This is a genomic window from uncultured Kriegella sp. (assembly GCF_963975415.1).
Classification (GTDB): domain Bacteria; phylum Bacteroidota; class Bacteroidia; order Flavobacteriales; family Flavobacteriaceae; genus Kriegella.
The window spans coordinates 115,343-173,013 of sequence record NZ_CAXBGN010000009.1 but is presented as its reverse complement, the minus strand read 5'-3'; the positions used below and the strand labels follow the sequence as shown (position 1 = coordinate 173,013).

51 protein-coding genes (2 of these 51 running past the window's edge) are annotated in these 57,671 nt (G+C 39.4%); 25 read left to right on the top strand and 26 right to left on the bottom strand.

What is annotated here, in order from left to right; genetic code table 11:
• The 4 genes from AACZ88_RS18195 to AACZ88_RS18180 form a co-directional block, all read left to right on the top strand.
• On the top strand, positions 1-715 hold the 3' portion of the coding sequence (locus AACZ88_RS18195) for a ferritin-like domain-containing protein (RefSeq protein ID WP_339713344.1). It extends 110 nt beyond the left edge of the window; only the last 715 of its 825 coding nucleotides appear in the window; its start codon lies beyond the left edge, outside the window; the stop codon is at positions 713-715.
• 172 nt (positions 716-887) lie between these two features.
• Positions 888-1,832 (top strand): sugar phosphate isomerase/epimerase, encoded by a 945-nt coding sequence (locus AACZ88_RS18190; protein ID WP_339713341.1) that lies wholly within the window; start codon positions 888-890, stop codon positions 1,830-1,832.
• Positions 1,833-1,916: 84 nt separating this feature from the next.
• Positions 1,917-3,239: a GntP family permease gene (locus tag AACZ88_RS18185; RefSeq protein ID WP_339713338.1), complete on the top strand. Its 1,323-nt coding sequence runs from the start codon at positions 1,917-1,919 to the stop codon at positions 3,237-3,239.
• A 54-nt stretch (positions 3,240-3,293) separates the two neighbouring features.
• Positions 3,294-4,289: an SMP-30/gluconolactonase/LRE family protein gene (locus AACZ88_RS18180; RefSeq protein WP_339713335.1), complete on the top strand. Its 996-nt coding sequence runs from the start codon at positions 3,294-3,296 to the stop codon at positions 4,287-4,289.
• 102 nt (positions 4,290-4,391) lie between these two features.
• Here AACZ88_RS18180 and AACZ88_RS18175 read toward each other — a convergent pair whose 3' ends face one another.
• The gene (locus AACZ88_RS18175; protein WP_339713332.1) at positions 4,392-6,857 is read right to left on the bottom strand and encodes a M14 family metallopeptidase; all 2,466 of its coding nucleotides are present in this window, start codon (positions 6,855-6,857) and stop codon (positions 4,392-4,394) included.
• 171 nt (positions 6,858-7,028) lie between these two features.
• Between AACZ88_RS18175 and bshC the strand changes: the two genes are divergently transcribed.
• Both bshC and AACZ88_RS18165 read left to right on the top strand, forming a co-directional pair.
• Positions 7,029-8,639, top strand: coding sequence for a bacillithiol biosynthesis cysteine-adding enzyme BshC (gene bshC / locus AACZ88_RS18170; RefSeq protein WP_339713424.1), 1,611 nt, complete (start codon positions 7,029-7,031; stop codon positions 8,637-8,639).
• Between the two features lie 76 nt (positions 8,640-8,715).
• Positions 8,716-10,086 carry an aminotransferase class V-fold PLP-dependent enzyme gene (locus AACZ88_RS18165; RefSeq protein ID WP_339713329.1) on the top strand — a complete coding sequence of 457 codons (1,371 nt, stop codon included), beginning with the start codon at positions 8,716-8,718 and terminating at the stop codon, positions 10,084-10,086.
• 25 nt (positions 10,087-10,111) lie between these two features.
• Here AACZ88_RS18165 and AACZ88_RS18160 read toward each other — a convergent pair whose 3' ends face one another.
• Positions 10,112-10,657 (bottom strand): pyridoxamine 5'-phosphate oxidase family protein, encoded by a 546-nt coding sequence (locus AACZ88_RS18160; protein WP_339713326.1) that lies wholly within the window; start codon positions 10,655-10,657, stop codon positions 10,112-10,114.
• Between the two features lie 906 nt (positions 10,658-11,563).
• Here AACZ88_RS18160 and guaA point away from each other — a divergent pair.
• Genes guaA through AACZ88_RS18140 form a run of 4 tightly spaced genes read left to right on the top strand, consistent with a single transcriptional unit; the run spans position 11,564 to position 16,227 of the window.
• A complete protein-coding gene (guaA, locus tag AACZ88_RS18155) occupies positions 11,564-13,096 on the top strand; it encodes a glutamine-hydrolyzing GMP synthase (RefSeq protein WP_339713323.1) in 1,533 nt (510 codons plus the stop codon).
• A 1-nt stretch (position 13,097) separates the two neighbouring features.
• Positions 13,098-15,296, top strand: coding sequence for a LysM peptidoglycan-binding domain-containing protein (locus tag AACZ88_RS18150; protein ID WP_339713320.1), 2,199 nt, complete (start codon positions 13,098-13,100; stop codon positions 15,294-15,296).
• A 2-nt stretch (positions 15,297-15,298) separates the two neighbouring features.
• The gene (locus AACZ88_RS18145; protein ID WP_339713317.1) at positions 15,299-15,703 is read left to right on the top strand and encodes an OsmC family protein; all 405 of its coding nucleotides are present in this window, start codon (positions 15,299-15,301) and stop codon (positions 15,701-15,703) included.
• Positions 15,691-16,227 (top strand): DUF922 domain-containing protein, encoded by a 537-nt coding sequence (locus AACZ88_RS18140; protein ID WP_339713314.1) that lies wholly within the window; start codon positions 15,691-15,693, stop codon positions 16,225-16,227. Before AACZ88_RS18145 ends, AACZ88_RS18140 begins: the two co-directional genes overlap by 13 nt.
• 33 nt (positions 16,228-16,260) lie before the next feature.
• On the opposite strand, the gene AACZ88_RS18135 is transcribed toward AACZ88_RS18140, so the two are convergent.
• From AACZ88_RS18135 to AACZ88_RS18115, 5 genes are read right to left on the bottom strand one after another with little or no spacing between them, the layout of a single operon-like run.
• Positions 16,261-16,809, bottom strand: coding sequence for a hypothetical protein (locus AACZ88_RS18135; protein ID WP_339713311.1), 549 nt, complete (start codon positions 16,807-16,809; stop codon positions 16,261-16,263).
• 21 nt (positions 16,810-16,830) lie between these two features.
• A complete protein-coding gene (locus tag AACZ88_RS18130) occupies positions 16,831-17,367 on the bottom strand; it encodes a hypothetical protein (RefSeq protein ID WP_339713308.1) in 537 nt (178 codons plus the stop codon).
• A gap of 57 nt (positions 17,368-17,424) precedes the next feature.
• On the bottom strand, positions 17,425-17,676 hold the full coding sequence (locus AACZ88_RS18125; RefSeq protein WP_339713306.1) for a hypothetical protein: 252 nt from the start codon (positions 17,674-17,676) through the stop codon (positions 17,425-17,427).
• A gap of 32 nt (positions 17,677-17,708) precedes the next feature.
• Positions 17,709-18,365, bottom strand: a complete 657-nt coding sequence (locus tag AACZ88_RS18120) for a hypothetical protein (RefSeq protein WP_339713304.1) — start codon at positions 18,363-18,365, stop codon at positions 17,709-17,711.
• Between the two features lie 20 nt (positions 18,366-18,385).
• Positions 18,386-18,934 (bottom strand): hypothetical protein, encoded by a 549-nt coding sequence (locus AACZ88_RS18115; protein WP_339713302.1) that lies wholly within the window; start codon positions 18,932-18,934, stop codon positions 18,386-18,388.
• A gap of 143 nt (positions 18,935-19,077) precedes the next feature.
• On the opposite strand from AACZ88_RS18115, the gene AACZ88_RS18110 reads away from it, so the two are divergent.
• The gene (locus AACZ88_RS18110) at positions 19,078-21,081 is read left to right on the top strand and encodes a tetratricopeptide repeat protein (protein WP_339713299.1); all 2,004 of its coding nucleotides are present in this window, start codon (positions 19,078-19,080) and stop codon (positions 21,079-21,081) included.
• Between the two features lie 10 nt (positions 21,082-21,091).
• Positions 21,092-21,736, top strand: coding sequence for a response regulator transcription factor (locus AACZ88_RS18105; RefSeq protein WP_339713297.1), 645 nt, complete (start codon positions 21,092-21,094; stop codon positions 21,734-21,736).
• 113 nt (positions 21,737-21,849) lie between these two features.
• Here the strand turns inward: AACZ88_RS18105 and AACZ88_RS18100 are convergent, their stop codons facing one another.
• The gene (locus AACZ88_RS18100; RefSeq protein ID WP_339713294.1) at positions 21,850-22,014 is read right to left on the bottom strand and encodes a hypothetical protein; all 165 of its coding nucleotides are present in this window, start codon (positions 22,012-22,014) and stop codon (positions 21,850-21,852) included.
• Between the two features lie 197 nt (positions 22,015-22,211).
• Between AACZ88_RS18100 and AACZ88_RS18095 the strand changes: the two genes are divergently transcribed.
• Entirely contained in the window at positions 22,212-23,000 is a 789-nt protein-coding gene (locus tag AACZ88_RS18095; protein WP_339713292.1) for a hypothetical protein, read from the top strand.
• Positions 23,001-23,071: 71 nt separating this feature from the next.
• Here the strand turns inward: AACZ88_RS18095 and AACZ88_RS18090 are convergent, their stop codons facing one another.
• On the bottom strand, positions 23,072-26,404 hold the full coding sequence (locus AACZ88_RS18090; protein ID WP_339713290.1) for a CHAT domain-containing protein: 3,333 nt from the start codon (positions 26,402-26,404) through the stop codon (positions 23,072-23,074).
• A 171-nt stretch (positions 26,405-26,575) separates the two neighbouring features.
• Here AACZ88_RS18090 and AACZ88_RS18085 point away from each other — a divergent pair, with 171 nt between their 5' ends.
• Complete coding sequence (locus AACZ88_RS18085) at positions 26,576-27,328, top strand: hypothetical protein (protein WP_339713288.1); 753 nt, start codon at positions 26,576-26,578, stop codon at positions 27,326-27,328.
• 5 nt (positions 27,329-27,333) lie between these two features.
• Positions 27,334-28,545 carry a CHASE2 domain-containing protein gene (locus tag AACZ88_RS18080; protein ID WP_339713286.1) on the top strand — a complete coding sequence of 404 codons (1,212 nt, stop codon included), beginning with the start codon at positions 27,334-27,336 and terminating at the stop codon, positions 28,543-28,545.
• 130 nt (positions 28,546-28,675) lie between these two features.
• On the opposite strand, the gene AACZ88_RS18075 is transcribed toward AACZ88_RS18080, so the two are convergent.
• Positions 28,676-29,545 (bottom strand): TIM barrel protein, encoded by an 870-nt coding sequence (locus AACZ88_RS18075; RefSeq protein ID WP_339713284.1) that lies wholly within the window; start codon positions 29,543-29,545, stop codon positions 28,676-28,678.
• A gap of 46 nt (positions 29,546-29,591) precedes the next feature.
• On the opposite strand from AACZ88_RS18075, the gene AACZ88_RS18070 reads away from it, so the two are divergent.
• From AACZ88_RS18070 to yidC, 3 genes are all read left to right on the top strand, one after another.
• Positions 29,592-29,834, top strand: coding sequence for a DUF3820 family protein (locus AACZ88_RS18070; RefSeq protein ID WP_339713282.1), 243 nt, complete (start codon positions 29,592-29,594; stop codon positions 29,832-29,834).
• Between the two features lie 48 nt (positions 29,835-29,882).
• Entirely contained in the window at positions 29,883-31,520 is a 1,638-nt protein-coding gene (locus AACZ88_RS18065; RefSeq protein ID WP_339713280.1) for a CTP synthase, read from the top strand.
• Between the two features lie 136 nt (positions 31,521-31,656).
• Complete coding sequence (yidC, locus tag AACZ88_RS18060; protein WP_339713277.1) at positions 31,657-33,507, top strand: membrane protein insertase YidC; 1,851 nt, start codon at positions 31,657-31,659, stop codon at positions 33,505-33,507.
• Between the two features lie 880 nt (positions 33,508-34,387).
• Here the strand turns inward: yidC and AACZ88_RS18055 are convergent.
• Positions 34,388-35,902 (bottom strand): fasciclin domain-containing protein, encoded by a 1,515-nt coding sequence (locus AACZ88_RS18055; protein WP_339713274.1) that lies wholly within the window; start codon positions 35,900-35,902, stop codon positions 34,388-34,390.
• 309 nt (positions 35,903-36,211) lie between these two features.
• On the opposite strand from AACZ88_RS18055, the gene mnmA reads away from it, so the two are divergent.
• From mnmA to AACZ88_RS18040, 3 genes are all read left to right on the top strand, one after another.
• Positions 36,212-37,402, top strand: a complete 1,191-nt coding sequence (gene mnmA / locus AACZ88_RS18050) for a tRNA 2-thiouridine(34) synthase MnmA (RefSeq protein WP_339713271.1) — start codon at positions 36,212-36,214, stop codon at positions 37,400-37,402.
• A 58-nt stretch (positions 37,403-37,460) separates the two neighbouring features.
• A complete protein-coding gene (locus AACZ88_RS18045) occupies positions 37,461-38,402 on the top strand; it encodes a nitronate monooxygenase (protein WP_339713269.1) in 942 nt (313 codons plus the stop codon).
• 166 nt (positions 38,403-38,568) lie between these two features.
• Positions 38,569-39,513 (top strand): DUF1080 domain-containing protein, encoded by a 945-nt coding sequence (locus tag AACZ88_RS18040; RefSeq protein WP_339713266.1) that lies wholly within the window; start codon positions 38,569-38,571, stop codon positions 39,511-39,513.
• Between the two features lie 99 nt (positions 39,514-39,612).
• Here the strand turns inward: AACZ88_RS18040 and AACZ88_RS18035 are convergent, their stop codons facing one another.
• The 14 genes from AACZ88_RS18035 to AACZ88_RS17970 all read right to left on the bottom strand — a co-directional run bounded on the left by AACZ88_RS18035 (position 39,613) and on the right by AACZ88_RS17970 (position 54,228).
• Positions 39,613-40,824: a sensor histidine kinase gene (locus AACZ88_RS18035; protein ID WP_339713264.1), complete on the bottom strand. Its 1,212-nt coding sequence runs from the start codon at positions 40,822-40,824 to the stop codon at positions 39,613-39,615.
• A 369-nt stretch (positions 40,825-41,193) separates the two neighbouring features.
• On the bottom strand, positions 41,194-41,946 hold the full coding sequence (locus tag AACZ88_RS18030; RefSeq protein WP_339713261.1) for a DUF5995 family protein: 753 nt from the start codon (positions 41,944-41,946) through the stop codon (positions 41,194-41,196).
• A gap of 106 nt (positions 41,947-42,052) precedes the next feature.
• Positions 42,053-43,264, bottom strand: a complete 1,212-nt coding sequence (locus tag AACZ88_RS18025) for a sensor histidine kinase (protein WP_339713259.1) — start codon at positions 43,262-43,264, stop codon at positions 42,053-42,055.
• A gap of 280 nt (positions 43,265-43,544) precedes the next feature.
• Positions 43,545-44,072 (bottom strand): DinB family protein, encoded by a 528-nt coding sequence (locus AACZ88_RS18020; RefSeq protein ID WP_339713256.1) that lies wholly within the window; start codon positions 44,070-44,072, stop codon positions 43,545-43,547.
• 89 nt (positions 44,073-44,161) lie between these two features.
• Complete coding sequence (locus AACZ88_RS18015) at positions 44,162-44,938, bottom strand: hypothetical protein (protein WP_339713253.1); 777 nt, start codon at positions 44,936-44,938, stop codon at positions 44,162-44,164.
• A gap of 391 nt (positions 44,939-45,329) precedes the next feature.
• Complete coding sequence (locus tag AACZ88_RS18010; protein WP_339713251.1) at positions 45,330-45,653, bottom strand: putative quinol monooxygenase; 324 nt, start codon at positions 45,651-45,653, stop codon at positions 45,330-45,332.
• A 153-nt stretch (positions 45,654-45,806) separates the two neighbouring features.
• On the bottom strand, positions 45,807-46,814 hold the full coding sequence (locus tag AACZ88_RS18005) for a DUF1080 domain-containing protein (RefSeq protein WP_339713249.1): 1,008 nt from the start codon (positions 46,812-46,814) through the stop codon (positions 45,807-45,809).
• A gap of 153 nt (positions 46,815-46,967) precedes the next feature.
• Positions 46,968-47,915, bottom strand: coding sequence for an NAD-dependent epimerase/dehydratase family protein (locus AACZ88_RS18000; protein WP_339713246.1), 948 nt, complete (start codon positions 47,913-47,915; stop codon positions 46,968-46,970).
• A gap of 200 nt (positions 47,916-48,115) precedes the next feature.
• On the bottom strand, positions 48,116-49,447 hold the full coding sequence (locus tag AACZ88_RS17995; protein ID WP_339713244.1) for a DUF58 domain-containing protein: 1,332 nt from the start codon (positions 49,445-49,447) through the stop codon (positions 48,116-48,118).
• Between the two features lie 3 nt (positions 49,448-49,450).
• Entirely contained in the window at positions 49,451-50,449 is a 999-nt protein-coding gene (locus AACZ88_RS17990; RefSeq protein WP_339713242.1) for a MoxR family ATPase, read from the bottom strand.
• A complete protein-coding gene (locus AACZ88_RS17985; RefSeq protein ID WP_339713240.1) occupies positions 50,439-51,656 on the bottom strand; it encodes a DUF4350 domain-containing protein in 1,218 nt (405 codons plus the stop codon). The genes AACZ88_RS17990 and AACZ88_RS17985 overlap by 11 nt, the downstream gene beginning before the upstream one ends.
• Complete coding sequence (locus AACZ88_RS17980) at positions 51,649-52,356, bottom strand: DUF4129 domain-containing protein (RefSeq protein WP_339713237.1); 708 nt, start codon at positions 52,354-52,356, stop codon at positions 51,649-51,651. Before AACZ88_RS17980 ends, AACZ88_RS17985 begins: the two co-directional genes overlap by 8 nt.
• Positions 52,357-52,397: 41 nt before the next feature.
• The gene (locus AACZ88_RS17975; RefSeq protein ID WP_339713234.1) at positions 52,398-53,273 is read right to left on the bottom strand and encodes a hypothetical protein; all 876 of its coding nucleotides are present in this window, start codon (positions 53,271-53,273) and stop codon (positions 52,398-52,400) included.
• Positions 53,263-54,228 (bottom strand): stage II sporulation protein M, encoded by a 966-nt coding sequence (locus AACZ88_RS17970; protein WP_339713232.1) that lies wholly within the window; start codon positions 54,226-54,228, stop codon positions 53,263-53,265. The genes AACZ88_RS17975 and AACZ88_RS17970 overlap by 11 nt, the downstream gene beginning before the upstream one ends.
• Positions 54,229-54,264: 36 nt before the next feature.
• Here AACZ88_RS17970 and AACZ88_RS17965 point away from each other — a divergent pair, with 36 nt between their 5' ends.
• Positions 54,265-54,981, top strand: coding sequence for an RDD family protein (locus AACZ88_RS17965; RefSeq protein ID WP_339713230.1), 717 nt, complete (start codon positions 54,265-54,267; stop codon positions 54,979-54,981).
• A gap of 133 nt (positions 54,982-55,114) precedes the next feature.
• Entirely contained in the window at positions 55,115-55,729 is a 615-nt protein-coding gene (locus tag AACZ88_RS17960; protein ID WP_339713227.1) for a trimeric intracellular cation channel family protein, read from the top strand.
• Positions 55,730-55,752: 23 nt separating this feature from the next.
• Here the strand turns inward: AACZ88_RS17960 and AACZ88_RS17955 are convergent, their stop codons facing one another.
• Positions 55,753-56,469, bottom strand: a complete 717-nt coding sequence (locus AACZ88_RS17955; RefSeq protein ID WP_339713225.1) for a peptidylprolyl isomerase — start codon at positions 56,467-56,469, stop codon at positions 55,753-55,755.
• Here AACZ88_RS17955 and AACZ88_RS17950 point away from each other — a divergent pair.
• Together AACZ88_RS17950 and AACZ88_RS17945 are read left to right on the top strand one after the other, a co-directional pair.
• Positions 56,468-57,109 carry a CoA pyrophosphatase gene (locus AACZ88_RS17950; protein ID WP_339713222.1) on the top strand — a complete coding sequence of 214 codons (642 nt, stop codon included), beginning with the start codon at positions 56,468-56,470 and terminating at the stop codon, positions 57,107-57,109. The genes AACZ88_RS17955 and AACZ88_RS17950 overlap by 2 nt on opposite strands.
• A gap of 26 nt (positions 57,110-57,135) precedes the next feature.
• Positions 57,136-57,671 carry the 5' portion of a lysophospholipid acyltransferase family protein gene (locus tag AACZ88_RS17945; protein ID WP_339713219.1) on the top strand. It continues 280 nt past the right edge of the window, so the window shows 536 of its 816 coding nt (coding positions 1-536); the start codon lies at positions 57,136-57,138; the stop codon falls past the right edge of the window.

Here is a 57,671-nt window from a genome sequence, read left to right as displayed (position 1 = left end):
CATGGCCGCCGTTCCACTAGGCTTGGCTTCAATGGGCAACAAGGCTTGGGCAGCTCCGAGTATGATGCAGGGCGATCCAATATCTGCTTTACAATTAGCGTTGTTGTTGGAGTATATTGAAGCTGATTTTTACCTAAAGGCATTGGAGTCGGGCGTGTTATATGGTCACGCCAAGGCAGAGGGTATTTACAATCAAATTTCCAAACATGAGTCCGCGCACGTATCGTTGTTGCAAGGAGCGTTGGGAGATGAAGCCTTCGATGCCCCTAAATTCGATTTTACGGTAGGTGGAAGGTTTGATCCTTTTGGCGAAAATGGAGATATGAATACCTCATATGCGCAACTTTTGGCATTCGCTCAAGCTTTCGAAGATACCGGTGTTCGTGCTTATAAAGGTCAGGCTGAAAATGTAATGGGCGACCCTGCTATTCTTACCGTGGCCCTGCAGATACATTCGGTAGAGGCAAGGCATGCTTCGGAAATAAGGAGGTTGAGAGGTTTGGAAGGTTGGATAACCGGGAATGAAAGAGGTGCAGGTATGCCCGAAATTGCTCAAGCCGTTTATGTCAATGAAGACAATGTTATTCATGGAGGTGTCGATGTGACTACATTAGGTGATGGAGATCCGTTTTCTTTCGAATCGTCTACTCAAGCTTATGATGAACCGTTAACAAGTGATAATGCCGGAGAAATTGCAAGCTTATTTTTAAGCTAGTACATATTTTGGCTAAAAAAAATATAAAAACCACCCATAGGGTGGTTTTTTTGATTAATTAGATAATTATGATTACGTTGAACCTACTTGAAAAAATGCTATGATATGGACTATATGGGGGGCGAATGATTTATCAAATTATTCACTACTTTAGGGGCAAACCCACGAGAGCATGAATCGGAGAAAATTTATTGCGGGAACGACGGCGGCTAGTTTTGCTACTGTTACTTTTGCAAATTCTACAATCAAAAAGGATCTAAAAAAAGAAAAGCGATATCAAAACGGACAAAGTCCGTGGCCCATTTGTTTAGATACCGCAACCATACGAACGGCAAAATCGTTGGAAGAAAAGGTAGATATTGCCATAGCAGCTGGTTATGATGCCATTGAGCCTTGGGATAATGAACTCGAAGAGTATGAGAAAAATGGCGGCGACCTTAAGGAATTAGGGAAAAAGATAAGACGGGCAGGTCTTTTTGTACCCAGCATGATTGGTCTTTGGGGTTGTCTACCTGAGAATGAGGAAGCTTTTCAAGCCTCACTACCCGCAACCAAGAACCGTATGCGAATGGCAGCCGATATCGGTTGTACGCATATTCAGGCAATTCCAAATAAGGTGGGAGAAGATTATGACGTTAAATTTGTTGCATCCTGTTACAGACGATTGTTGGAAATCGGTTTGAAAGAATATAATATTATTCCCGCATTGGTATTTGTGAAAATGTTTCCGCTAAAAACCATGGGGCAGGCCGTTGCCGTTGCTTTGGATGCAGACCACCCCATGGCAAAGATTATTCCCGATGTATATCATATGTACATATCGGAAGGGGGGTTTGAAGGATTAAAATTATTGAACGGTAATCTTTTTGCCATATTTCAATTTAACGACGCTCCCAAAGGAATTCAACTTCAAGATATGAAAGATAAGCACCGTGTATATCCAGGAGATGGGATGTTGCCCCTTGCGGAAATCTTAAAAGATTTAAAAGCTTCAGGATTTGATGGATGTATTTCTTTAGAACTGTATAATCCCGAGTATCATAAACAAGATTTGTTACAGGTCGCTAAAACCGGATTGCGGAAGACGCTGGAAGTTATTACGGAGGCGGGAGTGTAATGTGCACCCATCTTTAATATTTTTGAAATGTAGCGTAAAGATGAACTATTCTTGAATCAACCAATTTAAAATTACCACCAAACTATGATTTACGTAATTGCACTAGTATTAGCCCTGGCATTCATTGTTATCGGCATTGTTAAATGGAAAATTCATCCTTTTTTTGTGCTGTTATTGGCCGCCATTGCCTACGGTTTCATTACAGGTATGAACGTGTCTCAGATTGTTGCTTCTATCAATGACGGTTTCGGAAGTATCATGGGCAAAATAGGCTTAATTATTTTCTTTGGGGTGGCTATAGGCACCGTATTGGAAAAATCTGGTGGCGCAATGGTTATTGCAACGCGAATGCTGCAGCTAATCGGTGAAAAATCAATTCATTTGGCAATGATGGTTACCGGTTACTTGTTGTCCATTCCGGTATTTGCCGATAGCGCCTTCATCATTATGAATTCATTGAACAAAGCTTTGTCTCACAAGGCGAAGGTCTCCTATGCCGGTACCACGGCAGCACTCGCATTAGGCCTTACCGCAACACATGTAATGGTTCCTCCTACACCAGGACCGATAGCCGCTGCCGGTATACTGGGAGCTGAGCTTGGGAGTGTTATCATGTGGGGACTGATCGTAAGTATGCTATCATTGGTTACCTGTTATTTTTTTGCCACAAAGATTGCCGCTCGCATCAAGCTTCCCATTCAATTGGAGGCTGAACGCGATGAGATCCATAAGCCTAAATTATGGTTGTCACTTTTGTCTATAGTAGTTCCGATAATTCTCATTGTGGCAAAATCGATTTTTGACTACCCTGAATTGAATATGCAATCATCGGCTTTGTACCCGATTATTTCTTTTTTCGGAACTCCTGTTATTGCACTCCTCGTCGGAATTATGTTATCGTTATTATTGCCTAAAAAGTTAGATGAAAAAGTTTATTCGGCTACAGGTTGGTTGGGTGATTCCGTTCGTATCGCCGCACCGATTATTTTGATTACTGGAGCTGGTGGTATTTTTGGGGCCATGCTTCAAAATTCTGGAATTGCCGATTTGATTACGGCTAGTTTTTCCGAAATGTCGATAGGGCTCTTTTTTCCTTTTTTATTGGCGGCCTGTCTTAAAACAACCCAGGGGTCATCTACGGTTGCCCTTATAACTACAGCTTCTATTGTTGCTCCCATGATGCCAGCTTTAGGGCTTGATGCGGCTTTCTCTAAAACACTAACGGTTTTGGCCATAGGGGCTGGTTCAACGGTCGTGTCCCATGCCAATGATAGTTTTTTTTGGGTGTTGACACAGTTAACAGGTATGGATGTAAAACAAGGAAATCAGGTGCATACCGTTGGTACCTTGATTTTTGGTGTTACCGCCATAACCGTTATATTTTCTATTTCCCAAATTTTAGGTTAGGAACAGTGTTTTGAAGACTTCATCATTAATCAATACTTGACTAAATGCTAAATCATGAATAGAATTTTTCTAAGTTTTTTAATCGCCGCTTTACCTTTGACGGCGTCGTGCCAAGAAGAGCACCAATTTTCGATTGAAATTTTAGATGATGAAGCATTACAAATTTTAGATGAAGATTCGGAAATTGAAATTGTAGGAAGTGGATTTTCGTGGACGGAGGGTCCTTTATGGATAGCCGATGGAAGCTATTTGTTGTTTTCCGATATTCCCAACAATAAAGTTTTTAAGCTTGATAATAAGGGGGAGATTACAGAATATCTGAGTCCCTCGGGGTATATGGGGCGGCATTTTAAAGGCGAAGAGCCCGGGTCAAACGGTTTGCTTTTGAATCAGAAAGGTGAGTTGATCTTGTTACAGCATGGTGAGCGAAGAATTGCGAGGATGGATGCGCCATTACATGCGCCGCAACCCAATTATGAGGTTATGGTTTCCCATTTTGAAAATAAAAGATTTAATAGCCCGAATGACGGAGTTTTCGATGCAAAGGGTAATTTGTACTTTACAGATCCCCCTTACGGACTTCCAAAACGAATGGATGATCCTGAAAAGGAAATCGATTTTCAGGGAGTTTATTGTTTGATGGCTACTGGGGAACTTGTGCTGGTCGACACTTTGACCCGACCCAATGGTATATGCTTTTCACCGGATAATACCAAATTGTACGTTGCTGTTTCAGACCCCAAACATGCGGTGTGGTATCAATATGATATTGTGGCTCCGGGGAAAATAAGTAATAAAAGACTCTTATACGATGTAACAGATCTAGTCGGTCAAGAAGGTCAACAGGGCTTGCCCGATGGAATGAAAATGCACAGTAAGAACTATTTGTTTGCCACTGGCCCTGGTGGACTCTGGATTTTCAATAAAACAGGTAAACCGATTGCAAGAATACATACTGGGCAGGCCACGGCAAATTGCGCTTTTACTTCTGATGAGAAAACGTTGTATATGACAGCAGACGACTATGTTTTCAAAGTTGCCTTGAAATAGGTGGCATCATCTTAATTGTATAAAGCTAAATTGACCATTCTTATAGCTCCCGTCACACCATCCCTGAAAGCATTAAGTGATGAAAGCCGATGCTGCCTATTTTTAGTCGACCATGAATAATGCATTGGCAAAGAGGAGTTTGCCATTTTCCCAAAATCCCCGAAATAAGGGGTTGTCCACCATATAGACTATCTGCCCATCACCATGGTTCTCAACACCAAAGACAAGGGTTTGCCCAATTTTTTCTATGGCGGTACTTCCTGCAAATCCGGCTACGGGATTTCTGTCTTTCCCTTCAAGATAGACAACACTTCCTTTATCAAGATATTGATAGGCATCATTACCCATTTTTAGGGTGAAATACGTTTTGTTGTATCCAAATGCTAAAGGATGGGTTTTATCCACGGCCGTTTTGAAAATTGCGCCGGTTATCAGATTTTTAATGCCTTCCCTTTGACTAATGTCAAATGATTTCAGGTCAACAACACTATCACTTTTGATTATTTTCTTTTTTAGGGAAAACGTTTTTTTGTCTGCTAACCCCTGTAAAGCACCCCCCATAGCTATGAGCTTACCACCATCTTTGATCCAGTTGGTGAGGTTTTCTAATTTATCTTGGTCTAAAAACTTTTTATAACCCGTCCCTCCAGGGAAAATTACAACATCATATTTGGTAAGGTCGGTACGTTGTAAGTTGTCGCTATCGACTACTGTTATCGGATATCGGAGCTGCTGCTCAAAAAAGTGCCAAATTTCCCCAAAACGAAGCGAACTTGTTGGTTTCTCTGAGAGCACGGCTATTTTTATAGGTTTGATGGGTTTTACCTTTTTAGATCCAAAATCCTTTCCCTTGTCAACAAAACCTGTTGCGGTGGGCGTCAGAACAATTCGATGTTTTTGACTAATGTGGCTCAAACGCTTAAGAAAGTCTGATGTGTTTGTATTGTCGGCCCGCGTTATGATCAAGCTTCCACGGTCATAAGTTTGGTTATCCAACACGAAAGGTTCTTTGGTATAACGTACATGAATATCTTCTTTTAACAATTCAGCTAGAAACTGCGCGTCTTTAATACTGGTCCAATACGATAAAAAGGCATAAGTGTCATCAGAGAGTTTCGATTTTTTCTCCTCGAGCATCGTATGGTTCTCAAAAGGTTTGGAGGCTACATTGGTTTCTGAAGCTATGGCATTTAATCCGTAAGCATAAGGTAAAGACCATGCCGTGATATCGTAGGTAAGCGAATCGCTTAATTTGGCGTTAGGTTCAAATAATACCTTTACCAAAGTACCTTTGGGTTGGTTGGTCGATATGACTATTTGTGTAGTGTCAATCTTGAAACTTCCCGATTTTCGTGATCCATAATCAAATCCCTTAATGCTTGTTTGGGTTGCATGGCCATATTCTATTTGATGCTGGTCCAATAGTCGGCGTAAGGCTTCGGCATTGTCATTATTTCCTTTTAGTACATAACTTTTGTACTTATAGTTTTTGTTTTCATGAAATTTAACGAACTCTTCATTTAATATATTAGCATTCTGGGCTGCCACTTCTATTGTTGAGAGACCTGTAGTGCGGTGGTGGGCTATTCTATCGTTCAAGGTCAAAGTATCGCCTAAGTCGTTGATAATCCCCAATCCGGCGCGACCGCCACCTCCCTGTTCGTAGGTCATGCCGATACTGCCATTATAGGTGGGGTAGGTGTCACCATAACTTGGGTAGAGCAGGTCATAGACTTCTTTGGTAAAATAGAACCAGCCATTAGCATCAAAATACTTTGCATGGTTTTTGCCAATAGTAACTTGAAAGTCACGTTGAAAATCTGTAATTACTTCGTGAAAAGGTTCTGCGGCAGGGGCAAAGTAATACGGGCTGTCCACCCCTTGTTCATGAAAATCGACATGTACATGGGGCAACCATTGGTTATAAATTTTTAGGCGTTGTTGGCTTTCCGATTGTGTTAACCATGCCCAATCACGATTAAGGTCGAACATATAGTGGTTGCTACGCCCACTCCACCACCCTTCGTGATGTTCTTTGCTATCGGAATCGATATTATTCGGTGTATTCTTGTATTGATTATACCAGTTTACGTACCTATCGCGACCATCAGGGTTGCTGCAGGGATCCATTACAACAACCGTATTTTTTAGATATTCCGATTTGCTGGTTAAAAGGTCGTAAATGGTTTGCATTGAAGCTTCTGTGCTTGAAGCTTCGTTCCCGTGTACATTATAGCTCAACCAGACAATAGCCTTTTCTGAATTGTTCTCACCATGGATACCCTTAAGGTGTGTTTGTCTAATTTCTTCTATATTTTTAATGTTCTCTTTATTTGAGAAATAAACGATGAACAGTGGTCTTCGTTCGTAGGTCTTGCCATATTCGATCAATACCACTTGGTCGGGCCTTGTTTCAGATAGATGTTTGAAATAATCTACGACTTCATGATGCCGCGTAAATTGAGTTCCTAATTCATAGCCCAAAAATTCAGAAGGTGACTGGGGTGCCTGCTGAGCAGTGCTAATCAGTGAAATTAGCAATATCATTGGAAGTAGTATCCATTTCATGGAATAACGTTTCGATTGTTAACGTTCAAATCTATGGAATATTGAACAAACTTTGAGTCAAAAAGGAAGCTTTTGGTTAGCTTTTCAAAAGCTAAGGCCAAGGTAATTAACGTATTTTTAGGAAATGAAAAAATCAAGAGTTTTATATTTACCTCGATTTTTATCATTTATATGGATATTGACTGTCTACCCATTGCGAAAACCGGCTATTTCTCGAAACTGATCGGTGATTATATCGATGAAAAAGCATCGATTCGTCCTTTTTACCATAGGTTTTCTTCCTTGGAAAATTTTAAAGGACAGATTGAGGAAAAAGCATTGAATTTCCCCCAAGCGCATCGTGAAGTGCTTTACGAGGCCTTGCAAAAGCAATATGATGATATTCAGGTAAGTGAACTGACTGAGGATAATATAAAACGACTAAAAGAACCGATTACTTTTACGGTAACCACGGGGCACCAGTTGAACTTGTTTACAGGACCGTTGTATTTTCTCTATAAAATTGTATCCACGATCAATCTTACCAAACAGTTAAAAAAGAAATATCCGAAATACGACTTTGTGCCTGTGTATTGGATGGCTACCGAAGATCATGATTTCGAAGAAATCAACTATTTTAATTTCAAAACAAAAAAATTACAATGGAATAGGGAAGCGTCGGGAGCAGTAGGCCAACTAGACACTCAGGGACTCCAGGAAGTTTTTACCGCATTCGCTAATGAAATTGGTAGTAATGTGAATGCCGAAACCTTAAAAAAATGGTTTTCCGATGCCTATTTACAACATGATACTTTGACCGATGCAACACGATATTTGGTCAATGAACTTTTTGGCTCTTACGGATTGGTAATAGTAGATGGCGATGACAGGGCACTTAAAAAGTTATTAATCCCCTATGCAAAAAGAGATATATTTGAGCAGGTGTCTTTTAAAAAGGTTACCGAAACAATTTCCGGTTTAGAGAACCTTGAGGCGAAATACGGCATTCAAGTTAACCCAAGGGAAATCAATTATTTCTATTTAACCGAAGGTGTACGTGAACGAATTGTTGAAAGTAACGGAAAGTTTCATGTAACTCCAGAAAATGGGGACGGCATTGTTTTTTCGAAAGAAGCATTGTTGAAAGTGCTTGATACACACCCTGAGCGGTTTTCTCCCAATGTAATTGCTAGGCCTTTGTACCAAGAAGTCATACTTCCCAATCTTTGCTATATCGGTGGTGGTGGTGAAATCGCTTATTGGCTCGAATTAAAATCGACTTTTGAGGCAATGGAGGTTCCTTTTCCTATTCTTCTACTTCGAAATTCAGCTTTAGTGATCACTTCAAAGCAAGATAAAAAATTAAAAAAGATGAATCTTTCGTCCAAAGATCTCTTTTTAGATCAACATAGCTTCATAAACAAAAAAATAAGGGAAATTTCTAACATTGATGTTGATTTTTCTCCGCAGAAATTACTTTTAGAGCAGCAATTCAAGACGATGTACGAATTGGCGGAACAAACCGATAAATCGTTTTTGGGAGCAGTAAAGGCACAAGAAGTCAAGCAAAAAAAAGGACTGGACCATCTAGAAAAACGACTGTTGAAAGCCCAAAAACGCAAATTGGAAGATCAGGTGAGTCGAATGACGGAAATTCAGAATGAACTTTTTCCGAATAAGAACTTACAAGAACGGATTCTTAACTTTTCCGAATTATATCTGGAATATGGGGAAGATCTTATTCCTATGTTGATTCAGGCCTTAAAACCACTGCAGCTAGAGTTTGTTGTTTTAAAGGCCTAAAGTATACTTTTGAATTATTTCACTGTATGGAGCTTTGGCTATAGGCTAAGGGTAACTCCGTTATAAACCGTATTAGATGCATAATATAGATATTGAGTTGGTTGAAATGACTTTGGATGTCATGAAATATGCTATTGGAAGAATTACAGCTACTTCCCCAGAATTTGGTCGACCAAAAAAAGAAGAAGAGTTGCGAAAACTGGTAGGTGAAACGGTTACCGACAAAGGTATTGGTGGTGAAAGAGCATTTGAATTGTTCAGAGATGTGCTCGTAAAGGCAACGGTACCCATAGATCACCCAAGGCATTTGGCATTTGTGCCCGCGGCTCCGACCCGTGCGGCGATTATGTTCGATTTGGTCACTTCGGCCTCTAGTATTCATGGTGCGTATTGGATGGAAGGTGCCGGAGGTATTTTCTGTGAAAATGAGGCTATGAAATGGCTGGTCTCGCTTACCCAACTTCCAGCGGGGGCTTTTGGAGTCTTCACTAGTGGTGGTACCGCGGCAAATTTGTCGGCCTTGGTAACGGCCAGGGAACAATGGCGGAAGCATTCTGAAAATTTAAATGAAAAAGGACTTATTATTACTTCTACAGGTGCCCATTCCTCCATCAAGACCATGGCTAAGGTGATTGATGTGGACCTACTTTTAGTTGAAACAGAAGATTTGATGTCGAAATCGGCACTTCAAGCGAAAATAGATACACTTGATGCGCGCCAACGAAAACGACTTTTTGCCGTCGTGGCTACGGGAGGTACTACGAACGCAGGTATTATAGACGACCTTTCAGGTATTGCCCGAATCTGTGAAATGGAGAAATTGTGGTTTCATGTTGATGCTGCCTATGGGGGAGGTGCTTTGGCGGCTGATTCTGTTCGGCATTTGTTCAATGGCATTGAAAGGGCCGATAGTATTACCATAGACCCACATAAATGGTTGTTCTCACCCTATGATTGTGGCGCGGTAATCTATAAGAATCCTGAACAGGCGAAGGATGCCCATGCCCAAGAAGGTTCTTATCTCGATATTTTTAAGGATGAAGGTGCGCAAGGCTTCAATCCATCAGATTATCAAATACAGTTGACGAGGCGCCTACGCGGCATGCCCTTATGGTTTTCTTTGGCCATGCATGGCACCGATAAATACAAATGGGCGGTCGAACAGGGCATTCGATTGGCAAATTTGGCCGGCATAATTATTACGGAAACCCCACTTGTAGAACTCGTTCGGGAGCCTAGTCTGTCATGTGTGCTATTCCGAAGAATAGGTTGGTCTCCGGAAGATTACCGCAATTGGACCTACAAAAATCACCGTGAAGGTTTTGCTTTGGTAACCCCAACCAAATGGAAGCAGGGTGCAGGCCATGAAACCGTCGCCCGCTTTTGTTTTATCAACCCTGATACTACGGAGCAAGATATTCGGGCTATTCTAAAATCTATGGAATAGGAAATAGCAGCGTTGTAAACTAATGCTAGGGGACCAAAAACTCACTTTCCCAATTGGTATCCTCTTTTGAAAATCGAACCCTCAAGTGATTAAGGTGGTTAAGTTTCAAATATTCGATTTTAAAAGGTTCTATGGTTACCATGCAGAAATAATGAGCGTCTTCAAGATATTCGATAAGGGCGGGGTCTGAAATACCTGATCCCGGCGCCGTTTTTGTCTTATAGTCCTTTCGGTTGGCGTTGTCTATATTCCTCCAGTGCTTTTCTAAAATAATGGGGTCTTTTACAATAGTAGCCAAGCCCTCTATTCGTATTTGTATTAGTTTTTCCGAGTGATAAAACAGTAAACTTACTTTTTTGTTTTCTTTGATATGTACTATTTTTTTTGAACGGGTATCGGTATAAAAAGTCAATTGTAGGTTAGCATCAACATTCCGAAGTACTACGGTACGTAGCCGTGCAATATTCTCAAGACCAACGGTTCCTAAAGTGCACAACCGAAATGGATGTTTTTGGGTACTAATTGCCTCATTAAACTCTTCTTTAATTTCATTAAGAATTTTTTGTGTCATTTTTGAATGTATTATCTAATTAAAGTTAACTGAAACTTGTGATAAAACATCGGGAGAGACAAGATTTAATTGCCCCTATTTTTAATAAAGAAAATGATTTTGTAAATGTAAGGGTCATAAAATAAGCAGTTTATGAATTTTTGGTAAATAAGTCGAAAAAAAGTTCTTTTAGGGGGTAGGGTATTTTCTTTTAAGGTTGTTACATATACAAATTGCTGTGAGAGAAGATTTAGTACACTTCATCCTGATTCACCCCAATTCGTCGGGATGAAGTTTTTAAACAAGATTTTAATTTGAAATAGTTATAAAGATTCATGTGTTTAGGTTGGTTTTTTGATTTTGACTAAAAGCCCTGGTGTTCATGCCGGGGCTTTTTTTTGAAACAGCCTCATGTTAAAGTAGATATTTCTTTTTTGAGGAGGAGCCAAAAGTCTATTTCGCATTTTATTGATATCTCGGGTTAAAGTTTTTGTGGGATGTTTTTACCATTTTTACTCTAAAAAAGTCATAACTTCAAACCATTTCAAATAGTTTTTTAAGCGGAATGAACATCGAAATTATTTTAATGTGGGTTAGGATGTTTCGATGCCTGCGCCATACAAATAATGATGAAGAAATAGCATTTTAGGTTGTTTTATTGATATTTTTATAATTTGTAGGAATTGATTTAAAAAACTGTTATCCAGTATTTTAATATTTTTTATTTAAACTTTTGATTTATACAAATGTGTTTTTCTGTAAAAACATGAAATATCCCGAAAACTTGAAAAAGAAAGCGTAAATTTTCCCACTTTATTGAAGTGTCGGTTCTGTCCTGGAAGGGCTTTTTTAACAAGATGTTCATTTTATATTTTAATTATCCTCAAAAGAACCTTTTCCAAAATTTTCAAATTGCTATTTTTGCCCATGCAAAACAATGTCCTGATTTTAGATTTTGGTTCCCAGTATACACAACTTATCGCAAGACGCGTTCGGGAACTCAATATTTTCTGTGAAATAAAACCTTATAGCAAAGTACCTGAAGATCTCTCTTCATTTGGAGCGGTAATTCTTTCGGGTTCCCCTTTCTCGGTGCGGGCCGACGATGCACCGCATCCTGATTTGTCGGGAATAAGGGGGAAGATGCCCTTATTGGCGGTTTGTTATGGGGCGCAATACCTTGCCCATTTTCATGGTGGCAATGTGGCACCCTCCAATACTCGTGAATATGGAAGGGCCAACCTGTCGTATATTAAGAATGATGATGCTTTTTTCCGTTCGATTTCCAAGGGCAGCCAAGTATGGATGAGTCATAGCGATACCATTCAAAAGCTTCCCGAGAATGCTGTAGTCTTAGCTAGTACGAATGATGTAGAGCATGCTGCTTATAAAATTCAAGGTGAGACTACTTACGGTATTCAATTTCATCCAGAGGTTTATCACACTACAGATGGAAAGACGCTATTGGAAAACTTTCTTGTCACTATTGCAGGGCTAAAGCAAACGTGGACACCCGATGCCTTTGTCGAAACGACCGTAGCCGAACTGAAGAAAAAAATTGGGACCGAAAAAGTCATATTAGGTTTGTCCGGTGGGGTTGATTCAACCGTGGCGGCAGTATTGTTGCACAAAGCGATCGGTAAAAATTTGCATTGTATTTTTGTAAACAATGGGCTGTTGCGAAAGAATGAGTTTGAAGATGTATTGAAGCAATATGAGGGCATGGGACTCAATGTAAAAGGTGTTGATGCTTCGGCACGTTTTTTGGATGCATTGGCTGGAGAAAGTGATCCCGAAAAGAAACGTAAGATTATCGGCAGGGTATTTGTTGAGGTCTTCGATGACGAATCACATTTGGTCGAAGATGCCAAATGGTTGGCTCAGGGAACGATTTATCCCGATGTTATCGAATCGGTATCAGCTACAGGAGGGCCATCTGCCACTATAAAAAGTCATCACAATGTAGGCGGACTTCCAGATTTTATGAAGTTAAAAGTGGTAGAACCGTTGAAAATGTTATTTAAAGATGAGGTGCGTAGGGTGGGTGCCAGTATGGCCATCTCCGATGAACGGTTGGGCCGTCATCCTTTTCCGGGTCCTGGATTGGCTATTCGTATCTTAGGTGATATTACAAGGGAAAAAGTAGCCATTTTACAAGAAGTCGATGCTATTTTTATTGACGGACTTCGGGATTGGGGATTGTATGATAGTGTTTGGCAGGCCGGAGCTATGCTTCTGCCGGTAAATAGTGTAGGTGTTATGGGAGATGAACGTACCTATGAGAAGTGTGTGGCATTGCGCGCCGTGGAAAGTACTGACGGAATGACTGCCGATTGGGTGAATTTGCCCTATGAGTTTTTACAAAAAACATCGAACGATATTATAAATAAAGTACCAGGGGTCAATAGGGTGGTGTACGACATTAGTTCTAAGCCTCCGGCAACCATAGAATGGGAATGATATGAAACAATTTTTAAAAATTACGGTTGTGCTGTGGTTGTTGGTTTTCGCCGGCTGCAAGGCTACTGCACAGAAATTTTCTACCCATGCGGTAAAAAGTGGAGAAACGTTGGAAGCTATTGCGAAACAATATAAGGTGACGCAGGCGGATATTCTTACGTATAATAAGGAAATTAGACAGGGGCAAAGCCTAAAACCCAATACCATTTTGGTTATTCCCAAAAGTTCTGGTGTTACGGAACAAAAAACTGAGAATAAAACGATTGTCAGAGCGAATGAAACGATTACAGGACAAACGGCCAATGATGAAAAACCGTACGGTTTTACCTCCTATCGCGTAAAGAAGAAAGAAACGCTGTATGGAATAGCAAAGCGCTTTAATATTTCGGAAAATGATATTAAGAAGTATAATCGTCAATTGTATTCCAGTCAGTTGAAAAGGAAGATGCTTCTTAAAATACCGAAGTTTAAAAATGCACATACTGCCGGGGGGGCGGTGGATGAGGGTGATTTTACTATGTATAAAGTATTGCCCAAAGAGACGCGTTGGAGTATTGCCAATAAACACGGAATCACAATTGACAGTCTCTTGTTATTGAATCCTGATCTTTCAAAAACCTCAGATTATTTAAGAGAGGGGCAAGAGTTGAGAATGCCTATTATGGCAGGGAGTACTGTTGAAAAGCAAGAAACGCAACTGTATATGTCGTATACGGTGCCACCGAAGATGAATTTTTATCAGTTGGAGAAGAAATTTGGTGTAAAGTCAGATGAGATCGTTCGATTAAATCCTGAGATACAACAACAGCAAGGTTTAAAAGAAGGAATGGTTATTCGTATTCCTCAGCAAAAATTAGATGCTCAGGATATAAATACCGACAATTTTATTTTTTATGAAGTAAAACCAAAACAAACTGAATTCTCGTTAACTCGTAAGTTGGGAATCACCTATAAAGATTTACTCTTATTGAATCCGGATCTTAAAGGAGGTTTGAAAGCGGGTATGGTATTAAAATTGCCAAAAGACCAAACGGGTGATTTCGAGGTGAAAAATGCTTTGGTACTCGATAAGATAAATCTTTTGGATAGTATTGATCCGGCCAATACGCCTAAACTTTTGTTTTTATTGCCCTTTCGCTTAGATAGGATTGATATTGCTAATAAGGAAAGTGCCCAAAAATCTTTAGATGGAAGAGTGGATTCTAAGCTTAGTTTGGGTCTTTATTCCGGTGCTCTAATCGCCCTTGATTCTTTGGCGTCTTTGGGTATTTCCGTAGATGTGAAAACTTTTGACAATCAATTGAACTTGGCCAAGACCAAGGAAGTATTACGTCAGCAAAATCTTGCACAAGTGAATGCTATTGTGGGGCCTTTGGATCTTCCTTCCTTGAAGGAAGTGGCGATTCAAGCTTCAAGATATCAGGTTCCCGTAATTGCACCAATACCGGCGATGAGCGATTTGAGCCTTAACAACGTTTTCTTTTCGTATACATCCGATGATATCCTCCGTGAAGATATACTCAATTACGTGGCAGAGGTGCGGGAAGATCAGAACATTATAATCATTGCAGATTCTGACCACTCTACTGAAAAAGCGGCTATTTTGGCTAAATTTCCCAATGCTAAAATTGCAGAAGTTAAAGAAGAAGAGAAAAATATTGGTCTCGATATTGACAAGTTCAAAACACTGTTATCCGAGGAAACAGAAAACTGGGTATTTGTCGAAACCGATGATTTTAAATTGGTTTCAAGTGTTACCTCTATTCTGAATTCGTTTCAAAATGCGTTGTTAGACCCTGCCGATACCGAGGGAGTGAAAGTAAAATTACGTATGTTCTCGACGAATAAGAACAAGGCCTTTGACAATGAGGTGATATCGAATTCACATTTGTCAAATCTTCATTTTACCTACCCCTCTGTGCATAAAGAAACGGCTGATAATGGTTTTGTCAAACGATATCGTCAGCGGTTTGGAGATTATCCCGATCGGTACGCCGTACGTGGATTTGACATCACTTATGACCTTTTGATGAAATTAGCCTATAAAACTGATTTAATGCAGGTTTCTCAAGAGATTGGGGAAACCGAATACGCGGGCAATAAATTCTCTTACAGGAAAGATAGCACTTCGGGCTATTTCAATCAATCTTCATATATCATGTCACTTGAAGATATGCGCATCAAAGAGATAAAAATGTAATTATGACTTCAAGGGTAACCTATACTGGAAATTTAAGAACTACTTGTGAACACTTGCGTTCAGGCAATACTTTTATTACCGATGCCCCAATTGATAACAATGGTCTGGGCGAGGCCTTTTCTCCGACCGATACAGTAGCTACAGGATTGGCAAGTTGCATGCTTACGGTTATGGGCATTAAAGCCAAGGGACTTGATCTTGATTTGACCGATTCTTTTGCGGAAGTGACAAAATACATGGCGGAAGCACCTCGTCGAATTTCCAAGATAGAGGTCATATTACGTTTGCCAGAGAGCATCTCTGAAAAGAATCGGAAGATATTGGAGCGTACGGCAAATACCTGTCCAGTGCACCAAAGCTTGCATCCCGATATTGAAAAAGTGATTTCCTTCAAATGGGAACTTTAAGATACATTCTTTATTTAATTTGTATTTTTTCTTCTGGCCTTGTCTTTTCGCAAAAGGAGGAGATTATTCCTTGGAGTTCGGAAAGAAAATTGGCATGGTCCGATTTTAAGGGAAAACCTTTTAAGACTGCCTGGGCAGCAGCTACAACGGCTTCGGGAATTTCTTATGAATTTTCTACCGCTGGAACCGCAGCTGCTCCTGAACTTACGATTAATGTGGTGACCTATTTTTATCCCAAAAAGTCATGGTACCGCCCAGAATTGTGTGATTCCATTATATTGGGCCACGAACAACTTCATTTTGATATTTCAGAATTATACGCTCGAAAGATGCAAAAAAGGCTTTCTGAAACGAGGTTTACCAAAAATATAAAATCAGAAATAAAAGCAATTTTTAGACAAATAAATAGGGAATTGGGGCAGTTTCAAAATCGCTATGATCGTGAAACAAACTTCTCTAGAGATTTAGAAAAACAACGCTTTTGGAACAAGATGATTGCCGAGGCCCTCGTCAATGGTTATTGATTTTTAAGTGTTTGAACTGTTTTCTGATGTGTCTTAATCCCAGGTAACCGTTCCGTCTAACGTCAGCAAGCTTCCTGTGTCTGTATTCTTAACCGTGGTATTGCTAAATACCATTTTTTTTCCAGGGATATCAAAATCAAAAGACTCGCAATTGGAAAATGCCGTTGTGCTACCTTCTGAAATGCATCCATATCGATACGGCGTTCCATCGATCAAAATTGCCATGGAAACGGCACCGGCTCCTACAACAATTACAAAACCATTGTCTTTGTCATCGGTGATTATGGAACTGAGGTTCTCTGGGTTGGCGGGTCCTCCGGTGGCGCGTTCCTCTGAGATTGTGGCCCCTTTATTCACTACAACGATCGACTCCTCTATTCCCGTTAGGTCGTCCCTTCCGTAAGCGACGTCTCCGACTGTCAAGGTAGTGCCGACATCCGTTGTATCGGGTCCTGATAATTGTATCGTACCTTCCCCACCGGTTTTTGATGGTGTTTCAGTATCATGATTATCGTCGTTGCTACAGCTAATTGAAACAAGGCAAAGCAATAGTGCCCACAGTTGATTCTGGTAATGTTTCATAGGTTTCTATGTTTTACTGCGTTAAAATCGAAGTGAGATACCCAGTGAAAGAAATGCCACTCCGTATCCACCTTCCGCAAATACGGCAAAGTTTTCACTGAAAAACCAGCGCCCCCCAACAAAAACGGTTCCACTGGGCCTGCTGTTCAAACTGCCACTATTTCCATCGTACGAAACGAGGTTATAAGATAGCATGGCTCCCCCATAAACATCAAGGTTTTCCACTTCTAGTCCGTTGTAATGATACGCACCCCGTACACCGACAATGGTGTAGGTCCACTTTTCATTGCCTCCGAAATAATCATATTTATAAGTTTTTGTGCCAAAATAGCCACCCAGACTAATAACCCCGGGTCCTCCTATTTCCCATATGCCACGTTCATAACTTGCATTCAGGCCCAGGCCTTGCGATGAGGTTCCAAAGCTCCCGTAATTGAAATTACCGCCAATGCCTATGCCCGCATTGATAACGTTAGTGCCTTTATTGAATTCTTGGGCCGTCAGAAATGAAGTGACCATAAGAAGGATAAGCGTCGGATAAAAAAATAGTTTTTTCATAATATTCGTTTCTAAATAATGTTTCTTTTCATGTTCTGGTATTTCGAAATTGTTTCTTTAATCTTCACAGACTGATTTAACCAAGGCTATACTTTCTAGTATTTCTTGGTCGAAAGCTCCGCAGTTTCGTTCCAGTTTTTCTAATTCTGCAATCGTCTCGGAACAGGTGAGGTTGTCATTATCATTGATTTCCTGCACTTTTCTTAAACATTCGAGGCTGTTCAATGTATCCACGGCCTCCTTGGCTTTTGAGCAATTCGTAAAAATGAATAAGGATAGAACAGCCGTAATTAAGATTGATTTTTTCATAATTTATTGGTTATTAGTTTTTGTGGTTATTTTCAATTATCATATTTCATATCTTGGAACTTACCATCGGTGATGATGTACTTCTTATTGGTGTCTTCATCTATGGCCGTAAAACTGAATTCTCCTGAAATCAAATGGTTTTCTTTATCTAAAGCAGTTATTTTTATGTTGATCGATTCCACCTTCTCTGTTGAAAATTCGTTATCCTCTACTTCGGTATCGGGGTCTTCGCTATAGATGGCAAAGGCACCGCCCGTTTCGGGAATTGCAATATTGGTTACCGTGGTGAAAGCAGAGCCAATTTTTAATTCGTCGAAATCGTCACCATACATGAATAAATATATAGACTTTGGTTTACGTAAATCGAGTTGTATGTCAAAGGCGATGACCCCAATAGCATAGATATCTTCATTCATACTTACAGAAGCCCCTGCAAGGTATTGTTGAAATACCGTTGATGTCTTAAAATCGTTGCCGTTGATTTTGGCCGTCATAGAAGAATTGACCTCTTGTTCTTCTTGGTCTTCATCATCTTCTTCATCACTTTCGCGATCTACTTGCTCTTCTTCGATTTCATCTTTGATAAGGTTTTCGAGGGGTGTTTCGATTCCTTCAGTAGTACAGCCAATGTTAACAAAAAGTAATAGTACAGCCGTAAATAAGTAGTAATTCAATTTTTTATTTGTCATAGCGATCTTTTTTTAAATGATTATTGTTCATCAAAGGAGGTTCCTGCAAGTTGTACCGTTATGCTGCTCTCGCCCATGGTTATCATTTTAAAAGCACTTCGTACGGGTTTGGGAACACCTTGCCATAAGGCATCTGCATTTTCTTTACTTGATAGATTGATTGTCGCGGTCTCCCCGCTGAAATTCTTTGATGCTTTCTTTACGGTTTTTGCTTTTGATATTTTTTCATAAAGTGCATTCAGGTTGTCATCGTCGTAAGCGACTTTATGAATAATGACTACTACATCGGGGGAGTCTTTGTCTTTCTTTTCTTTGTTGCCACCACCGAAAAGCGAACCAATGGCCTTGGCTGTCTCTTTGGTATTTGCTACGGTACTTTTAACTGCTTCCGAAGTGTTTTCCGAGACCTCGTTGATTTCTGCCGATGCTTTGTTGATCTGGTCGACTTCCTTTATGGTTTTTTTATCCTGTTCTTTATTTTCAGTTTCGCTTTGAGCGGTTGTTTGCGCTATAAGTAGACTGCAGCATAAAAATGCGATAATGGATAGGGTGTTTTTTACTGTTTTCATTTTGGCTTATTTAGGTTCAACATTCTATCGGTAAAATAAGGGCTTATCCTTTTTTTGGTCAATACGGGTATTCCCGTAATTTAGGGGGACTTCATTTTTTGACACTAATATTTTTCTACCTTAGAAACCTCAAAAGCCTTTTAATGCGAAAATTAGAAATACTTGTTTTTTTGGTCTTTTCCTTTTTCAACCTAATCGTTTATGCTCAAAAAAACGATGGTAGAACCGAGATTGATATGTTAATTGGTCGGGGAGACAGCTTGTTAAGGGCCAACCATAAAGAACAGGCGTTTGATAATTATCAAGAAGCATTGACTTTGGCAAGAGCTGAAAACAGCATATCGGCACTCGCGGCCTTGTATAAGAAAATTGGAGTCTATCATTACCTTAAAAAGGAGTTTGAAAGGGCTGAAGAAAATTACATGAAAAGTCTGCAGCTTGATAGTACCACGAAAACAGCTGCCGATACCTACTATAACCACTATCTATTAAAAAGAAAATTGCCTAAACAGGGCAGTATTTTGCCTTATTTGGAAAAAAGCATTGCCTTGTACAAAGTTTTGGAATATGATGCCTCTACCTATAACGCTTACCTAAGTGCCGGCACGGTTTATAAAAACAATCAGCTTTATGATAAGGCCTTGGAATTATTGTTGTTGGCGCATACAGGTTTTTCAGAATTAAATGATACGCGACAATTGGCCAAGGTCTGTAGTGTTATAGGAAACATTCACAACCATTTAAAAAACTATGACCAAGCTTTGGGTTTTCACAAACAAGCCTTAGAATTGGGAAAATTAAATGATGTAAAAAACGAAAATTCGAACCACTATAACAATCTGGCCATTGTCTACAAAAATTTGGGACAGCAAGACTCTGCTATCGTTTATTATAATCAGGCGCTCAAATTATTGGAGTCAGATGATGTCAACTATGGAAAAATCCTGTACAACTTGGCCAATTTGTACAAGGCAAAGAAGCAGGGCGATTTGGCCAAAGAATATTTTGAGGCATCGATTTTTTACAAGAAAAAAAAGAAAGATACGGCCGCGGTAATGTATAGTTACAACGGAATGGCCGACCTCATGCTGCTAAAAGGCGACCTCAAAGCGACAAAGATATATTTAGATTCGGTAGCAAGCTTTTTTCCCCATATTTCCGATCAATTGGTTTTGTTGGATTATTATAAAAATCAAGTCGCCTATCAAAGGGAAGTCGGCGCATATAAGTCGGCTTCAGATTATCAGAAAAGGTATTCCGAACTTTTTGAAAAGGTCTATGATTTAGAACGTACAGAGATCATACAGACCATGCAATCTCGTTTTGCCTACGAAAAAAAGGTCAATGAGAACCTTCAACTTTCCTTGGCCAATCAGAATAATTTGTTGTTGTTGGAGCAGCAAAGGGGAAACCTTCTCAATAAGAATTGGATGCTGGCTCTTTTAGGGCTGGTAGTGCTGTTGTTGGCTATTAGTTACTATGTATATGCTCAAAAACAAAAGACCAAGGAACAGGCTCTTAAAATTGAAAAATTGGAAGCTATTTATCAAGGTCAAGAGACCATAAAAAAAAGGATTGCCAGAGATCTCCACGATATAGTCGCGGCAAACTTTAACGGACTTAGATTGAAGGTTTTGGCTATGCCTAGGGCTTCTAATCAAGCTGAATTGGCCGAGAACATAGCTTCTGATATTGAGGTAGTCAATGATCAGGTTAGAAAGGTTTCCCATAGATTGTTTCCTTTGGAAATGATGGCTAAAGGGCGTCCGTTTACGGCCATTATGAAATCGCAGTTGGCAGAGTTTCAATTGTACCGAAAAATCGAGGTGCAACTTGAGCAAGAACTGCCCCCTGTTTTAAACGATTTAGATTTTGAAGTGCAGAACCATATCTACAGCATATTACTTGAAGTATTGCATAATGTGGCCAAACACGCCCAGGCCACACAGTTAGAAATTGATTGTGAACTCACTGATGAGAAAATATTACAGTTTAAAATTAAGGACAACGGAATGGGCCTTAACAATAGCGCAAAGAGTGGTATTGGATTATTGAATATAAAGCAACGGGCAGAGTTGTTAGGAGGATGTAGTAGTATTCAAAAAGTAAGCGGAGGAACCGAGGTGAAATTTAGTTTTCCCATTTAGCATAAAAACTATGAACAAACCATTGAAAATTCTTATCGCCGAAGATTCGGTCATTTTCTCCCAGGGGCTGCAGCAACTTCTACTTCAATACCCGGAAAAGATATCGGAAGTATTCGTTGCCCATGACTACCAAGAGACTTTGGTTCGCTTGTCGGAAACCGTCATTGATATCTTGATTTTAGACCTAAATTTTGAGTCCAGCCATTTTGACGGATTTACCATTGCTCGAAAAGTAAGGGAAAATTATCCATTGGTAAAGATAATTGTGCTTACCCAACAAGCAAAGGTCGACAGTTACGAAATCTTGTTTTCAGATATTGGCGTGCAAGGGTACCTCGATAAAAAGTTGGGGGTAGGCGAAACCTTGGAGGCAATCGAAACTGTAGCCGAAGGAAATACCTATGCCGATAAAAATATTAAGGCGATGCTTGAAATCGGAAGATGGATGGAAATCTCAAAAAGAGAAAAAGAAATTGTAGAGCTTTTGGCACAGGGGCTTACCCAAAAAGAAATTGCCAATAGACTCTTTATCAGTATTCGTACCGTAGAAACCCATATAAAAAATTGCACCCAAAAACTCGACGCCAGAAATACGGTAAATTTAATCTCGATTTATGTGAGTTATAAAAATGCCAATAGAGAGGGGGCCTTGTAGATTGACACTTGCAATTTGGGTTTAATGGCCTTAAAAAGATTGAGACTACGCTGTTCAGAAGAAAAATGAAGAATAACCCTGAACGTCAATAAAACGTTCAGGGTTTTATGAAACTAGATGTTAGGTTCCATTTCTGTGTCTGCATCCTCATCATGAGTGTAGGGTGATAAAATTTCCAACTCATCATAGATGACGGCTTCTTCGACCTTTTCGCATGAAACGAAAATTCCATTTAACAATACAACGGCGATTACCAATTTGATTAACTTGAGTCTCATCTTTTTAGGATTTAAGTGTTATTAATTCCGTTAAAAAATGAGAGGCCTCTCACGTATGATTCAATGTATTTTTTGTTTCTGAATCATACCGCAAGTTGCATGGAAATACCCTGCTAGATCTGACATGTCAAGTCATGTCAAGTCATGGCTTTTGAAAAAATAGGTTGAAAGCAGTTTATTTTTATATATTTTTGGATATGTCAAAATGGAAGTTTTCTAGAGCGCATATTCCTGCATTTATCTACCTCATGGATCAGGTTCTAAAAGATGATTTCTATGCGGAGGGAGGGAATATCTATTTGAAGATTGCAACAGAAGGCACCCTCGATAGAGAAACTATTCATGAACGCACTATTCAAAGAGCTTTTGAATTAAGGGAGCAATTGAAACAAGAAAACCAACTGACCATTAAAGAAGTTCACAGGCCGACGCTTAAAACACTCAATGTTATTACCAATTATTATTTTGAAGGGAAGCTTAGTAGATTTTTGAAATTTGAAAAGGAAAATAAGGTTGAAATAGATACCCACTATGCGCTAGTTAAGCCATCGGATACCATACTTGAAATTGTTTTTGGGCAAACTCCTTCAAAAATAGAAATGATACAAGAACATATTTCGGCACTTGAGGGTTTGATGGAAGAGTTAAAGGATGGTTCTTTGGAGTCTTTTGTAAATACGGTCACGGAAAAACGGCTTGCTGGTATTGTAGCGGAAAAGGGCTCAGATACGATTCGCGGCGAACTTGAAGAATTTATCAAAGAGAATATCAAGGCGTCAGAACAAAAAATGAGGCGCGCCTCTCTGTTATATCGTTTTTTGGGAGGGTTCGGACTGTTGTTTGCGGCCGCACCAAATTTTGAAGACTTCAAAGGTGTGCTGATCGATGATTTTATAGATGACCATGACGACAATTTAGACGATTTGGCAGAGGAAGATGATATCGATGATATGGATGACGATGACGATTTGGATCCGCTGTTTTAATACAAGAAGTATTTGAATTTGCGGTATGGCATATGATAAGCAGGCTTATATCTTCTATTCCCTTTCGATTATTATTGAATCAATACGAATGAAGCCCAATAATATGGTTCAGGATGTGCCTTCTTAATGGTTTCCCTGGTTTTGGCGTAAGCTTCTTGCATAGGTAGTTTATTTTGTATCAAATACGAGTAAAAGGCATTCATATATTCTTTGGTGACCATGTCGTCAACTTTCCAAAGGGAGAGCAATAAGTTTTCTGCACCCGCCATTTTGAGTCCGCGTTGTAGGCCAAAAACCCCTTCGTTTGATGATGAGCGTCCCAAAGCGGTTTCGCAAGCTGATAGGGTTACCAATTTTACATTTCTCAAATTCAAGTTGGCCATTTCGTTGGCGGTCACGATACCATCTTCGAATTGGTCGGAAGCCTTGTTTCCAGATTTCCAAAACTGGTTTGCACCTGCAAGTGCCAAACCTGAACGGTTCATAGGGTCTTGGTTTTCTTTGATTATGCCGTATCCGACATTTTCTGAAACCGTAAACATGTCTTCTTCCACTGATTTAACGTAAAACGCATGGGTAGCTACGTGTAATATATCTGGTCGTTCTTGCTCAATGATGTTGTAAAGTCGCTCTTCGGTGGCCCTCTGGTCAGAATCGATGGTGGTGGTGAGGCCTTGTGACTTTAGTAAGCTGTCTAAAATGTTTATTTCTTCAGCTGTTCCCGCCAGCGCCGTGAATTCGCCCGAACGTTCGCTGCTCCCCCCGGGAGGCAATATTTTTGAAGAAAGGTTGGTATCGTAGTCTATTCCTCCAAATAGTGCCACTTTGTTATAGGGTTGATTTGATGCCCTTGTTTTTGCAATATTTTTTGTACTTCCGACTCTGATAAGTCTATGGCGATTTGATAAAAAACCACCGTCAGTGCTCGAAAGCGCATCAAAACATAGTGAATGTAATAAGCCAGTTGGGGCATAGAAAAGGGTATCGATATTTTTTAGATATTGCTCAATGGGTTTCCAAATAAGTTGATATAATTGGTTTGCATTGGATTTATAGATGTATTCCGTTTGAGCAAAAGTGCTTCCTTCATTTTGGGCTGGTTCTAAAAGGGATTTTAATTCGGTATCTTGAAATAAGGGTATGAATTCAGGATGGGTAGTGTTTTGTTTGAGTATAAAGACTCCATAGAAGATAGTACCTGAATCTTTAGAAAAGGCATAAGGGGAGTAGGAAACGAATTCCAAGGCTGCTTCCTGTGTATTAAGTTGGCTTTTAACATGTGAGAAATTCAAGTCGGAAACATCGAATAGCTTGACTATTTGCTCTTTATTTTTTTGCTTTAGAATCTTTTCATAGGCACGATCATAATCTGTCAAAGAATCTTTTTGCTTAATTGTAGTAGCTATATCTTTAGATTTTTCTTTTACTTCAAGATAGTCGTAAAATAGTTTTCTTAATTCACTATCATCGGTATTCAGGTAATTATCGGCCATTGTCTTGGCACTGTTCAATTGAAATTCTTTAAATAGTAATGCGGTATTGTATCCGAGGCCAGACAACTCGTTTGGCTCTCTTTTCCGTTCACTTAGAAAATAGAAGATATTGTCAGAAATATATTTTTCTTCGTTTTCCTCAAGACTTACGAGCGTATTCATGTTTCTTTCAAACACCTGATCGGTAACGGTGTTAATGTATTGCGACATGTATTTATCGGCTTTTTCACTTTGTCCCATTTTTTCATAGGCAAGGGCCATTCCCGAAAGTGGGGAGAAATATAAGTCAAGCAATGAAGATTCTTTCTTGGGGTTAGTTGGTGTTTTTAGATCAAGGGCTTCGAAACTGTTGAGTGCTTCTTGGTACTTGCCCAACGCCAGTAGTGATTGGGCTTGTAAGGTTTGAGCTTGTTGTAAAGCGGTGCTGTTGCTTTTACTACCTCGTTCCTTTAGGGTTGCAATGGCTTTTTTGCTTCGATTCAAGGCGTTCTCAAAATCTTTCATTTGAAAATGGGTAATAGCTATGGTGTACTGACTATTGGTGTTAATGATGCCTTTATCGTTTTGTGATAAATTAAGGGCAAAGGGCAGTGCTTGTTTGTACTTCTTCTGAACAAAATAAAGGCTCCAGTACGACATGTCGATGATGCTTTTGTCATAACCGCCCCGTTCGCTTTCAGAGAGGTTTTCATAAATAGACACGAAATCGTCAAGATTTTTTTTGGCAAGACTGTAATTTTTTAAACGTAAGTTTGCGCCGAACAGATTATGGGTCTCCATTAATTTAGACGAACCTTTGGTTTCTGCATTTTCCATTTCTAAAAGGTTCTTCTGAGAAGTGCGCTTTAGTTTATCATAAAGTAATGAGTCGTTCGATTTAAGGTTGTTCCATGCATATTTTATACTATCCATGGAAACATCAAGGTCAGAATCGGCCGCCATTTGTTCAAGTGCCTCAAAATTCAAATTCATATCACCGATTGAAAGATTTTCAAGGTCGCCCAGATCTTCTATGCCCAAGAGGGTCGTTATTTTTTTTGTGATCTGGTCCATTTCCCCATTAAAGGCTTCTGCACCGTCAGGGTCGATTTTTTGTAGCTTTTCTAGAAGGGCTGCGTTGTTGGTGAAATCAGATTTGGTGTCCATTTCTTCCTTTAAGTCTGCCAATGCCAATAGTTTGGCCATATCGGCATCTGTTTCTTCATCTTGTGAAAATTCGGCCATTCGAAGTACGTCTTCTTTTGAAAATGTATTTGAATCTACAGCTTCTTGCAATGCCAGTGCAGCTGCAAGCGTCTTGTTTTCGATGCTGGTTTCGGTTTTTATTGGAGATGCCTTTTCTGAAGTGGTTGTATTAGAATTTCTGCTTTCTCTTTCCTGTTTTTTCCTGATATTCGAATTAAGCGATGCTATTTGGTATTGATAGAGATCTTTTACCGGGCCTTCTAAAGTGCCTTTTTCTTCGAAAAACTGGTATATCGAGAGTACATCTTCATATCGCTTTGCCCTTTCGTAACCCTTTAGCATCCCTGTGGCCTGACTAAAAATGAGAAGCGGGAAATTTTTGTTCTCATACGATGAATTTAAAAGCGTGTTGAACGAATTTTTTAAAAAAGATATGCCCTTGTCATACTCCTTTTGCTCTAAATAGATGGAATTTTCCAAATTAATGGCCTGTAATGTCAACATCGTAAAGGTTTCTTGTGGCGTGGCCCCTTGAACCTTATTTCTGATTTGACTTAACAATGTTCGAGCTTCGTCGTATTTTTTGGCTTGAATAAGCGTTTGTGCCGCTCTAATCTCGGTCGAAACGCTTATGAGAAGATTTTCTTGGAAGTCTTTGGTAGTACTATCAATTGAAAATAATCCAAAATGTACAGAAGCTGTCAATAGAAAAAGCAATACTTTCATTGTTCTGGCCTGATGTTAAAGAATACTGACTAAACTTACAATAATTATCTTATTTTAGTTTTCAATTCTTGTTCGAATTATAAATAGACGCTCTTTAGAAGAGGCCTAATTTTAGAATCAAGGAATCCATATTCCTGAAAAAGTATTGAAATAATTTGAATTTTATATTGGATGAAGATTGTTATTTGTTTGCTTTTACTTGTTGTGCAGCCGCTTTTTTCACAAGCCGAGGAGTTCCAAGTCTTTCAGGTTAGAGGGAAAATCACCTATGGTACTGATTCCATACCTGTTTCTAGGGGTAATATTATAAAGGTTGTTGCAAAAGACAGCTTTCAATTTTCCACGATCAACGACATGGCTAGATTATGGAATATGGACCAGGAAGAATATGTATTTTTGTGCCATCCTTCGCGATTTACGGGAAAAAAAAGTATGCTCACACAAAAAGAATATACGTCTACCCGAGGGGGAGATGATGTCTTTTCCTATCTATTTATTGAAAAAAACAGATTGATGCGACCTAAGAAAGTGAAAGTCTTTTTTGTTCCAAAAGATGAGGACTCGCATTATTTTTTTGAATATAAAAAGAATGCTGATGTGGTACGAAAAAAACTCATGCTGCATGAAGAGAAAACGCTGTTCATCAGCCATGACATATTAGAACCGGGGCATGATGGCACTGAAGATACGCTCTCTTACGGCACTATCGGTTTTTACGATGCAGTTTCAGATACTGATAAGGTAATGAAGGGGGTGCATTATGTTTTTAAGGATTTCGAAAGTGTCAGGGATGAATTAGCGCTTCTTGAAGGTCTTTTAGAAAAGAAGGGAAAAGCTGCTGCTGAAGTCGATGCAGAATTGAAGGCCTATTTAAAAGATAGCTATGGCTCTGATATTGAGCTTACAGATTTCCGGAGGAATTAGTTAATATGAACAGGAAACAAATTAAATTTTGCATAATCAACACCTTGGGCGCTTTGCTGTTGTTTTTTGTGCTTCAGAAGAGTCATATTCTACCTGGGGAAAACAGTAAACTTTTCTTTCTTGGTCCTCTGGTCAAGAATATGTCGATCTCAGAGACCCCTGAAAGTTATAAAAAGGAATTTTTGATTATCAATACCAGTTATGATAGAATGTTGGTGCCCCATTATGAGAATGTTTTGGGAGAGGCTGATTTCAAGGGCTTGCAAAGGGGCAATATTGATATCTTAGATCGAGAAAAACTGGCCCGATTCTTTAAACGTATCAAAATTTTTCAGAATTATCGGTATATTATTTGTAACGTGCTGTTCGATCAGCCTTCTGAATACGATAACGATTTACTTTCTTCAATATCCAATACTCAAAATATAGTGGTAGCACAGGGTGAGGATATTAATAGGTTGCTACCGGAATTTAGAGCGCTTAATTTAGGTTTAGATGCCATATATACGCCAGGGGGATCGTTTAGCAAGTATCGCCTTTTTGAAAAATCTGGCGATAGGCTCTTAAAATCTATGCCGCTTAAAATGTATGAAGCATTGTATGACAAGAAAATAGACGATGGCTTTTTCTTTAGTCGATTGAACGGTTCTTTGATATTTAACGATTTTACACCAGAATATGAAGTGAAAAATGACGCGGTAATCCGACCCATTGACCTAGGTGATATTTTATTATTTGATGATGCCCATCTTGCCGAGCTCACAAAGGGTAAGATTATAATTATCGGCGATTATTACAATAACCTCAAAAAAACGGTCTACGATCCAAAGACACCTTCGCATCTGATTTTATTGAATGCTTTTTTAGCCTTGGAGAAGGGGTACCCTAAAATTTCATTTGGGTTGGTAGCCAGTCTCTTACTTATTTTTCTGTTTTTTTCATTTTTAATTATCACCAAGCAGAGTAAAGTGGAAAGTAGGATTTTTAAATTTCCTTTACTTGGTGGTCTCGTGGGGGGGGCAAGCTATGTGTTGGCGATGTCGTTTTTTTCGATTTTAATCAATGCTATTTTCGGAAGCAACTTCAATTTGGTTTACATGGGGGTTTTCTTTTATTTGGAAAACATCGTCGTAAACCGTCATTTTCATTACCTCAGAATTAAAAGAAGGTTAAATATAGGGCCTAGGAGCGGTAGGAAAAGAAAACCGACTACATGAAAATAATCCATAAAGGAAAAGATTCAAGGCGACAGTTGCGCCGTGAGTTGCTTGTTTGAATTGAAGGAATGCCTTAAGCTACTAATTATTTTATAGTATTCCTTCGAAATAACCGGAATGCCCCGTCAGTTTAGATATCACAAATCGTGACACCTTGTTTTAAAGCAGCAATCTGGTCGTCCCAAGAAGGCACGAACTCTTGGGCAACATAGCCTTTATAACCCGTTTTTAAGATGGCCTTCATAATCGCAGGGTAAAATAGCTCTTGCGTTTCATCGATTTCATGGCGGCCCGGGTTGCCTCCGGTATGGTAGTGCCCGAAGTATTGATTGAAATCTTGAATGTTGCGAATAATATCCCCTTCCATAATCTGCATATGGTAAATATCGTAGAGCAGTTTAAAGTTTTCGGAACCAATTTGTTTGCAAAGTTCAACACCCCACGCACTCTTATCACACATATAGTCTGGGTGGTTTACTTTAGAGTTCAATAGTTCCATTTGAACCATCACACCATGCTTCTCGGCAATGGGCATGATTTTTTTTAGTCCCTCCGCACAATTTTTTAATCCTACAGCATCATCCATACCATTGCGGTTTCCGCTAAAACATATCAGGTTGGTGAAACCGGCTTCCGCTACTTTCGGTATCATTTGGGTGTAATCGGCAATAAGTTCTTTGTGCAAGCTAAGGTCGTTCCATCCTTTTTCAATACCAAAACCTGCGCCCCAACACATAGAGGAATGAATTCCATATTTTTTCATTAACGGCCAATCTTCAGGTCCGGTAAGATCCATGGCTTTAATACCCAATTCATTCAAGTTCTTCAGAAAATCTTCCATCGGAATGTCTTTGTAGCACCATCTACAAACGCTATGATTGATATTGTTCTTTAGTTTATAGGTGTCGCTTTGGGCGTTCGGCATTGCATTTCCGTTTTTATAGGCAAGCACGCCGACTGAAGCTGCTGCCGATGTTCCAATAAATGTTCTTCTTTTCATAATACCATGAATAATCGGGATTAAAGATATATTTTTAAACCCACAAATGGAAATATCACCAGACAAACGAAAACTTATCGAGTTGGCCTATTATAGAATGCCTTTTGGCAAATTTAAAGGTCGCTATTTGATTGATCTTCCTGAACCCTATTTGGTTTGGTTTCGTCAGAATGGCTTTCCACAGGGTAAGTTGGGCAATTTATTAGAGGCGATGCTCGAGATAAAGGTTAATGGTCTTGAGCCATTGATCTATAGAATTCAAAAAGATTTTCCTAAAGATTCCCCATAAATTCCTATTGCAATTTGTATCTTTGAGCCCCGTAACAAGGAAACTAGCATGCCAGATACAAAATACATTTTCGTTACGGGAGGAGTTACATCGTCTCTTGGAAAAGGAATCATTGCCGCCTCATTGGCCAAATTACTGCAGGCCAGGGGATATAAGACCACAATTCAAAAATTAGACCCCTATATCAACGTTGATCCAGGTACCCTGAACCCATATGAGCACGGGGAATGTTATGTTACCAATGACGGAGCTGAAACTGATCTTGATTTGGGGCATTATGAGCGTTTTTTAAACGTAAGAACATCGCAGGCCAATAACGTTACTACCGGTAGAATTTATCAAAGTGTCATCGAAAAAGAACGGCGAGGTGAATTTTTGGGTAAGACGGTACAGGTCGTACCCCATATCACGAATGAGATAAAAGAACGTGTTCAGGTATTGGGCAAAAGCGGCGAATATGATATCGTTATTACTGAAATTGGTGGCACGGTCGGTGATATCGAGTCGTTGCCCTATATTGAAGCGGTACGGCAATTGCTTTGGGAATTGGGTGATAATAATGGTATTGTGATTCATCTGACGTTGGTTCCCTTTCTTTCTGCGGCCGGTGAATTAAAAACAAAGCCTACACAACATTCGGTGAAGACTTTAATGGAAAGTGGAATTAAGGCTGATATCTTAGTGTGCCGGACAGAGCATGAGATTTCAGATGAAATAAAAGATAAATTGGCATTGTTCTGTAACGTTAAACGCGAAGCAGTGATACAGTCTATCGATGCTTCCACAATTTATGACGTTCCCGTTTTGATGCAGCATGAAGGATTAGATACCGTAACCTTGAAAAAATTGGCCTTGTCGGATGAAACCGCACCAGACTTGGGGCAATGGAAAGAGTTTCTAGAACGACATAAGAATCCGAAGCATGAAGTAACCATAGGCTTGGTAGGAAAATATGTAGAACTCCAAGATTCGTACAAATCGATATTGGAATCATTTATTCATGCAGGTGCCACTAATGAAGTTCGGGTCAACGTAAGATCAATACATTCAGAACACTTATCCGATTCTAATCTTAAAACTAAAATGAAAGGCTTGGATGGTATTCTTGTAGCGCCGGGGTTTGGTGAGCGCGGTATCGAGGGTAAGGTAAAAGCAGTGCAATATGCGCGCGAAAACCGAATTCCGTTTTTGGGCATCTGTCTAGGAATGCAAATGGCAGTGATCGAATATGCACGAAATGTGTTGAAACTAACGGATGCTAATTCTACTGAGATGGATGGAGGTACCACCGATCCGGTCATCAATCTGATGGAAGAACAAAAGAGCATTGTCAACAAGGGAGGCACTATGCGTTTGGGCGCATGGGATTGTGAACTGTTGGATGGTAGTTTGGTACAGGAGTCTTATAACGGAGCTTCTCAAATCTCGGAACGACACCGCCACCGATATGAATATAACAATGCTTATAAAGAACAATTGGAAAGCTCGGGCCTTATTTCTTCTGGAATAAATTCAAAAACCGGACTTGTAGAAGTGGTGGAAGTTCCTGAACATCCGTGGTTTATTGGGGTACAATATCACCCTGAGTACCGAAGTACGGTAGCCAACCCACATCCACTTTTTGTAGGATTTGTAAAAGCGGCTTTACAACATAAAAAACGACAAACTAATGCCAGTTTGGCATAAAATTTAGAATTGGACATATATTTGCTTGGCTGAAGGTACATGACGGTTTAAATTATTTCCTGACGTTTGAACGTGGATGGGAAAACCGAATGATTGAGTACCTATTGTTCGAACAAATGTAAATTGATTTAGATAGATGGAAGAAAAGAAGGTTGATATAAATTCGATAATTGGATTTGTTCTGATTTTTGGGATACTCATTTTTATGTTTTACCAAAATAGGCCCACTCCCGAGGAGTTGGAGGCACAAAAGGCAAAACAAGAACAGGTAGATGCCCAGACCGGCAATAGTGATGGGCCAGATACGGGTATTGGTATGCCTTCACAGATAAACCTACAAGATTCTACCGCTATAGCACAATATAAAAGCGCTATTGGTGCCTTTGGTTTCACAGCGCCTTCAAATGCCAGCACTTCTTTAGAAAACGATCTTGTTCATTTGACCATTAGCAATAAGGGAGGGTATATTACCGAAGCCCGAATGAAGCAGTTTCATACGTATGATTCGATACCGGTTTATTTGGTAAAAGATGGCAATGCTGCTTTTGGCCTGAGTTTTTCCACTTCCGATAATAGGGTTTTGAATACCAAAGATTTGTTCTTTGAACCCTCACTATCAATAAGTGGTGAAAATCAAGTTCTTTCCTTAAAGGCCAAGGTATCGGCGAGTGAATTTCTTGAATTTCGATATGAAATCAAACCTTCCGATTACTTAATAGACTTTACCATTCGCTCCCAAGGCCTTAATAGGGTCATCAACGGTAACCAACCCATTAATTTAGAATGGAACTTAAAAGGAATTAGACACAGCAAAAGTGTGGAGTATGAAAACCGTTATACAGAGATGATGTATAACTTTGAGGGAGGTAAAATTGATTACCTATCCGCAGCTAGTGATGATAGTGATACAGAAGAAGATGTGAAGTGGCTTTCGTTTAAGCAACACTTTTTCACTTCAATTTTGGCAACAAAGAAAAACTTTAAAACAGCAGATTTAGAATCTAAAAATTTAGTTGAAGAAGAGAGCCTAGATGTACGTTTTACCAAAGATTTTGGTGTTTCGATTCCTTTAGCGTTAGAAGGTGGTGAACTTGCCGAGAATTTAAACTGGTACTACGGCCCAACCGATGTTGCGGTTTTAAGCAAATATGAAGAATATGGTCTAGATGATACTATTTATTTCGGATGGGGTATTTTCGGTTGGATTAACCGTTATGTGTTTACACCATTCTATTCATTTTTGAGTTCGTTTTTGCCTTTTGGTATCGCTATTGTCGTAATGACTATTTTAGTGCGATTGGCCATGTCGCCGGTTACTTATAAGTCGTACCTCTCGCAAGCTAAGATGAAAGTGCTTAAGCCTGAAATCACGGAATTGGGCGAGAAGTATAAAGACAACGCCATGAAAAAGCAGCAAGAGACCATGAAGCTCTATAGCAAGGCAGGTGTTAGTCCGATGAGTGGATGCGTTCCCGCATTACTACAAATGCCTATTTTTTATGCTTTGTTTATGTTTTTTCCGACTTCTTTCGCACTTCGGCAAAAAGCATTTTTGTGGGCCGATGACCTTTCATCCTATGATGCGATAGCCCATTTGCCCTTTAGTATTCCTTTTTACGGAGATCATGTAAGCTTGTTCCCAATTTTGGCATCCATTGCTATTTTCTTCTATATGAACATGACGACAGGCCAGAACATGCCAACGCAGCCTGGTATGCCTAACATGAAGTTCATTATGTACTTGATGCCTTTCATGATGTTGTTCTTCTTCAACAACTATGCTAGTGGTCTGAGTTTATATTATTTTGTTTCTAACCTGATTACTATTGGTATCATGCTCGTCATAAAGAATTTTATACTTGACAACGATAAAATTCATGCACAGATTCAGGAAAACAAAAAGAAACCTAAAAAGGAAAACAAGTTTCAGAAGAAAATGCGTGAAATGATGGAACAAGCGGAGCAACAGAAAAAAGCGGGCAAGTAATTCGGAAAAGTAAAGAATGCCCGAAATTTGGTTTTGGTCGAAAATAGAAGCCCATGCCTTTTTTCTATTTTTTTAAATAAAGTTTTTAAAGATAAAAGCCCCGACATTTTGGTCGGGGCTTTTAGCATTGTTAGGTTTAATTTGGTAAGATTTGGGACTGCGAATATGGCCTATATTTACCGTTTTGAAAAAACTTAGTTGTCAAGTGCCATTTTTTGTATGCTAATTCTTGCTATTTTGATGAAACGCTCATTTGGAAGCTTTTTTTGAAACTGCTGCTCTTATTTTCTTGTAATGGGCTACAAAAAAAACCTCCATTTTTAGTGGAGGCTTTGAGCAATGTTAGGTTTAATTTGGTAAGATTTGGGACTGCAAATATGGGGGATAACCCATCCTAAAAAAAAACTTAGTTGTCAAGTGTTCATTTTTGTATGGCAAACCCTACAATTTTGATAAAACCTTAAATAGCGATGCAATTGGCGAAAGAAAAGGTGGAAATTAAAAAAAGTCCCAACCTTCTGGTCGAGACTTTTAGCATTGTTTGTTTTGGTTTGGTAAGATTTGGGACTGCAAATATGGGGCTGAATCCATCCTGTAAAAAATCTTAGTTGTCAAGTGCCTTTTTTTGTATGCTAAGCGGTACGATTCTGATGTAAGGGTATCCCCTGCAAAATTCTAAACTGTTATTTTGTTTTAATGTGGGTGGCTTATTTTATTTTTGACGTTATCCCAAGATGCTTTTATTGATTTTATGACCTGCCCGTGCCTTCTTAAATCTATAAATCCTATAAAAAACTCCATCTTGCCCTTCTTATAAATGAAAGTTTAGCAAGATGGAGTATCAACAGCCAATCTATAAAGTCTTGATAGGTTTTATAAATTAGTGACCTAGTAAGTCTAAAACCTCTTGAGGAAGCAAAACCTTGTCTACAATGTGGGCTACACCATTTTTCGCCATTTGATCGGCAAGTATTACTTCAGCGTTTGCATTGGTAGCATCATCTATAAATACACCTCCATGTAAACTGATGATAACATTTTCTCCCTGAACTGTTTCGATTTCTTGTCCGTCGCTTAGATCAGCAGATAGGGCAGAGGTCGCAACAACGTGATACGTTAGAATTTTGGTCAAGAGTTCTTTTTCTGCTTCGGTATCAAAATCGCCCAAACTGTTATACTCATCACCCAAGTCATCCAACAGGGCAGCGAACGCAGCATTGGTCGGAGCAAACACTGTGAACGGTCCATCTCCGCTAAGCGTTGCCACTAAGTCGGCGTCGGCCTGCACCAGTGCTTCTACCAAAAGACTGAGGTCGTCGACAGCTTGTGCCAATTCGACCATGTTTGGTTTTAGAGCGTCCAATACTTCTTGTGGTAGTAAAACTTTGTCGACAACATGTACAACTCCGTTACTGGCCATTTGGTCGGCAAGTATAACTTGGGCATTTTCATCAGTGGCATCATCGGTAAATACACCGCCGACAAGACTAACCACAATATTTTCTCCTTGAACCGTTTCGATTTCCTGGCCTTCACTTAAGTCGGTAGAAAGTGCTGCCGACCCTACCACGTGATACGTGAGAATTTTTGCTAAAAGTGTCTTTTCATCTTCGGTATCAAAATCGGCCAAACTGTTATACTCATCACCCAAGTCATCTAACAGGGCAGCGAATGCAGCATTGGTCGGAGCAAACACTGTGAACGGACCATCTCCACTAAGGGTTGCTACCAAATCAGCATCGGCTTGCACCAAAGCATCGACCAATAGACTCAGGTCGTCAGTGGCCATGGCCAATTTAGGAATGTTCTGGCTATTTAATTCGGTAACAAAGTCAATAGCCGATTGCGGAAGCAATACCTTGTCGATAAGGTGTACGACTCCATTGGAAGCCATGATATCGGTACCAGTAATGTTGGCATTAACGCTGGAGGCGTCTCCCAAGACAAATGTGCTTCCTGAGGCGATCACTTCGATGCTGCTACCGCTTAATGCTGTTGAAACATTTCCTTGGGTCAAATCGGCCGCCATTACTTGGGAGCTAAGTACGTGGTACAGAAGAATATCCCGTAGCAGGTTTTTCTCAGCTTCTTCATCAAAATCAGCAAGGCTATTGTAGTTTTCGCCAAGGGCATCGAGTAAGTCACTAAAGGCATCGTTTGAAGGCGCAAATACGGTAAAGGGACCATTTCCGCTTAAAGTTTCGACCAAGCCTGCATCTGCCTGTTGTAATGCAGCTACCAAATTACTTAGTGTGCTTTCGTTTTGAGCAAGTTCAACAATATTTAAACTGGTCTCTTGTTCCATATTTGTGTCGTCATCGCTACTACATGATATGGTCAACGAAAGGAGCAATGCTGCAAATAAAATTTTAGATTGTAATAAAACCTTTTTCATAATGATATGGAGTGTTAGATTATAAATGTTTAACTTTTTTATTAAATGATTAAACAATAATATCAAAACAAAACGAAAGTCAAAACATATTTAACTTTTGTTTAATAATAATTAAAAAATATTAAACAAAATTTAGTTTTGTTTAAATTTGTGAGTGAGGAATGCAAAACTTCACCGCTGATGTTGATGATATAGGTGTGTTTTTTGAACGAATGACTGCCCCTAATTGAATCATAAATGAATCCCAAAAGCATGGTGTTGATCTTAATTGAATTACATTTTCGTATTTTTGCACTTTAATATTAGGTAATGAAAAAAGTAGTTGTTGGACTTTCGGGAGGTGTAGATTCTAGCGTTGCAGCATATTTGTTGAAAGAGCAAGGGTATGAGGTTATCGGGCTTTTTATGAAAAATTGGCACGACGATTCGGTGACCATTTCAGAAGAATGTCCTTGGTTGGAAGACAGCAATGACGCATTAATTGTTGCCGAAAAGTTGGGAATTCCTTTTCAAACGATAGATTTGAGCGCTGAATACAAAGAGCGCATTGTTGATTATATGTTTGATGAATATGAAAAAGGTCGTACACCAAATCCTGATGTGCTTTGCAACCGTGAAATAAAATTCGACGTTTTTCTTAAAATTGCCTTGCAACTGGGGGCAGACTATGTGGCTACGGGGCATTATTGTCGTAAAGGAACGCTTCAAAATACGGGCGGTTCTAAAACGTATCGTTTATTGGCGGGAGAAGATGGAAACAAAGATCAATCTTATTTTTTATGCCAACTTTCTCAAGAGCAGTTGTCGCGAACGTTGTTTCCGATTGGCGAATTGACCAAACCTGAGGTACGTCAGATAGCTGCTGACAACGGCTTGATTACTGCTGGAAAGAAAGATTCACAAGGGCTTTGTTTTATCGGTAAGGTAAGATTGCCCGATTTTTTACAGCAAAAACTAAAACCCAAAAAGGGGGTCATTGTTGAAGTACCGTCCGATGATTCGCAATACAATAGATTGCAGCCAAAGTTTGCTACGTTACGGGAAGAATTGGCATACCGCTCTAAAAAACCAAAATATCATATCGAAGACGGCAAGGTCGTGGGAGAGCATCAAGGTGCTCATTATTTTACCAAGGGGCAACGTAAGGGTTTAGATGTAGGAGGCACTAAAGAACCGTTATTCGTTATTGAAACCGATGTGGTAGAGAATGTAATTTATACCGGTCAGGGTAAGAGCCATCCAGGACTTTATAGAAATACCTTGTTCGTAAGTAATGACGAATTGCATTGGTTGCGACCCGACTTAGCATTGCAGTTGGATGAAAAAATGGAGGTGATGGCCCGAATTCGATATCGCCAACCGCTACAGAAGGCTACCTTGTATAAAGTCGATGGCGGACTGTATGTTGATTTTGAAGAAAAACAATCGGCTATCACGGAAGGGCAGTTTGTCGCTTGGTATATAACCGATGAATTGATTGGTTCAGGAGTTATTTCTTAGATGCACCTTTATAATTTTGTTGATTGGTGTTTACCATTATATTTTCTAATATCTTTTTGTGCAAAATAGAATTACAAATCTTTTTGGTATCGAATACCCCATAATTCAAGCTGGTATGGTTTGGGCGAGTGGTTGGCGGTTGGCTTCGGCTGTTTCCAATGCAGGTGGTCTTGGCCTAATCGGCGCTGGAAGTATGCGCCCCGAAATACTTTACGAGCATATTGAAAAATGTCAAAAGGCGACCGGCAAACCTTTCGGGGTGAATGTACCTATGCTATATCCTGAAATTGACAAGATTATGTCGATTATTGTGGAATCGGGAGTCAAAATTGTATTTACTTCTGCCGGAAACCCTAGAACCTGGACCTCTTATTTGAAGGCAAAGGGAATTACCGTTGTACATGTGGTCAGTAGTGTGAAGTTTGCTCTAAAAGCGCAGGAGGCCGGGGTAGATGCCGTAGTAGCCGAAGGTTTTGAGGCCGGAGGACATAATGGTAGGGATGAAACCACTACGTTAGTTTTGGTTCCGGCCGTAAAGGAGCGTATAAATGTTCCGTTAATTGCCGCAGGTGGTATTGGTACCGGCCGTGCTATGCTAGCAGCTATAGTTTTGGGTGCCGAGGGCGTGCAGGTAGGCAGTCGTTTTGTAGCTAGTGAAGAAGCTTCGTCTCATCAATCTTTCAAACAACGGGTGGTGGAAGCAGGTGAGGGTGACACCCAGTTGACTTTGAAAGAATTGGCACCTGTTCGCTTGCTAAAGAATGCCTTCTATGAAGAAGTGCAGCTGGCTTACAAAAAGGGTGCAACCGTAGACGAACTAAAAATATTATTGGGAAAAGGAAGGGCCAAAAAGGGCATGTTCGAAGGTAATCTTGAAATGGGTGAATTAGAAATTGGCCAAGTGGCCGCCCTGATTCATGATATCAAACCGGCATCACAAATTATCGCTGAATTGATAACGGAGTTCGAACTGGCCAAAAGCGAAATAGCTATATCGTAAGTTGATTACGATAACGTAAGTTTTTATCAGTAAAACTTTCAGTATTGCGAAAATTCTTGTGAGATGACAAAACTCCCTTCAAATCCATTTGAAAACCTAGAAAATACCTTAGAGGTTACTTATATTTACCCTGCATTTAATAAAATAGAAAAATAAAGCAATAGAAATGAAGATAGGAAGGATTAAATTTTTAGGAATGCTGAGCCTTTTGCTCGCAACGATCAATACATCACTTTACGCATTGGAAGATAATCCGTTGGAAGGGCACTGGGATATGGTAGTAACCAAAGATGGGAAAGAACTTCCTTCTTGGTTGGAAATTCGTCATTCAGGTACGAGTACTCTTGTGGGTCGATTTGTTTATGCTATGGGCAGTGCGCGGCCCATTTCCGAAATAAAGGCGACAGACGGAAAGTTCAGTTTTGCAATACCTCCACAGTGGGAATCTGGAGATGGAAATATGATATTCGAGGGTAGATTAGTGGGCGATGCATTAGAAGGTACTATGGTATATACCGATGGAAAGACCTACCAATGGAAGGCAACCAGAGCTCCAAAACTTGACTACATCGAAAACCCGGTATGGGGCAAACCGATAAAACTTTTCAACGGTAAAAATCTTGACGGATGGAAAGCTATTGGCGCAGAGAACCAATGGGTAGCTGAATCGGGAGTTTTAAAAAGTGCTAAATCAGGTGCCAATCTTGTTTCTGAGGAACAATTTACCGATTTCAAATTGCATATCGAGTTTCGTATCCCTAAGGGGAGTAACAGCGGCATTTACCTTCGTGGCCGTTACGAGGTACAGGTAATCGATAGTAAAGGTGCCGAGCCTTCCGATATTTTGTTCGGTGGGGTTTACGGCTTTCTGACGCCTAATCAAATGGCCGCCAAAGCTGCAGGTGAATGGCAGTCATATGATATTACGCTAATAGGTCGAAGGGTGACAATTATTGCCAACGGCAAAACGATTATAAATGACCAAATTATTCCTGGTATTACAGGTGGAGCCTTAGACAGTAAAGAAGGTGAGCCAGGCCCATTTTATATTCAAGGTGACCACGGCCCCGTTGAATATCGCAATATCGTGGTTACACCTATCAGTAATTAGAGAATGAGTTTATAAAACGAGCAACATTTTTTTGCTGGTTGATATTGGGTTGTTTGATGGTTCCCTAGATTTGGAGAAATAGTCAAGCAACCCAATTTTTTATGATTTTGGAGTGATTTCCTGAAAGTGGATGATGTAATTTGACCCTTCCTTTAAAGTATCCCTTACAATATTTCCCCGAAGTTGGCGCGTTAGTTTTTGAATTAATGTTAATCCCAATGACCTTCTTTTGGCTTTCAAAACAGAGGTAGGGAACCCTATGCCATTATCTCCTATTTCCAATAAAAAATTCGGGTGGTTCAATTTTCTTAGACAAATGGAAATGGTACCACTGTTGTTTTTGAACGCGTATTTGAGTGAATTGGTTACAATTTCATTGATTATAAGTCCCAAGGGTATTGCCGTATCAATGTTTAAGTACACTTGTTTTATGCTAAGATGAATTTCGATTTCATTCTCAGGCTCTTTCATTGTGCTGATTAGACCTGTAATAAGCTTTCGTATGTATGCCTCATAATCTATACGTTCTAAATCATCTGTTTTATATAGCATTTCATGTGATAGGGCCATGGAGTTGATTCTATTCTGCAGCTCCTTAAATAAATTTTTGATCTTTTGTTCTTCAATCCCCACAGATTGCAACGCAAGCAGACTGGTAATTACCTGCAAATTATTTTTCACCCTATGATGAATTTCTTTTAGAAGGGTCTCAATGGACATACGATGTTGCTCAATGTCTTCTATATGATTGTTACTCTGTCGGGTAAATGTGAAGAATAGAATAAATATTATGGAGAACAACAATAAATTGTTGGTAATTCGAGCCCAAAATATGGCATTAGGCGCAATATGGACCATAGGGGGTATGTTGGCGAAATGCCATTCGAGGTAAATCCATATTAGGGCCGGGACTGCCACCAAGGCCCATTTCCAGATACCTATTTCTTTATCAAATAATAGTAACGGACCAGCTACTGTGCTCATAAAAAAAAACTGGATATGCAATTCAGGGCCGAAGACAAGAACTTGGCAAAGTAAGACCAAATATGCTGAAGAAATTGAAAATACCCGGGATGCAATAGTCATCTCCAACTTATTCAAAAGAGGAGGTACAATGCTCACAAGGGAAACTGCGGCAAACAGTATAACGGTTATTTTAGGAAAACCTAATGAGAGGGCCACAGTAGATTGCAGTACGAAAAGCACAAATAGAAAAATTGATATTTGGTTTACTATCCGTACTCTTCTGGTGGTATTCTCATCAAGTTGGTTTGAAACCCCTAAATTGGTAATCTTGGTGAGTATTTTCATTGTTCTAAAATTTCAACCTTTTCAAATAGATATTGCCATTTAAAGCCTGGTCGCTTTCAATGGTGTTGAGAAGGTTCTAAAATTAGTTTCTATAAAGTGTTCTAAACTTTTTTGCTAAGCGATTCTTCAGAATCAAAAATTAATTTGCTAATTCCGAGAACCTGTATAATGTAGTATTTTTCTTTCTTATTTCAAACTAAAATCCTATTTATAGGCTTCAGTGCTCTTAAGATGCCTAGCAACTCTGTAGAGGGCTATTATTTTGATTTGTATAACATATTGTCTCGTAGTGCATTATGATTTTTGCAATTACTTGCTTTCTGAATGTTATAATGGAATGAAGTATGAATGTGAAAACAGAATTTTTGTTTAACTCTCTTGCAGTCTTGAAATAATTTTTCCAACGTTTTTTTCTTCCAGTCGGGCAATCGTTTTAAGCGTAAATCCTATGACTCGTGATCGCGGCGATTTGATATGATTGGCCAGCTTTAATACGAGTTGATCTATACCCATAATGGCATCCTTATTTTGACTTCCAAGGCCCCATAATAGATTTGCGCTGTTCCACGATTGTTCACGGGCTTTACGCATGCTAAAGTCAATGATTTTTTCATCAGTGTTTTTCCCAGCAATATCTAATAAAAACATTAATGGCGAGACTCTGCTCAGTCGGTCTTGCATTTCGTTTGTAATGTTGAAAAGAATATCGTTTACTTTAGTAAAATCATTTTCGATATCGGTCAATTTTTGATCTGTCATTGAAATGCTGGTAGCAATGGCCAAATCGAGATTGATATGGGTGTTGATGCCCATCATAATATGCTGTAAAATTGATAGGGGCTCATCTTTGGCCATAAAGGCGAATTCCCAAGATTTGCTAGCAGCCTTGCCTGCATGATAATTTCTGTAGGCATCTAGATAAAGGTTGGCGAACTCAACATCCATTCGTTCCAAGCGCTCATTGTCCTCAAAACTTTGACGTAGTATTTCGGTCTGTATTTCAGCGGTCGTGCGTCTATAGATATAGGCAAAGAGCCCCAGACGGTTGTTGGTAGTAATACAGTTATCAATAATTTCATCTAATTGGTCAAGAACTTCCTGTATGGTTTTTGCTCGGCTCATGCGTGGTGATGTTCTAGCGGTCTAATCTTTTTGAGCTACTAAAATAGGGAAAGAAAGATTAAAACGGCTAAGGGTACCATGTCAATAATAAAATCTTCAGGATTACTTACGATTTAGGCATGATCTCTTGAAAGTTGATGATATAGTTGGTTCCTTTTTTTGAATTGTCTTTTTCGATTTTTCCACGAAGCTGTATGGTCAATTTTTGAACTAAAGTCAATCCTAATGAACTCTTTTTTCCTTTCTTTGGAATATTGGTGAACCCAACACCGTTATCCCCTATTTCCAAACGAAAATTCTTATCGTCTAAATTTTCAATTGCTATTTTTATCATACCGTTATCTTCTTTAAAGGCATATTTGAGTGAATTGGTTACCAATTCGTTGATGATGAGTCCTAAAGGTATCGAAGTGTCTATGTTTAGGTATATATTGTTAATGTCGACTTGAACATCTATTTCATGCTCCCTTTCTTTCATAGAATTGATTAATCCGTTTACAAGTTTTCGAATATAGGCCTCATAATCGATACGCTGTAAGTCATTGGTTTGATATAGCATTTCATGGGATAAAGCCATTGAGGTAACTCTGTTTTGAAGATCTGAGAATAAATTTTTAATTTTTTGTTCTTTGATTCCCATAGATTGTAAGGCTAAAAGACTGGTAATGACCTGTAAATTATTCTTTACCCTATGATGAATCTCTTTTAACAGGATTTCAATAGCCATGCGCTGTTTCTCGATATTCTTTATTTGCCTATTACTTTGTTGGCTGAAGATGTAAAACATAAAGATTATAACGGCAAACAATAATAAATCATTGGTTAGTCTAGGCCAGTAGAGTGAATCTGGATCAATACGTATAAGGGGGGATTTATTGCTGAAGTGCCATTCAAGATAAAGCCATATGGGAAACACCATAAAAACAAATACCCACTTAAACGGACCTATTTCACCATTAAATAGAAAAAGAGGAGCCCCTATACAGGCTATTAAAAAAAAATGAATATGAAGTTCGGGGCCGTAGACAAGGGTCTGGATGAACAAAATGGCATAGGTGGAAAATAATAATACGATACGTGAGGCAATCGTCTTACCCATTAAGTTCAGCACTAGTGGGAGTAGAAGAATGAGGGTAACTGGAATAAACAGCAGAATGGCTATTCTGGGAAAGTCAGAGATTATAGCAGTCACCAACATGAAAGTAGAAAGGGTTAGCGTGAACAAAGAAATCTGATTGACCAATCTGATTTTTTTTATGGCATCTTCATTCATATGAGTCGAAACCCCGAAATTACTGACTCTGGTGAATACGTTCATGCATATAGTTTTTTTAAACGTGGTGTAGTTTCAAGTAGACATTGATTATTAGAATCAGCAAATTTAACTATCTGCTTATTAGCTACAGTCATTCCGTATTTAAGATACTTTATTTTTTGAGTTTTTAATACCAAGGACATAAAAATAAATAGGACAAAATTAAATTTAAATCATTGCTTTTTAAGCGTGTTACGGTATAATTGTGATGGTTGCCGATACGCTGATAATACACGTTTGTGGCAAGGGAATTAATCATCAATCTAAAAACGGATTAAGCGTGCTATTTTCTATTATTCATGGCCTGAACTGTACTGACTGTTACCAAGAGTTGACCAACATGGCGTTGGCTATGTTCGGCAGCATGAAAAAGTAGGCCTATCAGGGTAGTCGGTAATTGTTTTCTTCCAACCGTGCGCGCTTGGGTAAGATCAACATCGGCAAGGGACTTAAAGTAAGAGAGGGCCTCATTTACCTTATGTTCAAAAAGTTCTACAAGTTCTGCGATGGTCGTTTTTGTTTCTGCATTTCCTTCATTGCGTAATGCTTGTAGTTGAAGTTCAGAAAGATTTGAACCTTTGGCATAGGTCAACAATCTGTCGACAACACCGGTCAAGTGTTGCAAGTGAAAGCCTACCGAGGCTCGCCCAACGGGCTGCTTCCAAAGCAACTCTTCAGGAAATTCTTGAGTGTATCGTTTTACCTCTTCTTGTGATTGTATCAAGGCGTGCGCCGCAGGTTGTAACAGTAGAGGAATATTATGTATTGGCCCACGTAGCCATGCCTCTATTCCGTTTGGTTTTGTAGTCATTACCTTTCTTTTTGCAAATTTCACTAAAATGACGGTCTAAAACAAATCGAAACCCCATGTATTACGGGCACTCATACTTAAAATTCCGTTTATTTAAGAACCAAATAAACGATAATAAAAACCCATGCCAAATAGCATGATCCATAGATAATTTTAAGCCCTACATCGTGTTGGACTTTTATCCACTTTGGCTTTGGAGGGTAGTAGTTATTTGAAATTTTTCTGCCAATGAATATGCCATTGTCTATGCCCCATTCTTCTTCGATTTTTCTGCCCCTACTAATCAATTGGTCATGTAGTTCGGTATTTCGTTTATCGTAAATACGGATGCCATAGGTGAAAATAAGACCTAGGCAACAGACCAACAGTTTACCATATAACTGCATGTCAGAAGTTATTATATTCAAAATAACTGCAATCGAAACGATGGGGAGAAAGCCCAACAGTTTAAAACGAACGGAAACCAATTGACGCCAAGTACTGCACACTTCTTTATACATAGTTTCGAGGTGTTCGTTATTTTCTTCCAAAGCCGTTTTTAGAGGGGTAGTCCTATAATTATTATTCTCTCTATAATCTTCTATTTTTAACCAGTTCTCGTTTTTGTCACAGTATTCAAGATACCAGGCATATATTTTTTTGTTTTTGGTACCGTGTAAAACCCAGGCACTTCTCTTCTTTTTTTCAAGTTTTTTGTAGACGTTTTTCGATGAGTTTTCTTTAGAGAGTCTTTCTAGGAAGAGCTTTTCCAAATTATTGCTATTCTCCAGACCTGCCGCTTGTAGTTTAGCCAGTATGACTTCGGGATTTCCTCCCATATCCGCTTTTCGAAGTATACCATTTAGAAGTTTGAGAGTTTTTTTCATAACCATGAATTATAGAGCATATTCCTTTTAAAAAATAAATACGATTGAAATTGATCCTTAACCAGGGGGTGAAAATAAATAAAGGGGGAAAGAAAATTCTAGGGGGGAGACTTCTACTAAGATAATGAATTTTCCAAAAACATGAATTAGAAGGCGTTGAAAATGAGTAGTCCATTAGCAATCGTGCCCGGCTTCTCTCTCACATCAAATGTGTGTTTTGAATCAGTAGGTAGTTGATGGGCATGTGCTTTTTAACAAAAAAGAAATCGGTGTATTGGCCAGAAGCTTATCCGTGGAGCACCAAGAAAACGCTATAATATATAATTCGCTTTGGCAGATTTTCTCAAACGATTAAAATAATGCCGCCGTAATAGACCTAACCCATAATAGTTTAACTGACTGGCGACAATTCACTGATAATAACTTCGATAATAGCTCCTTCGGTATTTTTTCTGTGGGCCGCGATATGGGCACTGGCATTGTGATTTAGCCATAATTCGCGGCTTTTCCAATTTTCATAAAAGAAAAAGCGATCAGGATTTTCGTTGTCTTGGTGTAAATCATAATTGAGACAGCCTTCCTCTTGAAGTGTAGGGGGTATCAACTTAAGTAATGCTTGTTTTACGAACTCTCGTTTTTCGGTTTTGGCAAGAATACTAGCGGTAATGGTCAATTGCTGGCTGCTCATGTGTACTTGATATTTTTGGGTTGTCACTTTCACAAATATAACAATCCTGTGGTGTGACCAAGCAAATTTTTCTTGAATTGTTTTACAACTTAAACTTCTGAAATTCGTAACTGTCCTACATCGATAGGCGTGCAATTAGATAGATCACTGTAGGCTATCTATTTACCGTATGCCAGGTGCTTATAGCACTGGAGTCAAAACAATATTTCTATAGGCAACATTCCCATGGTCACCCTGTAAATAAATAGGACCTGGAGCAAAGACATCAGAACTGATAGCACCTCCTGTTGGGCCATCTACAGGTTGGTTGTCAATAATTTTTTTACCATTAAAAATGACGGTAACATGGCGATCGACCAAAGTAATATCTAATGTCTGCCATTCGCCGGCCGGTTTCTCGGCACCTTCACTCGGGGTAATTCTACTATAAAGTGCGCCCATGTTATGTGGGTCTAACGGTTTCCCATATGAATCTACCACTTGTATCTCATAGAGCCCGCGAAGGTAAATTCCGCTATTGTTTCCTTTGGGTACGTTCACTTCCAATTTAAGGTTGAAATCTTCAAATTCTTGTTCTGTCCTTAGATTTCCATAAGAAATATGGTGTCCGTCTTTAGGCTGAACCGGATTATTGACCAATTGGCCGTCTTCCACCTTAAAACCATTTGCTTTTTTAGGGTCAATAGGCCGCCATCCGTTGAGATTTTTACCGTTGAACAATTTTATTTTCTTGCCATATTTTACCTGTGATAAATCAGGAGCTGGCCCAACGGGTGCCAGTCGTTTGCCTTTGATTGTACTAACGTTTTCTCCGGGACCATCCCAATGAGGGCCGGTCATGGTGCCTGTTATTTCATCACCGTTTCTAGTGATTCTTAGCGTGCTGGTGATGGTATGTTTACGGGTGTCGTTTCTTTTGACTTCATTGGTGCGGGTAACGACCAAGGTGTTCTCATCGGCCAAATACACATGGCTTACGGGCGTTACACTACCGCCGATCCATAAGAGTTCGGCATCTAGGTAATCCCCTTCTTGATGCACGTTCAACCAACCGATTCCACCTCCGTCGATATCAAATGTCCACATGCCTAAAAACCCATTCTCACTGTTCGAAAATTTGAGATTATCTGCAAGCAGATGGGGCGTTGTAAACAAGAATATGGTGATGAGTGTAATTAATTTTTTCATGATATTATGTTTTAAGGGGATTTGATATTGAACCAAAGACACCGGAACGACCAAAACGGTTCAAGTTACGCCTGATTTCAATATAGACAATAATTTTATTGACTATATTTTTTACCGAAATTAAATTTAATGATAAAAAATGAAAATCTGTTGCTAGTGCTTTCCTTTAAGCTTAGAATAATCTATTTGAACAATTTCTTGAATGCCCTTTTCATAGGGAGTAGGAGTCCAGTTAAATCGTTTTTCAAATTTACTGCTGTCAAAGACATAGTGGCGATCGTATTGGTAGAGCATTTCGACCATTTCTTTCATGACGGGCACAAACCACCCCATAATTTTGATTAAAAATTTAGGAAGTACTCGGTGTTCGGGCATAACACCCATGGCGATGGCCGTCTGTTGTATCCACTCCCTACCGGTGTAGGGGTTGGCAGCTGTAGGCAAATGCCAGACCTGATCGTAAGCATCGTGGGTGTTTCCCAAAAGTGCCGTAGCTTTTCCGGCATCTGGGGTGTAGGTAAAGGAATGTTTTAGGGTGTCCGAACCCATCCAATTCGCTGTTTTTCGTTTCGAAAGATTTTTGAATACCATTTCGGTAAGCATACTGGTATTCTGGATTGATGGCCCATAATAATCTGCCGAACGTGCAATAAGGGCAGTCAGATTTCCGGCGGTTACCTCTTCCAATATCATTTTTGAGATCTCGGCCCTGACTTTTCCTTTTTTACTAGGCGGGTTGATCGGAGTTTCTTCAGTCATCCCATCCAAATGATCTTTATCGTACATGTAGATATTGTCAAAAAACACCAGTTTGCAGCTTTCATTTTTACATGCCGTGATGACACTTTCCATAAATTTAGGCCAATTGTTCTGCCATGTTTTGAGGTCGTAGGGAAACCCGACCGTAATATAGACTACCGACGAGCCCTGTACCGCTTTTTGTACTTCTTCGGTATTCAGTAGGTCTGCGGGGTAAAGGGTGTCCGTCTCATTCACTTTTTTAGGATTTCGGCTAACTAAACGGATGTCGGTCGTATATGTCGTAAGGGCTTTTGCCAGTTCAATGCCAATGGCCCCACCCGAACCTAATATGGTCTGCATGTTTTTTTGTTTTATTGCGGATTAAAGTTAATGAAGTTTGACCAATAGCCGACCACTAATAAAAACTATTAAGCGGTTATGAAAATTGGTGTTTTGACCCTTCGACTACAGGTATGACTTTTTTGTTGGCCTAGTCCGAAAGAGCTTGCTATTCAGGCGGGTTTATGACAAAGTAGTTTACTTGCCACTCGACACTTTTTCTACAACAATCCCCGTGCCTTGATTTCGAGATACTTGTTTATCGTATTGATTGTCAGGTTTTCGGGGGAGGTCAAAATAGTCTGTATACCATAGCGTTGCAGTTCTTTTTGCATCAGTCGTTTCTCCAGCGAAAACTTCTCGGCAATGGTCTTATGGTATATGGTTTGAAGATCTTCGGCATCGGTAGAAATAAGTTTTTCCAATTCGGTATTCTCAAAGAAAACAACCACAAGTACGTGTTTTTTTGCGATGGCCAAAAGAAATGGCAGCTGCCGCTTTAGTGCTGAAATATGTTCAAAATTGGTATAGAGCAATAAGAGGCTGCGTTGGTTCACTTTACGCTTGATATGGGCGTAGAGCAGTCCGAAATCGGAATCTGTGAACTCGGTAGTGATGTTGTAGAGCTTTTCCATAATAGTATTGAGATGGGTCAGCTTTTGAACGGCGGGTACAAAACTCTCAATTTGTTTTGAAAACGAAATCATTCCCGTTTTATCATTTCGTTTTAACGACACGTTCGAAAATGCAAGTGTTGAATTGATGGCGTAATCAAGTAACTTCAGGCCTTCAAATGGCATTTTCATAACCCTTCCGGTGTCTATTATGGAATAGATAGGCTGTGATTTTTCATCTTGGTACTGGTTGACCATCAATTGATTTTGTTTGGCAGTAGCCTTCCAGTTGATCGTTCGAAAATCATCTCCTTGCACATATTCTTTGATTTGTTCGAATTCCTGTGTATGCCCGATACGCCTTATTTTTTTTAGTCCGAATTCCGTAAGCCGGTTACTGATGGCTAGAAAATCATATTGTTGCATTTGAATAATTGATGGATACACGGGCACCATTTGGTCTTTTTGAAAGACAAAACGGCGTTTGATTATACGTAAGGAGGAGGAAACATAAACATTCAGATTGCCAAAAAAATACGCACCACGGTCAACAGGTCGTACGGTATATTCAAAGTGTTTTTTTTCGCCTTTGATTAATTCGCTTCGGTATTCAAAATCTCGTTTTTGGAATTGCACCGGAAGCTCATCTATCAATACGAGGTGCACCTTAAATGGATACATCGATGCAAATTCAATCGTAATAGGGTTGAAATCGCTGTTCGAAAGTTTCTGTGGCAATTGCCGTTGTGCTGTTACCGGCAAAGGTGTACGATAAAGGAGTGCGATATCGAATAAGGCCAAGGCGAACAATAAGAGGGTAAGAAGCCATGCTATTGGATATAATGCTGGCAACCAGTAGCTAATTATAAAACAGGCCGCCAATAGTGCGATATACCTGAAGAATGTATTATGAATGTAAAGTGATTTAAGAAATCGCACGAGTTATCTGGGTATTTCGACGGATTCGGTAATCATGTTTACCACACTTTCGGCGGTCATGCCCTCCATTTCCCGTTCTGGTGTTAGAATGATACGATGGTTCAACACGGGGACTAACGCTCTTTTTACATCTTCGGGAATAACAAAATCGCGCCCAAGGATGGCCGCAAAAGCCTTGGCAGCATTTAAAGTAGCTATCGAGGCGCGAGGCGATCCACCCAAATACAAATGCGGATGGTTTCGGGTCTTGGTTATAATATCGGCAATATACTTGATGATTTTTTCCTCTACCATAATAGCCTGTATTTTGGCCTTATAGTCTTGTAATTGATTTGGGGTAAGTACCGAACTTACAAGAGTCTGTGGTTTTGAGCCTTTGCGGTCATGGTGGGTCTGTATAATTTTTACTTCTTCTTCCACTGTCGGATAATCTACTTTTATTTTAAAGATGAAACGATCTAACTGTGCCTCGGGCAAAGCATAGGTGCCTTCTTGTTCGATAGGGTTTTGAGTAGCCAATACCATAAACGGGTCTTCCATTTTATAGGTTGTCCCATCCATGGTTACTTGGCGTTCTTCCATGGTCTCGAACATGGCCGCCTGTGTTTTGGCGGGTGCCCGATTGATTTCATCAATCAGGATGATGTTGGAGAAAATCGGTCCTTTTTTATATTCGAATTCGGCCGTTTTTACATTAAAAATAGAGGTGCCGAGAATATCACTGGGCATGAGGTCTGGCGTGAATTGAATTCGACTAAAATCGGTCTTAAGGGTCTTTGCGAACAACTTGGCCGTGATTGTCTTCGCTATACCCGGAACTCCTTCAATAAGTACATGGCCGTCAACTAAAAGAGCTACGATCAGCAATTCGATAAAATTCTCTTGGCCAATGATGACCTGGCTTAGTTCGGTCTTAATTTCTTCAACCGCCCTCTGTAGATTTTCCAACGGTACGCGATTGTCGAAATTAAGCTCGTCGGATTGTGTTTCATTATTTTCCATGGGCTTTAGCTTTGAATTTTTCTATTAAAGAGTTTAATTTTTTAAGTGCGTCATCCGTCGGCTCCGTGGAGGCGTTCAACTGGTCTATATACGAGAACAATGCTATTATTTCTTCTTTGGAGTGATTGCTACGCATTGCCAAATGTTGATAAAAGACATCATCTTGTTTTAGGGTGTTCAGATAAAAATGGGTGCGTATATATTCAAGAAAATAGGCAATTTTATGTTCTATGATCGACTTTTGCTCGCCTTTCTCAAAGTACATATCGGCAATGGTTCTTGTAAACGCCAAAGTTTGGTTCTGCAACGGCATTACCACGGGTATTGCACGTTGTTTACGCTTGCCTTCGAAAACTACATAAAGGAGTGCTCCGAATAATACAAGATAATAGGCCCATTTAAATTCTTTGGTATTTAAAAAGATATACATGGGCGAGGTATAGAACGATTTTCCCGATTTGTAATGATTATCCACATATATAGGTTGTGAGGCATCTAAATAGGATAGTAGTCCTGCCGTATAATTTTTATTGTTATCCTTTAAGATAAAGTAGTTGGTAAAAGCCTTGGGAAAGGTTGAGAGTATAATTTGACCTTGGCCAAAAGACTGTCTTAGCACATTGCACTGTTTTTTAGCAAGACTATCATTTTTTGAAACTGAGGAAACCTCGCCAACAATCTTGGTGTTGAGTGTATCGATACTTTTAAAATAAAGGCTGTGACTATCTTTGTCAAAAATGTAGCCGTCTTCCGATTGCAATTGTGGGTTGGTCAAACGGTGTCGTTGTTTCTGTTCTTCCCCGAAGTCGGCATAGAGGCCTGAAGTTTTTAAATGCAAGGTATCGGTAAGTTGCTCTTCAAAACCCGCCGAAGCTATAAAAAGTGTATTTCCTTTTGACGTCCAATCGAGTAAAGTGTGCAATTCAGCTTCTCCGAATTCTACCTTGTCATTGACGAAAAAATAGGTGCCAGCGTTATTTTCTTCCGCATTTAAAAATTCAAAAGGTGGTTTGTTTACTTGTTGTGTTTGGCCCTGAAACATTTTTTCCATGACATCATTCAGTACAAAGGTGCCGAAGGGAATTTTGTGCTGGGATACGAACGAAGGAAACCAATTGATTTCTTTAGGCCTGCTATACTGCAAAAGCATGAGCACAATTAAGGTGAATACTGAGATTACAATATAAACATTCGCCTTTTTACCCATGCCGCACCAGTTTTTGAAGGGATGAAAAAAAAGTTTCGGCTCTTTTGTAACCTATTTCGTCAATGTCGAAATTGCCATACCAGATATAGGTGTAAAGTCGGGTGATTTTGCCAAAAGGCAATTTTAATTCTTGCCTTTTTATTTCTTTTAGGTAGTCGTCATTTGTTTTTTGAGGTTCCCAAGCGATGAGCTCTTGTTCGCTCATAAGCTGCAAAATGTAGAGGTAGTAATACCGAACGGCCAAACGGTAATTCTGACCTTCCAAGGCTTTTTTAATCAATTGTTGAATATCTTCATTTTTGATGATGTGCTCTTCTTCTGAAAGCGAAACCAGCCCTTGATTATTTTTGGCCCGTTGCATACCTGTTGCATTGATATTCAAGAAGAATTTAATGAGAATAAAAATGAGAACGCCTAAAAGGATATAAGGAATCCACTTAAAGAAAGAGAGCAAAAAACCTGCTGCTTTCTCCACTCCAAAAAGCCATTCGAAAAATTGTAATAAAAGATTGCCCGCCCAGGTTTTGAAGTCGTTCCACCAGGTGGCGTCCGTTTTTAAAATTTCATAATTGAAATCAGGGTCATTTTGATATGCCTCTAAATCAGCTGCCTCTATTTTTTGAATTGTCAGCGAAGAATTATCATATTGAATTTCTGCAGAACTATCGTCCTGTCCATGAATCTGAAATACAAATAACATGTAAAATAAAAATATGAAAATGCATTTGTGCATATTTGATATTACGGAGTTTCCCCAAGATTTTTAATGCGTTCATAGGTACCTGTGAAGTTCTTTTTTTCATTTAAATTAAAATAGATGAAAACTCCTGCAACGATAGATATGATGTTAAGTAAAAATTGCGCCAGGGTACTAATCATATTAAAGAGTATGTAAATGGGATCTTGAAAGACATCCATCATATTTTCGGCATCCATTTCTCCTGAAAAAATTCCCATTTTCATCCATTGATAAATCATGCTAGGTACCGCAAAGGCATAGCTGGCAATAGCTACTATAATAACGATGACCAATAAGGTGGCGAAGGTAATCCACCAATAATCACGAACTAAAGTAAAACTATAACTAAAAGAATCGGAGGCGCCCAAACCATTATAGACCATAATGCTAAAAGACAACGACAAGGGTACCCAAAGATATACACCGGGAATGAGACAGATCATTAGCCCAAAACCTACCGAGAGAGCAACTAAAATACCTAGCCCAATGAAACGCCAGAAGGTATCGTATACTCCGGTTTTGATGGTTTCAATATTTATTTCGCCTTTACCATTGGAATACGACTTTATGTAATGTAATACGGTAGATTGTGACATTACATAGACCGTTACAAGTGAAGCAATATAGAGTAGGCCAATGGGTATCATGAGAATAATGTTCGGTATTTCACTAGAACTACCGACCATCATATTAAAGCTGTTTCCGATGAAGTATAGATAGAGCCCTAAAGAAATCATCATAACCAGCAAATAAGGACCGACAATTTTAAAAAAAACGGTCATAAAGGGCTTGAACTGGTCGCGTAAAAAGGCAAAGGTATCAGATAATATCTCACCCAACTCACGTTGTTTTTTAAATTCTATGTAGTTATTTTTCATAGGACGCTTTCTTGTAAAGTTGTTTAGGGTATATAACGTAGTAAAAGAGAATTAGTGCCAACGAGCTTAGAATTATAATGATGGCAAGCCAATCTGGCATTTCGGTATGTCGTGTTACAAAACCTTCCAAGAAACCGGCTATAATAAAGAAGGGTAAGGTGCTGACCATAATTTTGAGTCCGTTTTTGACCCCTCTCTTAAACGATTCCAACCTGGTATACGTGCCGGGGAACAATATACCGTTGGCTAACACTAGACCGGCACAGCCTGCAATGACAATCACTGATATCTCGATGGTGCCATGGATCCATATGGTACGTACCGATTCCCAAAGTAATCCCTTTTCATAAAAGAAATATTGAAAGCTACCCAACATGATTCCGTTTTGCAACATAATCATCAAGGTGCCCACGCCTAAAAAAATACCGTAGGCAAAAGCTAATAATGCCACCCTGATATTGTTTATAGTAATACCCAAAAACATATTGAATTCTCCCATTTGCTTGTATACGGCCATTGGGTCGCCTTTTTCTATATTCTCAAGCGTCATGTTTACATAACCGTCTCCTAGAATAGATCGCACAAAATCACCTTCGTTGGCTGCAGAAAAAGCTCCGACCACGGCAAAAAAAGCAAACACCAAAAATGCAATGAGCAATTCACGATGGAAGTGGTAAAAAAGTGTCGGAAATTCAGATTTCCAAAAAGAGATAATCCGGTTTTTAGGTTCTCTTTTGGTCTTGTATATTTTTTGATGCGCCTTTGAGGCCAAAGAATTTAAATAAAATTCCGTATTGCTACTGGGGTAAAAAGTCTTGGCATAACTGAGGTGGTCGGTTATTTCAATATAAAGATCAGACAATACATCAGGCGCAATATTCGTTTTCTTTGACAGTGCGTTTTCAAAAGTAGACCATTTGTCTTTATTTTGCTTTACAAAGGCAGCCTCACGCATTAACTTACAGGGTTTGTAGTCAAAGAAACGGAAACTATGGAACAATTTCAAATAGAAACTGCCCAAAATATAAGCATCAGTCAAAATACGGCCCACTTGGGCGATCGCATGCTGGCCTATATTATCGATAGTTTTGTGGTTACAATATATATGATACTCGTTATATGGCTATTGCTAGCTATGGATATTGACTTTTCTGATATGTGGGCGCTCTATCTATTATTGAGCTTGCCCGCATTTTTATATTATGTGTTGTTGGAAACTTTTATGGACGGAAAGACCATAGGTAAAAGCCTAATGCATATCAGGGTCGTTAAACTAGATGGATCAAAACCCAGTTTTGCCAGTTATTTTGTGCGTTGGATCCTACGTATTATCGACGTGACCTTAACTTCAGGAGGTGTTGCGGTCTTAACTATTCTGATTAGAGGTAAGGGACAACGTGTGGGTGATATAGCGGCGGGAACGACTGTTATTAGTGAAAAGCAGCGAGTGAGCCTAAAAGATACGCTATTGCGCGAACTTCCCGATGGTTATGTGCCAAGGTATCCTCAAGTGACCGTTTTTAAGGATAATGAAATGCAAACCATCAAAGAACTTTTCGACGCGGCCAAGCGTAACGGAGACCACCAGATCATCCTTACACTAAGTGACCGTATCAAAGACGTTACACAGATAAGTACAGAACTTAAACCTGTTGACTTTGTAGACATTGTCATCAAAGATTACAATTTTTATACCCAAGAACTTTAAGCTAATAGTCGGCTTTTTTTTTGAAGAATTTAGACTTTTTTCATCGCCGAAATTTTAACCGATGCACCCGCTGTTATTTCTTGTTTCGAGCTTTCATTTCGTAGTTTTGCCGCGATTAATCAACTAAAAAGGTATGTTCTACTTTGTAATAGATATTTTAGGTACTATCGCTTTTGCTATTTCAGGTGTTTTGGTAGCTATGGATAAAAAATTAGACCTGTTTGGTGTATTTATCATCGCCTTTGTTACCGCCACTGGTGGCGGAACACTACGTGATATGCTGATTGGGAGTACCCCTGTTTTATGGATGCAAGAACCCATATACGTATTCACGATATCGGTGACGGTGGTCTTTAGTATTATTTTTGTAAAGCAATTGAAATATTTGCGCAGAACACTGCTTCTTTTTGATACGATTGGTATCGGCCTATTTACGATGGTGGGAATCGAGAAAGGGCTATCGGTCGATCTGTTGCCTATAATCTGTATAGCCCTGGGCACCATTACTGCATGCTTTGGGGGTGTTATTCGTGATATGCTATGTAATGAAATTCCCGTTATTTTTAAAAGAAAGGAGATTTATGCGACGGCTTGCATCTTAGGAGGTCTTAGTTATTTCTTATTAATACTATTGCCCTTTGACGGGGCCTATGCTTATATGGGTGCCATATTGATCATTATTACCACACGTTTGTTAGCCTTGAAATTCAACATTTCATTGCCAAATATTTATCGCTCGGGAAAATAGCGGAAAGCTTGATTTCATAACAACTAATCAATAATCTCCGCTTTGGTAATATACACATTCTGAAAGGGCCAATCGCCTTTGCCTACACGCACATTGTTAATTTTGTCTACCACATCCATACCTTCGACGACTTTACCAAAAGGGGTATAGTTGCCATCTAAATGATAAGAACCGGGCTTAGTCACTACAATAAAGAATTCATAAGGCGAAGCCAACATATGCGGATTATTAATTTCACTACTGGGCATTGATATTGTACCGCGATGGTGTTTATAACCTTTTCGTGTATCGGGAGGCAAAAGATATCGGCCTATCTTTCCTCTTTTTTCGGCTGTTCTTTTGTCATCGGAATTTCCCCCTTGTATAATAAATTTTTTTACGACCCTGTGAAATTGGGTGCTATCGAAATAACCCGCTCTGGTCAAGTATATAAAATTGGCCCTGTGATAAGGCACATTCTCAAACAGTTCAACTACAAAACTTCCCATGCTCGTGGTTAAACGCACCTTTTTTTCTTTAAGATCTTTTTGATAATCGAAGAAGAATTCAATGGCATTTTCTTCGGTCAGTTTAAACTCTTCCTTTTCGGTTTGCTGTAGCGTTGTACTATCAATTTGAACAGAATCTTTTTTAGTCGCCTCTTTAACGTCAGGGATTACTTTTTTATCGGGTTCCCCTTTACAGGCAAGTAAAAAAAATAGTGGTAATATTGTGGCTTGGGCCAGTTTTTTAAATATCATGGATTATTCTTTTTTTTCACAACAGATACCAAAAATAAAAAAACTACCTCTTCCGGGCGAGGCATCACATTATAAAATGGCTCCGCCTGTTCGCATTCGATTGATGGAAGAGAGTAAACTGAAAAAAAAACAACCCAAAAAAGCTGGGGTAATGGCATTGTTTTACGGTGATGCGACTAATCGTACCCGGTTGTTGCTCATCCTAAGAAAAACATATCAAGGTGTACACTCGAATCAAATAGGATTTCCAGGAGGAAAAGCTGAAAAAAGCGATGCCAATATTTTGGAGACCGCCCTTCGCGAAACCCATGAAGAGGTCGGAGTTTTGCCCAATAGGGTTAAAATTATAAAATCGTTGAGCGAAGTTTATATCCCTCCTAGCAATTTTGAGGTGCAACCGTACATCGGGCTTTACACAAAAACGAAACCCTTTCAAATTCAAGAAAGTGAAGTAGAATCTTTGGTCGAGGTACGTTTTACCGATTTTATGGACGATAGCAACAACTATATGCAAAATTTGACAACATCTTATGCCAAAAATATCGATGTACCTGCCTTTAAACTAAACGGTTATACCGTTTGGGGCGCTACCGCTATGATGTTAAGCGAAATCAAAGAGCTCTTGAAACAGGTATTTTAGCGTCGTAATTTTGTAGATTTGCGGTTATGGGCTTGTTTAAGGAAAATCCGTTCGGACATATTCTATTTTTAAAAAAGTGGCTTATCCGCATATTGGGTATTTTCACACACCAACGTTATAAGGGTTTTAATACCTTGGAAATTGAAGGCTCTGAGATTATCAGAAACCTGCCTGATAGAAACGTACTCTTTGTAAGCAATCACCAGACGTATTTTGCCGATGTAGTGGCTATGTTCCATGTGTTTAATGCAAGCCTAAGCGGAAGGGATAATAGCATTAAGAATATTGGCTATATCTGGCATCCGAAATTGAATATGTATTACGTCGCGGCAGCTGAGACGATGAAAAAAAGTCTGTTAACCAAGATTTTTGCCTATGCGGGCTCTATTAGTGTCGAACGTACTTGGCGTTCGCAGGGGCAAGATGTGAACCGACAGGTGAAAATGAGCGATATATCTAATATCGGTAAGGCGTTGAATGATGGGTGGGTCATTACATTTCCCCAAGGAACAACTACCCCATGGAAGCCTTTAAGAAAAGGAACTTCACATATTATCAAGAA

Coding starts and splice junctions, on each gene's coding strand:
- AACZ88_RS18190 (WP_339713341.1), top strand. CDS start 888: ATGAATCGGAGAAAATTTATTGCGGGAACGACGGCGGCTAGTTTTGCT.
- AACZ88_RS18185 (WP_339713338.1), top strand. CDS start 1,917: ATGATTTACGTAATTGCACTAGTATTAGCCCTGGCATTCATTGTTATC.
- AACZ88_RS18180 (WP_339713335.1), top strand. CDS start 3,294: ATGAATAGAATTTTTCTAAGTTTTTTAATCGCCGCTTTACCTTTGACG.
- AACZ88_RS18175 (WP_339713332.1), bottom strand. CDS start 6,857: ATGAAATGGATACTACTTCCAATGATATTGCTAATTTCACTGATTAGC.
- bshC (WP_339713424.1), top strand. CDS start 7,029: ATGGATATTGACTGTCTACCCATTGCGAAAACCGGCTATTTCTCGAAA.
- AACZ88_RS18165 (WP_339713329.1), top strand. CDS start 8,716: ATGCATAATATAGATATTGAGTTGGTTGAAATGACTTTGGATGTCATG.
- AACZ88_RS18160 (WP_339713326.1), bottom strand. CDS start 10,657: ATGACACAAAAAATTCTTAATGAAATTAAAGAAGAGTTTAATGAGGCA.
- guaA (WP_339713323.1), top strand. CDS start 11,564: ATGCAAAACAATGTCCTGATTTTAGATTTTGGTTCCCAGTATACACAA.
- AACZ88_RS18150 (WP_339713320.1), top strand. CDS start 13,098: ATGAAACAATTTTTAAAAATTACGGTTGTGCTGTGGTTGTTGGTTTTC.
- AACZ88_RS18145 (WP_339713317.1), top strand. CDS start 15,299: ATGACTTCAAGGGTAACCTATACTGGAAATTTAAGAACTACTTGTGAA.
- AACZ88_RS18140 (WP_339713314.1), top strand. CDS start 15,691: ATGGGAACTTTAAGATACATTCTTTATTTAATTTGTATTTTTTCTTCT.
- AACZ88_RS18135 (WP_339713311.1), bottom strand. CDS start 16,809: ATGAAACATTACCAGAATCAACTGTGGGCACTATTGCTTTGCCTTGTT.
- AACZ88_RS18130 (WP_339713308.1), bottom strand. CDS start 17,367: ATGAAAAAACTATTTTTTTATCCGACGCTTATCCTTCTTATGGTCACT.
- AACZ88_RS18125 (WP_339713306.1), bottom strand. CDS start 17,676: ATGAAAAAATCAATCTTAATTACGGCTGTTCTATCCTTATTCATTTTT.
- AACZ88_RS18120 (WP_339713304.1), bottom strand. CDS start 18,365: ATGACAAATAAAAAATTGAATTACTACTTATTTACGGCTGTACTATTA.
- AACZ88_RS18115 (WP_339713302.1), bottom strand. CDS start 18,934: ATGAAAACAGTAAAAAACACCCTATCCATTATCGCATTTTTATGCTGC.
- AACZ88_RS18110 (WP_339713299.1), top strand. CDS start 19,078: ATGCGAAAATTAGAAATACTTGTTTTTTTGGTCTTTTCCTTTTTCAAC.
- AACZ88_RS18105 (WP_339713297.1), top strand. CDS start 21,092: ATGAACAAACCATTGAAAATTCTTATCGCCGAAGATTCGGTCATTTTC.
- AACZ88_RS18100 (WP_339713294.1), bottom strand. CDS start 22,014: ATGAGACTCAAGTTAATCAAATTGGTAATCGCCGTTGTATTGTTAAAT.
- AACZ88_RS18095 (WP_339713292.1), top strand. CDS start 22,212: ATGTCAAAATGGAAGTTTTCTAGAGCGCATATTCCTGCATTTATCTAC.
- AACZ88_RS18090 (WP_339713290.1), bottom strand. CDS start 26,404: ATGAAAGTATTGCTTTTTCTATTGACAGCTTCTGTACATTTTGGATTA.
- AACZ88_RS18085 (WP_339713288.1), top strand. CDS start 26,576: ATGAAGATTGTTATTTGTTTGCTTTTACTTGTTGTGCAGCCGCTTTTT.
- AACZ88_RS18080 (WP_339713286.1), top strand. CDS start 27,334: ATGAACAGGAAACAAATTAAATTTTGCATAATCAACACCTTGGGCGCT.
- AACZ88_RS18075 (WP_339713284.1), bottom strand. CDS start 29,545: ATGAAAAGAAGAACATTTATTGGAACATCGGCAGCAGCTTCAGTCGGC.
- AACZ88_RS18070 (WP_339713282.1), top strand. CDS start 29,592: ATGGAAATATCACCAGACAAACGAAAACTTATCGAGTTGGCCTATTAT.
- AACZ88_RS18065 (WP_339713280.1), top strand. CDS start 29,883: ATGCCAGATACAAAATACATTTTCGTTACGGGAGGAGTTACATCGTCT.
- yidC (WP_339713277.1), top strand. CDS start 31,657: ATGGAAGAAAAGAAGGTTGATATAAATTCGATAATTGGATTTGTTCTG.
- AACZ88_RS18055 (WP_339713274.1), bottom strand. CDS start 35,902: ATGAAAAAGGTTTTATTACAATCTAAAATTTTATTTGCAGCATTGCTC.
- mnmA (WP_339713271.1), top strand. CDS start 36,212: ATGAAAAAAGTAGTTGTTGGACTTTCGGGAGGTGTAGATTCTAGCGTT.
- AACZ88_RS18040 (WP_339713266.1), top strand. CDS start 38,569: ATGAAGATAGGAAGGATTAAATTTTTAGGAATGCTGAGCCTTTTGCTC.
- AACZ88_RS18035 (WP_339713264.1), bottom strand. CDS start 40,824: ATGAAAATACTCACCAAGATTACCAATTTAGGGGTTTCAAACCAACTT.
- AACZ88_RS18030 (WP_339713261.1), bottom strand. CDS start 41,946: ATGAGCCGAGCAAAAACCATACAGGAAGTTCTTGACCAATTAGATGAA.
- AACZ88_RS18025 (WP_339713259.1), bottom strand. CDS start 43,264: ATGAACGTATTCACCAGAGTCAGTAATTTCGGGGTTTCGACTCATATG.
- AACZ88_RS18020 (WP_339713256.1), bottom strand. CDS start 44,072: ATGACTACAAAACCAAACGGAATAGAGGCATGGCTACGTGGGCCAATA.
- AACZ88_RS18015 (WP_339713253.1), bottom strand. CDS start 44,938: ATGAAAAAAACTCTCAAACTTCTAAATGGTATACTTCGAAAAGCGGAT.
- AACZ88_RS18005 (WP_339713249.1), bottom strand. CDS start 46,814: ATGAAAAAATTAATTACACTCATCACCATATTCTTGTTTACAACGCCC.
- AACZ88_RS18000 (WP_339713246.1), bottom strand. CDS start 47,915: ATGCAGACCATATTAGGTTCGGGTGGGGCCATTGGCATTGAACTGGCA.
- AACZ88_RS17990 (WP_339713242.1), bottom strand. CDS start 50,449: ATGGAAAATAATGAAACACAATCCGACGAGCTTAATTTCGACAATCGC.
- AACZ88_RS17985 (WP_339713240.1), bottom strand. CDS start 51,656: ATGGGTAAAAAGGCGAATGTTTATATTGTAATCTCAGTATTCACCTTA.
- AACZ88_RS17980 (WP_339713237.1), bottom strand. CDS start 52,356: ATGTTATTTGTATTTCAGATTCATGGACAGGACGATAGTTCTGCAGAA.
- AACZ88_RS17975 (WP_339713234.1), bottom strand. CDS start 53,273: ATGAAAAATAACTACATAGAATTTAAAAAACAACGTGAGTTGGGTGAG.
- AACZ88_RS17970 (WP_339713232.1), bottom strand. CDS start 54,228: ATGCGTGAGGCTGCCTTTGTAAAGCAAAATAAAGACAAATGGTCTACT.
- AACZ88_RS17965 (WP_339713230.1), top strand. CDS start 54,265: ATGGAACAATTTCAAATAGAAACTGCCCAAAATATAAGCATCAGTCAA.
- AACZ88_RS17960 (WP_339713227.1), top strand. CDS start 55,115: ATGTTCTACTTTGTAATAGATATTTTAGGTACTATCGCTTTTGCTATT.
- AACZ88_RS17950 (WP_339713222.1), top strand. CDS start 56,468: ATGGATTATTCTTTTTTTTCACAACAGATACCAAAAATAAAAAAACTA.
- AACZ88_RS17955 (WP_339713225.1), bottom strand. CDS start 56,469: ATGATATTTAAAAAACTGGCCCAAGCCACAATATTACCACTATTTTTT.